The following is a 57,671-nucleotide window of genomic DNA, read 5'->3' as shown; positions in this document are numbered from 1 at the left end:
GGCCAAGCGGAGCACCGAGGCGGCGACCGCCGACAACCAGGACCCCGACCGCGGCTCGACGACGGCCCGGCAGGCGTTCTGGGGCCGCAGCCCCGCGACCACCTGGCGGATCACGATCGACGCCGACTCGGCCAGGTCCGCCTCCCTGGATCTGAGCGGGCTGCGGGAGCTGCATCTGACCTTCTATCTCTGGCATTACGGCAAGACCGCGGCCACCACCCCGCCGGTCGCCGCGATCGCCGTTCCCGCCGACTACGACGGCGACGGGAAGCCCGACCAGGCGGTGTGGCAGCCCGCGGACGGAACCTGGCAGGTCCAGCTGTCCTCCGGCGGCCCCGCCGTGACCGTGCCGTGGGGGCAGACCGGCGACCTGCCGGTGCCCGCCGACTACCTCGGCGCGGGCCAGGCGCAGCTGGCGGTGCTGCGGCCGGGCAACGGCAAGCTGTACGCCCGGCCGCTGCGGGGCGGTCCGCCCGCGGCGAGGCTCTGGGCCACCAGCGGCTACGTTCCGGTGCCGTCCGAGTTCCCCGGAATGGTCACGCTCGCGGGCGCCTGCACGTCATTGGCCTACCGGCTGTCCGCCGCCGGGCGTGCCGCCGAAGCGCCGGATCCCCAGCAGCGGGCCCGCGACCTGTGCGCCACGCTCGCCCAAGCCGATCCGCGATACCGGACCTCGCTCGCACAGGCCGACGTGGTGCTCGGTTCGTTCCTGTCGGCAGCCGGCCGGCACGCCGACGCGATCACGGCCGCCCAGCAGGGCGTGGACCTGTTCCGGCAGCTGGCCGACAAACCGGAACTGGCCTGGGCACTGGACAATCTCGCCCGCCGCTTCTCGGCGGCCGGTCGCGCGGCCGACGCGCCGGCACCGGAACAGGAAGCGCGGGATCTCTACGCCGGTCTTTCGGAGACCAACGCGGCGTACCGATCGTCGTTGGGTTCGGCGGATGTGGTGCTGGGCGCGTTCTTGTCCGCGGCGGGCCGGCACGCCGAGGCGATCACGGCGGCGCAGCAGGGTGTCGACGTGTTCCGGCAGCTGGCGGACAAGCCGGAACTGGCCTGGGCAATGGAAAACCTGGCCTACCGGCTGTCGGCGGCCGGGCGTTCGGCGGACGCGCCTGCCCCGCAGCAGGAGGCGCGGGACCTCTACGCCGGTCTCGCGCGGACCGATCCCGCCTACCGGCAGCCGACGGGAGCCGCTGACGTCGTGCTGAGTTCGTTCCTGTCCGCCGCCGGCCGCCACGACGAGGCGATCGCGGCCGCCCAGCAGGGTGTGGACGTGTTCCGGCAGCTGGCCGACAACCCGGAACTGGCGTGGGCACTGGACAACTTGGCCTACCGGCTGTCCGAAACCGGCCGCGCCGCCGACGCTCCGGCCCCGCAGCAGGAATGCCGGGACATCTATGCGGTGCTGGCGCAGACGAATGCCGCGTACCGGCAACCGCTGGGCTCGGCCGACGTGATCCTGGGCGCGTTCCTGTCCGCGGCGGGCCGGCACGCCGAGGCGATCACGGCGGCGCAGCAGGGTGTCGACGTGTTCCGGCAGCTGGCGGACAAGCCGGAACTGGCCTGGGCACTGGACAACTTGGCGTACCGGCTGTCGGCGGCAGGCCGGGTGGCTGACGCCCCGGCAGCGGAACAAGAAGCGCGGGACCTCTACGCGGCGCTGGCACAAGCCGATCCCAGCTATCAGCCGCTGCTCGCCGCCGCCGCGCTGAGGCTGGCGAAGTTCCTCGTCGCGGCCAACCGGCGTGCCGACGCGAAACCCGTGGCGCAGCAGGCCGTCGACCTGTACCAGGCGTTGGCGTCCGCCAATCCCGGCCAGTACACGGCCGCACTGAACGAGGCCAAGGCGCTCCGGGACTCGCTCAACAGCTGAGCCCGGACGCTCCCGGAACTGGAGCTCAGCGACCGGACGCCAGCGGCAAGGTCGCGGTCAACCCGTCGTGCTGACGGCCTTCGAACCGGTTCAGGCGGAGGCCCCATTCCGCCGCGAGCCGGGCCAGCACCCGGGCCGCCTGCTCGACCGCCGCGGCGTGCGGGGAGGCGACGCGCACGGCGGCCGTCACCTCGGGCACGCCGTCCGAACGGCGGGCGGTCAGCGAGAGCGTCACCGCGGTCTGGGACGTCGCGCCCAGCAAAGCGCTGATCAGCCGCGGCGTCGTCGCGGGCGGGAGGCCGGACCAGCCCTCCAGCCGGAACGCCGTCTGGGACACCGTGCCGCTGTGCCAGAGCCGCCACTGCTCCCGGACCCGGGTGCGGCCCGCGGTGACGTGCGCGAGCGACGCGATCGCGCCGAGGAATTCCGGCTCTCCCAAGGGAGTCGTCGGCAGACCGTCCCGGCGCAGGCGACGCTGCACGCGCCGCAGCGCGTTGGCCAGCGCTTGGCGCACCACGTCGTCCTCGTACCGCTCGACGGTGCGCAATGCTTGCAGCGCAAGCCAAATCCGAGGTGGTTGCTGACGGTCGACGCCTGCGTGATACAGCACCTGGGCGGCGAAGCCCGTGCCCGGTTCGGCCGGTGGCAGCAGAGCTTCGGGGCCCGGAAGCGGCGCTGGAGCGAGCGAGTTCGGGCGCAGGACGGCCGAGATCCCGTCCGTGCGGCTGAAGAGAAAGACGGGGTCGTCGCCGAGTTGCCCGGTGTGTCCGGACCCTTCCGGCGACAGCGCGTGCAGCAGGGCGCGGCCGGTTTCGTCGGCGTCGGCCAGTTCGCGGTCCCGGTCGCGCAGCGCGTAGCCCAAGGCCAGAACCAGCCACTCGTACCCCCAGCGGCCGCGGTACCGCAGGGTCGCCAGGGCCAGCGTCGCCGCGGCTCCGAGCCCGATCGCGGCCGCTACCGGCCACGGCCGGCCGATCGCCAGGACAGCCGCCACCAGCACCAGTTGCCCGCAGACGATCTGCAGTGCTCCCCACTTGCGCCGGTGCTTGGCCGCGGGAGGGCGCACCGGAGCCGGGGGCGGCGGCGTCACGACCGGGCGCCACGGCTGGATCGGGGTCGCGGCGGGGGAAGGAGCGGCCGCCCTCGCCGCGGTCAACGCGGCCAGCGCGGCAGTGCGCGCAGCGGCCTGGGCGTCCGCCGGCACGGGCAGTTGCGCGCGCTGGCCGACCGGCCGGGCGAGCGGCGCCGCTTCCGCGACCGGTCGCGCCGGGGCGCTGGCGCGCCGGCCGGGGTGTGCCTCGCCGGGATAGGTCACGGCAGCCCTCCTCAGGTCCCGGACAGGGTCGCGGGGAGAAGCTGAGGTTTCGGTGACAGCTCGTTTAATCAGGATTTCAACGGCGTCGGCTAGCGTCCGCGCATGGGTTCCGGATGTATCTCGGCTGTAGCCGTCCCCGTTACGGTCCGCCGGTGACCACAGAAACGCCGCGCGCGAAGCGCGCTGCCCTGTTCCGGCTCGGTGCGGTCGTCGTCGCCGGTCTCGCGGTCGTCGGCATCGCCGTCACCGGGCACGCCTCGCTGCCCGAGGAACTGCAGTTCGTGCAGGCCGGGCACTGGGTCTACAACACTTCGGCGCAGTCGGCGGTGCACGTCGACGGCGCGACCGGCCAGGTCGACGCCCAGGCCGCGGTCCCCGGAGCGGAGGCGGGAAGCCCCGTCGCGCAGAGCGGCCGTTCGGGCTACGTCGTCGACCGGACGCGGATCACCGAGTTCAGCAAATCGACGCTCGGCGTCGAGAGCAGCAAAGCGCCGCCCTCCTCCGAGGAACCGGACGTGCTGGAGGTCACTGGCGGCCCGTACCTGGTCTACCGCAACGCGGGGCAGATCGCGCGGCTCGGCGACCCGGCGGCGACCGCTCCGGCGGGCGGCCCGTTGTCCGCGCCGGTGACGACCTCCGACGGCACGGTCTGGGTGCACCGCATCGACAACGGCTCGATCTGCGACCTCCCGCGCGGCGCCACGCTCCTGACCTGCCCCGCGCAGCTGCCGCAGGGGCACGACGCGTCGCTTTCGATCGTCGGCGGCCGCCCCGTCGTGCTCGACACGACGGCCAGCGTGCTCCGCTCGGTCGGCGCGGACGGGCTCGGCGACCCGGCCGACATCGGGCTCTCGCTGCCCGCGACCGTCCAGGTGGCCGGCGACGACGTCGACGGGCGGCTCGCCGTCGTCGACCCGGACCACGGCCAGCTGCACCTGATCGACGCCGCGGGCCTGCTGCAGAACCATCCGGTCGCGCGGCCGGTGTCGGTGCCGCTGGAAAAGGGCCGCCATTACGCCGGCCCGGTTGCGACGTCGCACACCGTCGCCGTGGTCGACCAGGCCCGGCACGAGGTGCGCACCTACGACAGCAAGGGCACGCTGAAGAGCAGCAAGACGGTGCCCGACGGCGGCGGCGAAGCACGGCTGTCGCTCGGCCAGGACCACCGGATCTACGTCGACAACCACGACGGCTCGCACATGGTCGTGGTGGACGGCGGCAACGGCGTGGCCGCGGACGTGGACGTCAGCGCGAAGACGCAGCCCAAGCCCACCCCGCCGGTACAGCCGTCCCAGCCCAGCAGCCAGCCGTCCGCTCCGTCCGCCCCGCCGGGTCCGCCCGCGCAGCGGGACAACCCTCCTCCGCCGGTCGCGAAGCCGACCCCGCCGGGTTCGCCGCGCAACGTCCGCGCGACCGCGGGCACCGGTTCGGCCACGGTGATGTGGACGTCCGCGCCCGGCAACGGTTCCCGCGTGGCCCGGTACGTCGTGTCCTGGTCCGGCGGTTCGACCACAGTGGACGGTTCGGCGTCGCGGGTCACCGTGACCGGGCTGACCAACGGCCAGTCCTATTCGTTCAGCGTGGCGGCGGAGAACTCCGCGGGCCGCGGCGCGGCGGCCAGTTCCCGCTCGGTCGTGCCGGGCGGAGCCGCCGAGGCGCCGAAGGTCAAGGCGACTGTCGGGTCGAACGGCGCGGTTTCGGTGAGCTGGACGACCCCGGACCTGCACGGCGCCGACCTCGACCACTACGTCGTGAGCGCGTCCGGGCAGGCCGACCGCTCGGTGTCCGAGACGTCGACCAGTTACCAGGGCTTGAGCGGCACGATCACCTTCACGGTCCGGGCGATCACCTCCTACGGCTCGGGCGGGCAGTTCACCGGTAGTCCCGGTTCGGCTCGCGCGACCCTCGCGTCCGGCCCGCCGTCGGTGAAGATCACGAGCGTCCGCAGCACGAACGCGCTGATCGTGACGGTCGACGCGGACCCCAACGGCGGAGCGGCCACTTGCCAGGCCTCGTTCATGGGCGCGACTTCGCCCGCGAAGTCCTGTTCCGGCTCCACCCAGCTCACCATCTCGAACGTGAACTGGATCGGGGCGATCACGATCAAGGCCACCATCCGCAATTCCGCGGGCTCCGGCAGCGACAGCTGGACCGGCGTTCCGACCGTTTCCTGAGAAGGGCGACAGTGAGCTTCACCCCGAAAGCGGCCTACGATCTCATCTCCGACAACGTGCAGACGGTGCTGCGCGGCCATCCGGACGTCGTCCGGATGGCGGTCGCGGCGCTGTTCGCCGAGGGCCATCTGCTGATCGAGGACGTGCCCGGCGTCGGGAAGACGACACTGGCGCGGTGCCTCGCCGCCAGCGTCGGCGGCCGGTGGAACCGCATCCAGTTCACCCCGGACCTGCTGCCCGGCGACATCCTCGGCGTGATGGTCTACCACCAGCACGCCGAGCAGTTCCAGTTCCACCCCGGCGGGATCTTCGCCAACGTGGTGCTCGCCGACGAGATCAACCGCGGCACCCCGAAGACGCAGGCGGCGCTGCTGGAGGCGATGGCCGAGCGCCGGGTCACCGTCGACGCGGTCAGCCAGCCGCTGCCGCGGCCGTTCCTCGTGGTGGCGACCCAGAACCCGATCGAAATGGAGGGGACCTACCGCCTGCCCGAGGCGCAGCTGGACCGGTTCCTGATGCGGCTGTCGGTCGGCTACCCGGGCCACGACGCGGAAGTGATGGTCGTGATGGGCGACTGCGCGGGCGTCACCGCCGACGAGCTGCGGCCGGTCCTGCGGATCGAAGACGTGCAGCAGGTGATCGCGCGCGTGCGGCAGGCGTACCTGGCGCCCGAGGTCGTGTCGTACGCGGTGCGGCTCGCCGCGGCGAGCCGGAGCCATCCGGCCGTGCGCTACGGCGTGAGCCCGCGCGGCAGCATCGCGCTGATCCGTGCCGCGCAAGGACTCGCGGCCACGCACGGCCGCGATTTCGTGACCCCGGACGACGTCAAGGACGTGGCCCTTCCGGTGCTGTGCCACCGGCTCGTGCTGACCCCGGACGCCGAACTGAACCAGCGGCGGGCCGAGGACGTCGTCGCCGAACTGCTCGCCGACACCGCCGCTCCGACGGCCGCGCCCGGGCGCTGACCATGCGGCTCACCCGCCGCGGAATCGCGGCGCTGGCCGGTGCCGTGCTGGCATACGGGCTCGGCGAACTGGCCGGCTATCCGCTGCTGCGCGTGCTCGGCGGGATCGTGGCCGGCGCGGTGCTCGCCGCGGTGTTCGTGACCCGGGCGCGGCCGAACGCCGAAGTCTCGCGGTCGGTCCACCCCGAACGCATCGAACGCGGCAGGCCGGCTTTGGCGACTTTGGCCGTACGCAACGAAAGCGAGCGCCGGCACGGCGGATTCGCCGCGCAGGACTGCGTCGGCGCGGACGTCCGCGAGGTCCGGGTCCGCGCGCTCGCGCCCGGCGCCGCGGCGACGTACCACTACGAGCTTCCGACGAGTGTGCGCGGCAGGCTCGACGTGGGGCCGCTGGTGCTGCACCGGTCGGATCCGTTCGGGTTCGCGCGCGCCGACCGGACGCTGGGCGCGGCCGCCCGCCTGTGGGTGTACCCGCGGCTGAACCCGATGCGCCCGGCCGCGGCGGGGCATCCGCGCCACCACCACGACGGCCCGATCACCGACCCGCCGCTGCGCGGTTCCGCGGACCTGCTGGCGGTGCGCGAGTACATGATCGGCGACGAAGTCCGTCTCCTGCACTGGAAAGCCAGCGCCCGCACCGGGCGGCTGATGGTCCGCGACTACGCCGATCCGGCGCAGTCGCGGCTCACCGCGGTGCTCGACACCCGGCCGGACGCGATGCCGCCGGAAGTGTTCGAGGAAGCGGTCGAGGTCGTGGCGTCGCTGCTGTACGCGTCGGCGACGGCGGGCCAGCACTGCCGGCTGCTGACGTCGTCCGGGCTCGAAACCCCGGTGAACAGCGGGATCGCGGCGGCTCGTTCGCTGCTGGACGAACTCTGCCTTGCCGCCCAGGACGCCGGCGACGCGCGGCTGCTGCCCGCGGCGCGGCTGGCCGGCGCGCGACCGGGCGGAGCGCTGGTCGTGGTCACCGGGCCGGACGCGGATCTCGGCGCGGCGTTGCGCTGGCGACCGGACACTGTGATCCGGCTTGGCGTTCGCGAGCCGGGCGTGCGCGCCGGTGCGATCGACGCGGCGGACGCCGCGGACGCGGCCGCGAAGTGGAATGCCCGGGGCGAAGGGTGAACGCCCGGTTGGCAGTGACCGGATTGCTCGGCTCCACCGCGGTGGCCGGGCTGTTGTTCGCGCCGGTGTTCGGGCTGCCCGCGTTGCTGGTGCCGGTGCTCGTGGTCGCGGTGCTGGGCTGCGGAGCCGCCGAGCTGTGCTTCCGCCTGCCGAGGTTGAGCGCGTGGCGTCCGCTGGTCGTCCTGGTCCTCGGACTGCTCGGAATCATTGAGACCACGCTGTTTTCGACCACGATCGCCGGGTTGCCGACCGGTGCCTCGCTGCAAGGATTGCAGCAGGGGCTGACCGAGAGCTGGCTGCGGACGCTGCAGTCGACCTGGCCTGCCCGGCCGGACGCCGGTCAGCTGCTGTTCGTGCCGCTGGCGGTGCTGCTGGCCGTCGTGCTCGGGCTGGAACTGTTGCTGCGCTTGAAAACACCGCTGGTGGCGCTGCTGCCGAGCCTGGCCGTGGCAGGTTTGGCGCAGGCGTATCAGGCCTTGACCGGGTTCACCGCGCTGTACGCCGCGGTCGCGTATCTCGCACCCGCCGGGCTCTTGCTGTGGGCCGCGCGGCCCGGCGGCGGTTCGCTGCGGCTGCGGCGGCCGTCCGGTTCGGCCGCGTGGGTGGCGCTGCCGCTGGTGGTCGCGATCGCCGCCGGGGCGGTCGCCTTCGGCGGGTTCGATCCGGCGGGACGGGAGCCGTACCGGCTCGCCGACGGCCATCCGGTGCCGCCGCCGCAAAGCCCGGTCAGCAATCCGCTCGACGAGATCGCCGGGCAGCTGGCCGATCCGGCGCGGCCCGTGTTCAGCTATCGCAGCACGGCTCCGGTCGACCGGTGGCGGCTGGTCGTGCTGACCGGCTTCGACGGGGCGAGCTGGTCGGCCGTGCCGAAGCTGCGCCGGCTGGGCACGAGCCTCGACGGCGTGCCGGGTGCGCCGGAGGTCTCGGCGGAGCTGAGCGTGCCGCCGCTGTCCGGGCCGTGGCTGCCGAGCCAGCCGGGCCTGACCAGCGTGAACGGTACCGCGCCGCTGGTGGATCCCGGTGCGGGCATGGTGCTGTCGGCCTCTCCCGGCGGGCCGGCGGAGTACCGGATGACCTGGTCGGCGCCGGAGGCGGACGCGCGTTACCTGGCCACCGCACCGGTGGACGCGAAGGCGCCGGGCGGCCTCAGCGGCGTCGGCGCGGTGCCCGACGACATCGCCCGGCTCGCCTGGACGGCGGTGGGCGGATTGCGTCCGACCTTCCAGTCCGCCTTGCAGCTGCAGCGGTTTCTCCAGCAGAACTACCAGCTCGCGGTCGGCGACGACCTGCCGACCGGGGCGTCCTGGCCGCAGCTGCGGCAGTTCCTGACCGTCTCGAAACGCGGGACGAGCGAGCAGTTCGCCGCCGCCTACGTGGCGCTGGCCCGGATCACCGGCATCCCCGCCCGGCTCGTGGTCGGCTACCGCGGCGCGGACACCGCCGGGGAGCACGTCGTGCACTCCGGGGACGCGCTGGCGTGGCCGGAAGTCGCGGTCGCAGGCGTCGGCTGGGTGCCGCTGGACCCGACGAAGTCCGCGGCCGTCTCCGCCAAGTCGTCCGGGCTCGCCGGAGCCGCCGGGCGAGCGCAGTCTCACTTGCCGCCGCTCGAAAAGCTCCAGCCGCCGGTGCCGCCGCCGGACAGCCAGACCGAAGCCGCGGCGTCCGTGTCCGGCACGGGCACCTGGCCGTGGTGGATCGCTGCGGCGATGGTGCCCGGGCTGCTGCTGTGCGGGCTTCTTGGCGTGCCAGTGGCGAAGAAGGTCCGGACGAGACGGCGTCGGCGCCGGCTCGGCAAGGAAGCGATTTTCGGTGCGTGGGCCGACGCGCGGGACCGGCTGCGCGCGCACGGGGTGGCGTACCGGGCCGGAATGACGCCCCGGGACCTGGCGGAATCGGCGGGTGTCGCGCTGGGGGAGCGGGTGCGCGATCCGGTGCTGCGGCTGTCCGGGGTGATGGACACGGCGCTGTGGTCCCGGTTCCCGCCCTCGGACAGCGCGGTCGGGGTCGCGTGGATGGAGGTCCGGGAGCTGCGCCGGGCTCTGGCCGGCCGTCCGTGGCGGAGCCGGGTGCGCGCGGCGTTCGATCCCCGGCCGCTGTTCCGGCGGTCCAGTTAGGACAGTGCGGTCGGTTCAGGAGGTGCAGACCGCGCCGCGGACCGGAACCGGCGGGGTTTCGTACACGTGGCTGCCGTCCGTCGCGCGGATCTGGAAACAGTACTTGCGCGCCGGGTCCACCGGGACCGACATCGTGCGGTCGCGGTGGGCCACCAGCACCATCGGCGCGAGCCGCTCGGCGCCGACGACGACCGCGAAGTCCAGATTTCCCTCGGCGGTCCAGGACAGTTTGATCTGGGTGCCGAGGTCGGCGGGGGCCGCCAGCGCCAGGTGCACGTCCGGGACCGGGGCCCGCTCCGCGGGCGGCAGCTGACCCGTCGAGGGCGCGGTCGCCAGCGGCAGCGCGGGCTGCGGGTCGCGCGGCGAGGTCAGCATCGGCACCACGATCACCGCCCCGACTGCGGCGGCCGCCCCCGCGGCGAGCGCGGGCCACCACGCGATCCTTGGCAGCTTCCGGCCACTGTGGGGCTGCTTCGTGTCGTCGAAGGTGGCTAGGAGAGTGCGGCCGGAGCCGGGGGTGCGGGCGGGCTCGGGGGCGGTGGGGAAGGTGCTGGGGTGCTGTGGAGCCGCGCTTGAGCCGAGGGGTTGGTGCTGTGGCGCGTCGTTCAGGCTGCTGGGGTGGGGCGCGGGGATAGTGCCGGGTTGCTGTGGTGCGCCAGGGAAACCGCCGTCCGGCTGGTGCGGTGCGGTGCCTAGTCCGAGCGGTTGTGGTGCCGTGCCGTTTGGACTGGAGGGCGGATAGGGGAGGTCGCCGGGGTGCGGCGGGGCGACGCTCGAACCGACGGGCGGGTACTGTGCCGCGCCGTTCGGGTCGGTGCGCGCGCGGAAATCGCCGAGGTGCTGAGGAACAGCGTTTGAGCCGACAGGTTGGTGCTGTGGCGCGCCGTTCAGGCCGCCGGGGTGGGCCGCAGGAATAGTGCCGGGTCGCTGCGGCGCGCCAGGGAAACCGCCGTCCGGCTGGTGCGGTGCGGTGCCGAGTCCGAGCGGCTGCGGCACCGCACCGCCTGGACCGGCGGGCGGAGAGGGGAGCGGAACGGAACCGCCCGGGTGTGCGCCGGGTCGGTGCGGACCGCCGAGGCCGCTCGGCTCCGGTGCGGCACCAGCCCAGCCGCCGGACTGCTGCGGCGCCCAGCCGAACCCAGCCGCCTGCGGCGCCCCGCGGTAATCCAGCGGCACCTGTCCGTGCCCCGCGAAATCGTCGAATTCCACCTCCGCCGGGGCGGCGCTCGCCTGGTACAGCCGCTCCAGCGTCTCCGCCACCGCGGCCGGGTCCTGGGGCCGGTCCGCGGGGTCCTTGGCCAGCAGCCGCCCGATCAGGTCGGTCAGCGCGGGCGGCGCGGCTGGCACGCGGATCGGCGGCACCGGGTCGCGGAAGACCTGCAGGATCCGTTCGGCGCGCTGCTGCCCGGTGCGGCGCGGGAACGGCGACGAACCGGTGAGCGCGGTGTAGAGCACCGCGCCGAGGCCGTACAGGTCGCTCGCTTCGGAGAGGGCGTCGTCCCGCAGCGTTTCCGGTGCGGCGTAGTCCACCGCGTGCAGGGGATCGCGCGGGAACCGGCGGCGCAGGGCCAGCCCGAAATCGGCGAGAGCGAGTTCGCCCGAGCGGCGCAGCAGCACGTTGTGCGGCGTGACCCCGCCGTGCACGACGCCCACCTGATGCGCGGCGGCCAGCGCGGCCGAAACCGTCCAGCCGACGGCGAGGACGTCGCGCACCGGCAGCTGCCCGTCGAGCAACTGCGCCAGCGATCGCTGGCACAGCTCCATCCGCACGCCGAGGCGGCCGCCCGGCAGTTCGCCCGTCTCGTCGACCGGCAGGATCGCCCGTTCGCCTCGCACGCCGGCGAGCGCTTTGCGTTCCCGGTCGAACCGGGCCGCGGTGTCGCGGTCGAGGACGCCGTCGAACACCTTGACCGCCACGTCCTCGCCCGCCAGCCGGCCCGCGTAGACCTTGGCGACCGGTCCTTCGGCGAGCAGCCGCTCCTCGCCCACCCCGATGCTCATGGCCGCCATTCTCCCCTGTGCGGGCGCGTCCGGCGCAATGCCCGGGCAGGTTCCTGCCTCTCTCGCGCGCGTGTCATCGAAACCTCATCCGCCGTGGCTAGTTTCGATCCCGTCACCACAGCTTCGGCGGCCCGCGCCGCCGGTTACGGAACAGGAATCCGCCATGGACATCTGGCACATCATCGCCAAGCCGCTCATCACCGGCCTGATCATCTTCGGCGTGGGCTGGCTCAGCATGACCGTCCGCAAGCGCCGGGTCGCCCGTGCGGAAGCGGCCGCCCCGGCTCCGGCCGAGGACCGCTCGCAGACCCTCTTCCGGCAGGCACAGCAGTTCGACGCCGAGCGCGACGCGCTGGCCGCGCGCGGAGAAGACGCTCTCGCCAAGGCACGCGCGGCGGTCGCCAGCTGGCAGGAACTCGCGCAGCTGCGGCCGGGCCGCTTCCAGCCCGAACTGCAAGCCGCCTCAGCGCGGTTCGACGAGCTGAGCAGGTCCGCGCGCCCGGCCTGAGCCGTCTCGAACTCCGAAAGGAATCCCGATGTCCGCCGCTTTGTGGACCGGCCGTCGCGCCGAGCCCGCCACGGTCGCCGCCGACGTCGCCGCGGCCGCGCGGAACGAACTCGGCCTCGCCGCCGCCCCGATGGCGACGACCCTGCCGGGCACCAGCACCGGCGTCCCGGCAGGCAGTCTCCTGCCGCCGCGCGAACGCTTCAGCGGCATGCCCGCGCCGACGGAGTGCTTCGTCTATGTCGACGCGCAACTGCCGCGCCCGTTCGAACTCCGCGCCGCGGTCATGACCGGCCGCAGCGCGATGCGCCGGGCGCTCGGCCTGGGCGAGCTGATCTACGCGGTGCCGCTGCGCCTGCCGAACCCGGTCCGGGTTTCGCTCGGCGCGCCCGGAAGCAGGGGACTCGCCCCGTTCGAGGGCGACCCGGCGTTCGCGGACCGGTTGAACGCCGACGCGGAACTGCTCGAAGCGGCCAACCGCTTGTCGACCACCCGCGCGGGCCAGACGAAAAACCTGCCGAGCGGTACCGCCCACCAGAGCTGGGACGTAGCCCGGCTGCTGATGATCACGCCCGGAGCGGACGGCGCGGTTCTGGTGGTGCGCACCCTGCACCGCGCCGCCTCGACCGGCTGGCAGCTGCGCGCGGACACCGTCCTGGACCTCGCCGCCCGGCTCGAAAACGCTCTTCGCGGAGTCCCTGCCTGACCGCGGACCCCGATCCTGCCCTTGCCCCGGAACCTGTTCTGGGGCAAGGGCATTTCCGTGCCAGAAAAGTCCTTTGTGGACATACAGGGAGATTCCCGGGGACGCGGCAGGTTCCTGCCTCGGCTCCCCGCGGCGGCGGTTCCCGGGAGAAGGTGGGCGCATGCAGACAGCCGGCTTGATCAGAGTCACGATCGCCGCCCCGAAACGACGGATCGACATGGCGCTCCCCGAGCACGCGAGCGTCGCGGAACTGCTGCCCGGCCTGCTCGCCCGCGCGGGCGAGGGCCTGGCCGACGACGGCGCGGCGGGCGGCGGCTGGCAGCTGCGCCGTCCCGACGGGGCGCGGTTCGACCTCGGCCGCACGCTCGCCGGGCACCGGGTGCGCGACGGCGAAGTGCTGCATCTGCTCCCGGCCCGGGCTGATTGGCCGGAGCCGGAGTACGACGATGTGGTCGACGCGATCGCGACCGGCGCGAGCGGGCTCGGCCGGGCGTGGGGACCGCGGCACACGCGCGCGGCGGGCCTCGCCGCGGGCGGCGCGACTGTCCTCTTAGGATTGATTGCCGTGCTGCGCGCCGGTGCGCCGTGGACCGGTCCCGCGGTGTGGGCGCTCGCGGTCGCTGGAATTCTGCTGGTGGCGGGCGTCGTTCTCGCCCGTGCGGCCGGTGACGCCGGGGCGGGCGCGGTGCTCGCCGCCGTCGCGTTGCCGTTCGCGTTCCTCGGCGGCGGATTGCTGCCGGCCGGGACGCACGCGTTGACCGATCTCGCGCCGGGGCAGGTGATGCTCGCTGGGGTGACGCTGACGCTGGCGGCCGTGGCGGGCTACCTCGGGGTCGCCGCGGCGCAGCCGTGGTTCACGGCCGCGGCCACTGCCGGATTCTTCGCGCTGATCGGCGGTTTCGTCGCCGCCAGCGGCGATTTCGCGGCATACCAGGCGGCGGCAGCGCTCGCCGCCGGACTGCTCGCACTGTCCATTGTGTTCGCTCCGCTGGCGCTGCGGCTCGGCAAGGTGCCGATGCCGGTGCTGCCGCGGTCGACCGCGGACCTGGTCCGGGACGATCCGCAGCCGCCGGTCGACCGGGTGCACGCCGCGGTGGCCCGCGCGGACGGCCTGCTCACCGGCATGCTGGCCGGTGCGGCCGCGGTGGTGGTGTGCTGCGAGGCGCTGCTCGTGCGCGACGGCAGCGCCGCTTCGGTGACGATGGTCGCGGTGGTCTCGGCCGGATTCCTGGTGCGGGCCCGGCTGTATCCGACGCTGCGGCAGCGTATCCCGCTGCTGGCGGCCGGAATGGCCGGGGCCGCGGCGCTGGCGGCCGGACCAGGCTCCGCGCTGCCGCTCGTGTCCGCCGGGGCGATCCTGCTCGTGGCCGCGGCGGTCGCGGCCGGGGCGGGCCTCCTGTTCAGCACCCGCGCGCCGAACCCGTATCTGGGCCGGTTCGCCGAATACTCCGAGATCCTTCTGGTGTGCTCGCTGGTGCCGGTCGCGTGCTGGGTGCTCGGGCTGTACGCCGCCGTGCGCGGGCTGGGGGGCTGAGGGCCGTGGCGTCGAAACGCGATCAGCTGCAGGCGTATCAATTCCTTGTCCAGCGCGCGATTTCCGCGCTGGTCACCCGGGAGACCGATCCGGAGCAGCCGCCGTTCCGCCGCTCCGGCGCCGCCGCGTTCGCCGGGCTCGCGCTGGCGATCGTGTCGCTGGCCTGCGTCGGCGTCTACGGGATGATCGTGCCGGGCGGCAACGAATCCTGGCGCGGCCAGGCCGCGGTGATCGTGGAGAAGGAGACCGGCACGCGCTACGTCTACCAGAACGGCAGGCTGTACCCGGTCGCGAACTACACGTCCGCCCTGCTGGCGCTCGGGCAGCACGCCGCGACCGAGCAGGTGTCCGGGAATTCGCTGGCGGGCGTGCCGCGCGGGCCGCGGATCGGCATCCCGGACGCCCCGGACGCGCTGCCCGGCCCGGACCGGCTGCGGACCGGGTCGTGGTCGCTGTGCTCGGCACCGGCCAGCGACACCGCCGGGAGCGCGATCCAGGAATCGGTCCTGCTCGCCGGCTCCGATCCGGGCGGCGGGACCGGGCTGGCGGACGAGGCGCTGCCGGTGCAGCTCGTGTCCACCGGGGACCGCTACCTGATCTGGCACGGCTACCGGCACAAGATCACCGACTACGGCACGGTCGGCACCGGACTCGCGCTGACCGCCGCGTCGTGGGCGCGCGCGGGCCAGGCTTGGCTGGACGTCGTTCCGGAAGGCGCGCCGATCGGACCGCTCCCGTCCGCTCAGGCGGGCCGCCCGTCGGTCGCCGTGCCCGGCCGGACCGACGTGGTCACCGGCTCGCTGCTGGTCGTGCACACCGCGGGCGGCGGACAGCAGTACTACGCGGCCGAGGCGGACGCGCTTCGCCCGATTACCGAGCTGCAGTACGAAATCGAGCTGGCCGACGCTCAGCTGGCGCGCGCCGCCTACTCCGGCGCGCAACCCCGCGCGCTCCCGCTCGCCCCGGCCGAGGCAGCCGCCGCGCGCCAGCTGGACCCGCTCCCGGCCACCGCGGACGCCGCGCCGCTCGCCCGGCCGCGGCTGGCCCGGCTGTCCGATCAAGACGCCACGCTGTGCGCGGTCTACGCACCGGGCGCGAGCGCGCCGCGGCTGATCGTCGGACCTCAGCTGCCGCCGGAAAACGAGCTGCTGCCCACCGCGGGCCGGTCCGCCGCGGGAACCCCGCTGGCCGACCGCGTCTACGTGCCGCCCGGCTCGGCGGTGCTGGTCGAGGCGATGCCGTCCGCCCAGGCCGGGTCCGGCACGCTCACCCTGGTCACCGACCTGGGGCGGCGCTATCCGCTGTCCCGGCCGGACATCGCGAAGACGCTCGGCTACCCGTCGGCCGCGCCGGTGCGGCTGCCCGGCGGGCTCGTGGCCCGGCTGCCGGAAGGACCCGGTCTGGACCCGGCGGCGGCGATGCGGCCGACGGTCGGCGGGTAACGGCTGCCGGAGTCCTGTGCTCGCGACCGCGCTGCCCGGGCTGACAGGGCAGCGACCTCGTCCCTTCAGCGGCGGACACTCCGGAATTTTCGCTGTGGATCCGAACGGGCCGATCCGCTGACCGGCGAGGACGACACCGGCCTGCTGCTGGTGGCCCTGCGCCCGGTTCGGCCGTCAAATCCGCGGAGCTGAGCTAAGTGTTGAGCTGACTGCGGGGAAACACCTGGGATCGCGGTCGCGGCTCAGGGACGGGTCGGACGTCTGACGGGCCAGCTCCCCGCGGCTAGTTGGTGCCTACTGACCGCGGGGACTGAGCGGAGCACTGCTTCAGCGGGTTTCTCGCGGATAGCGGGCTTCCCAGTGCGCGGCATGACGGGGATCCGCGTGCGGTGGGTGGGCGGAGAAGTGCCAGAACGCGTCGCCCGCAACGGTTTCCACCAGATCGCGGGGTTCGAGCCGGAGCAGCCACTCGGCGGGCAGCCCGGGCATCCCGTACCGCGCGCCGAGTGCCGCACCGGCCAGCGCGCCGGTGATCGCGCTGCGGCCGGAGTGCCGGATCGCCGCCGCCAAAGTCCAGCGCGGGTCGAAGAACCGGCGGAAGACCGCGGTCATGCTCCGCCCGACCGCGTCCGCGGCGGTCTGCCCGGTGCCGAGCGCGTCCAGTTCCTCGTGGTCGGCCCGGACCAGCTCGACCCGCGCCCGGGCGGCGCTCGCCAGCGTCCCGGCGACCGGGCCGGACACCGACCCGGCGGCCAGCATCTGCTCGACGTGCACGTGCGGGGGCCAGACCGGGTCGGCGCGCTGGAACAGCCGGGCGAACAGTTCGGCGATCGCCGCGGCGGAGTCTGCGGTGGGTTCGTCGGCACCGGCGCCCGCGGCGAGCAGCCGGCCCGCTTCCGCCGCGGTGCGTTCGCCGGTGTCCGGTTCGCCTCCGCACAGCGCGGCGGCCAGGCCCGGGACGAGGAAACTGACGTCGTCCGCCGAAGCGGGGGCGACGGGGACCCGGGAGCGCAGTGCCTCGACCCGCGTCAGCCGCGTCTTCGATTTCCGGTTCCTGCCAGCGACGTTGGGCACGAGCGCCGGTTTCGCGCAGATCCGGGGTGCCGGGCAGCGCTCGCAACAGGCCGTCGGTGTGGAACAGCAATTGCGCGGTCAGCGGACCGAGCGCACCGATTCGCGCCGGTTCGCCGTCGATCTCGGAAACGGGCGACCGGTCCACGGCCAGCCCGAGGGATTCCCCGAGAGCGAACCCGATGAACGCGCCCGCGATCCGGTGCCATTGGAAGCGCACGCCGTCCGCGTCCTGCCGGAAGAACTTGCCCGAACCCGTGGCGTGCGGGCGAATACGGCCTTGAGCGTCGCAACCGGCGGTCAGCCCGTTGGCGGCGAGGTCTTCGGGCCAATCCTGTCCCGGCGGCGCGTCGAGATCGCTGGGACGCGCCCCGTTGTGCCGCTCCCAGGCCCGGCCGACGACGAACCGTTCGCATTCCTCTTCGGACAGTTCGAACCCGGCCGCCCGGGCTTTCGCCACCGCCTCGGGCAGTCCGGCCAACGGCTGCGCCAAGCCGAACCGCTCGCCGACCACCCGGGCGGTCTCGGCCACCCGCGCCGAATGCTCGGGCGAGACCTCGACGACGCGCGGAGCCGGGCGCAAGTTCGGCCAGTCGCGGCGAGCCTGGGCCAATTCCTCGGCGGTGAGCCGGTCGGCCGGGAACGATCCCGGGTTGATCCGCAGACCGGCGCCGGGGAAGTCTTCGAGGACCGACAGCACGTCGGCGCGGAGCCACTGCGCCGTGCCGACCGGCAGCCTGCGCCGCGAGCTGTACACCCGCAGGATCGTCCGGTCGTCCTCCCACTGCTGCTCCAGCGGCAGCCCGCGGCCGGGGTCGAGCGGCACGAGCACCTCGGCGCTCAGCAGCCCGGCGAGGTAGCGGGACCGGTCGTAGCGGCCGGTTTCCGCGCAGCCGAGCAGGTATTCCAGCGGCGTGTCCGCGGGCGGGTACCCGAGCCGTTCCGGCCCCTGCCGGTAGCCGGGGTTGAGCCGGATCTCGCCGGTCGGCGCGCCGTCGGCGTACTCGCGCCAGGCGAGGACGGCTTCCGCCGGCACGCCGAGGTAGGCGACGCCGCTGTGTTCGAACTCCGGCTCCAGGACCTCGCGCCAGTCCGCCTCCCCGGCCGCCGGGACCGGCGAACTCGGCAGCCGCCCCTGCGGGCTGAGGTCGGGCCGCCGCAGGGAGCCGTCCTCGCGGACCACGAGCGCGGGCTGCGGGACCAGAGCCGCCAGCCAGTCGCCGGTGTCCAGCGCGCGGGCCGAGTCGTAGGGCACGTACCAGCCGTCGGGGACGCGCAGCACGTGGTCGCGGTCGACGCGCACGGCGTGCTCGCCGGCGGTCAGGTCGACGGGGGTGCCGGTGCGCAGCCATTGCTCGACCTTCGCTGCCGCGGCCTCGGCGTCTGAGGTTCGCACTGTCGTTCCTTTGTCGGTCACCGGTAATCCCTCGCCAATCCGTTGCGGCCGTTCCAGATCCGGCCGGACCACTGCTGCCCGCCGATCCGGCCGAGCCGCTGGACTTCTTCGTGCCGGTCGCGCGCCTCGTCGGCGGCGTGCTCGCTCATCCCGCTCGCTCGGAGCATCCGCACCAGCCACCCGGGATCGATCGCGCGGATGCGCTCCAGCACGTCGGCGTCGAGCGGCCGGTCCAGCCAGGCGGCCACGAACGGCGAGTTGATCCCGATGAGATCGTCAGCGTAGTCCGGGAAATTCTGCCCGTTGTCGATCGCGACGACCTTCCCGTCCTTGGAGAGCGCCTTGCAGTCGGAGCTGGCCCCGACATAGCCCAGGTATGCCATTTCCTGCTGGTGCGCGCGCGGATAGGCCGAGACGTCGAGCGCGGAGGAGAGGCCGTCGATCCGGCGCTGCGCGGAACCGCGGCCGCGCGGGCCGTCGATGTACGCGGTGACCGGCACGACGTCCGAACCGGCAGCTCGGGCCAGCCGGTACATCGCGTTCTCCCGAAACCCTTGCCCGCCAACGGGAATCGGCACGGCCAGCGTGCGGGATTCACCCTCGGCGGGCTTGTAGATGGCTTGCGAACCGTCGGCGTAGGTCAGCCAATGGGTTTCATTGGCGCTGGCGAGGCGGTCGCCGAACTCGACGTGGCTCACGATCTCGGCGGCGGCCAGCAATGCTTCGTCCGGGTCTGCAAAGGACTCCGGTTCCGCGGGTGCCGGTGCGGGCAGACCGCGGCGCAGGGCTTGTTCGAAGAGTTCGCGCTGCCGTCGGCGCAGGATCGCCGCGACTGCTTCGTCGCGCGGGCTGCTCGGCGTGGTTTCCTCGACGGCACGGGCGAAATTGCCCAGTGCCCGCGCGGTCCCGGCGACCTCGTCGATCGCGGTCAGCCCGAGCCGGAGTTCGGCCGGGCGGCCGTCGGGCAGGCGGAGAGACACCCGGATCTCGCGGTGTCCGGTGGGGTCGGGCGCGGCGAATCCGTCCTCGACGCCGGTGATCCGGGCAGGGCCGTCCCGCCGCAGCACCTCCAGAGCCTGGTAGATCCAGGAGACCCGGTCGAACCGGACCGAGCCGGGTCCGGTGGCGCCAGTGGTTTCCCGGGCCAGCCATGCGACGAGTCCGGCGACCTCGCCGGGCGGGCCCACGGGCGGGGCATCGCTGGCGTTTTCCCGGATCGACTCGAGCGTCTGGGCTTGGGCGGGAGTCGGTTCGAGCGGCCGGGGCGGCGGCGCGAGCGCGTCCTCGCGCAGGACCGCCTCCGGGCCGCGGGCTTCGACCTCCGCCACCGCCTCGGCCAGGATGACGTTCTCCGCCGGTTCCGGGGGCGCCTCGACCTGGGTGTTCCCGGTGACCACGACATCCAGCTTCGCGAATTCGCCGTCCGTCGGGATCCCTTGCTCCGCACGCCATTCCCGCAGACCCTGCTTGCTGCGGTAGAAGTGCGGCTTGACGTCGGTGTAGAACTCGACCCCGCGCTTGCCGGGCGGCAGCGGCCCGTTCCACGCCTGCACCGCCGGATTGGCGCCGTGCCGGGGCGTTTTGCCCCAGACCTGGCTCGACTCCTCGATCAGCTTCGCCGTTTCCGCGGATTGGGTGCGGCTTTCCAGCCGGTGGTAGGGACCGTAACGCGCCGGTTTCGCCGGGTCCGGCGACGGCCCGGCCGGATGCGGTGACTGGCGCGTCGGCGGCCGGAGCGGGCGGCGCGGGCCGGGCGTCGAGAACTTGACCCCGCGTCCCTCGTCCACCCCGGACGACAGCGGATCCCGGGCGAGGTCCCGGTGCCCCGGTGTCCACATCGGACCAGGCGCGGGCGCGCGGGTCGCCTGCGGTTCGCCGTACGGGCGGCGCAGGTCGACGCCCGGGACAGGGGCCGGAGCCGGTGGGTCCGGCACGTACAGCTTGCCCGCCGCGGGCTGGTACTCCGGCGGCGCGTCGGGCCAGGGCAGGAAGGCGTCGGTGAACGGAAGCAGGGCCAGGCGGGCCGGATATTCGGGCAGGCGCAGCAGCGTCCCTTCCAGCCGGTCGAAGAACGCGATGCCGTAGGGACCGTGCGCGACCCAGCACAGCTGGTGGTATTCGTTGTCGTCCCGGTCCGTCGTCACGATCTGCAGCAGCGCCCTGGCTCCGAGCGGCCGTTCCGCCATCGCGATGATCACGCTGTCGTAGGAATCGTGGCTGTGGAACCAGAATCCGCCGAACCAGTACGCGAGGTAGCTCTGGTTCACGGTCCCGTCGGGATTCCACGCGACACCGTAGGCGTTCGGGTCCGGCCGGTCGTAGCCGGGCTGCGCCTCCCGCACGAAACGGGCCGCCTGCGACTTCGACACGGTCCCGGCCTCGATCGCGGGGAGGGCGTGCGTCCGGGTCGCCCGCGCGTACGGCGATCGCCGCCACAGGTGGAACACCGGATGCGTGAGGACGTGGACCGGCGGGCTCTGCTGTTCGGCGGGCAGCGGCGGAAGGTTCTTCCCTGCGAACTGGGGCGACTGCCGCAGCACGTCGTAGACCGCGCGCAGCCGTTTCCCGTAATAGCCCTCGGTGCGCTCGGCCGGCCGGACCGGATGGAGCCCGGCGGGCGGCAGGACGACCGGTTCCGTCGACCGCAGCGCGTCGAGGTCGACCGGGAGCAGATGGATCTCCAGCGCGCGGAGCGGCAGCTTCGTGGCGTACCCGGTCATCGGGTCGACGAAGATCGGCACGCCGATGCGTTCGAAGACCGGCCCGCTGGTGCGTTCGCTGACGACCACCGCGCTCACGTGCCGCGCGATCGTGCCGTCGTCGTTGAGCGAGCGGACCGCGACCGCGCCCACGAACCCCTTGCGGCCGGTGAGCGCGGCGATGAGCCGGTCGTACTCGCTGCCGTAGGCCTCCCACGTCCCGCCGAGCCGCTCCCAGAGCGCGGCCAGCGTCTCCGGCTCCGCCCCGGCGGGCACGGCGGTGGTGTCCCAGCCCGCCATCCGGTGGAAGAAGGCGCTCGTGGCGGACACGCAGTTGGACCGGTACCGGTAGCGGTCGAGGCGGACGGACCGGTAGTGCGGGTTGACTTCCCGCAGCAGCGGCACTTCTTCGCGCAGCAACGGGGTGAGCACGGAGGCGGGCGCGGTGTCGGCGGTGACGGCGGGCAGCGTGTACTTCCCGTTCTTCTTCCTGAACCAGAGCTCCAGTTCCACGGCCTTCCTGGCCTCGCCGAGCTGCCCGGAGCTCCAGGTCCACGCCCGCTTCGCCCAGCCTTCGGGCAGGACGTCGGCGAGGAAGCGCAGTCCGAGCACGGTCCGGGCGGGGGCCGGGCGGCCGTCGAGGTCGCCCGCGAGCACCTGGCCGGGGCTCCGGTACTCCGGTTCGGGCAGCTCGGCGGCCGGCGGTTCGAGGCGGGCGAACCGCATCGGGTCGCTCGCGGCCTGGTACTCGTCGAGGAGTCCGTTGAGCTCGCGGATCGTGGCCACCGCGAACCGGGCGGCTCGCGTGCGTTCGTGCTCGAACGGGAGCAGCAGCCGGCGCAGCTCGCCGGGGAGCCGCTCGGTCGGTTGCCGCAGCAATTCGCGCACCTGGCGGGCGAGCTGGCCGTCGCCGTCGTTCTCGTGCCAGTGCGCCAGGAGCTTCACGTACGCGGCGATTTCCTCGTCCCGGGGCCGCGAATCCAGCAGCCCTGCCATCCGGTCGGCGAGCTGGCGGCTGCGGGCGTGCTCCCGCACCAGATCTCCGAGCCGTGCGGCGAGGGTTCCCGTGCCTTCGTACTGCCGCACCACGGAAATCAGGCCGCGGAGCAGGGCCGCGTCCGCGGTTTCGTGCTGCCGCACCACCTCTGCCACGTGCGCGGCGAAATTTCCCTCTCCGGTGCGCAGATACTCCCGCAGCGTGGCGTCCAGGTGGTTGGCGAGGAAGCCGTGCTCGCTGCCTTCGTACGCGGTCAGCTGCGCCTTCGCTCGGGCGGACAGGCGGGGCAGTTCGTCGCGCAGCAAGGTTTGGCGGCGCTCCAGAGTCGGGCGGAAACCCCAGTGCCCCAGTTCGTTCTCGACCGCGCGGTCGAGGGCGTCCAGCTTCTCCCGCAGTTCCGCCGACCACTTCCCGGAGCGCAGGCTTTCCTCGGTGAAGGTCAGCGGCTCGAATTCGGAAAGCGGCGTCACCGCGGGAAGCACCGGCTGTTCGCCTTGCTGTCTCCCGGCGATCTCGAACAGGAGCCGGATCACGTGGCCGTTGGCCACCGCGTCGCGATCGCTCTGCTGCTCGACCGGAGTGCCCGCCCGGTCGTCGGTCAGGATTTCGCGGTTCCGGTAGTACGGCTTGCCGACGATCGCGAGCAGCCCGGCGACGGCGGCCGCCACGCCGCCCCACACGGGCGCCCCGGCGAGCACGCTCAAGCCGGCCGTGAACCCGCCCGCGGCCGCCGATTTCGCCGTGATGACGGCGGCGTGCCGCAGCCGGGAAACCGCCGCCTTGCGGGCCACCGGCGTCGGCAGCAGCGGGGGCTTCGAGCGGATCCTGGCGAGCGCCCGCTCCAGTTCGGAAGCGCGCGCCGGGTCGAGGCCCGGCCGCGCGTTCGCGGATCCCACCGCGGCGAGCGCGTCGCCCACCAGCGCCCGCAGCAGCAGGTCCCGGTCGCGGATTCGCGCCGGCAGCTGGATTTCGCGTTCGGCGCGCATGCGCATCGCGATCCGGGTGAGCTTGTTGCGCACCTCGCCCGCCGCGAGGTGGTTGTCCGCCAAGGCGGAGATCCAACCGCCGACCCCCAGTTTGGCGAGGTCCACGGCGGCCAGGACCTGCTGCGGAGTGAAGTGGTCGAGAAGGGCCTTGAGCGGCTGGATGCTCGGATGGGTGATCTTGTACAGGTCGGGCAGATAGGGCAGGAAGCTCGCGACGGCGTCCATCAGGTTCAGTCCGGTGACGTGCTCGGCGAAAGCCACCTCCGCGCGCCGGGCAGGCCCCGGGGTCAGCTCGGCGAGCGCGGCGTCGGGGACGACGCCTTCGGCCAGCAGCTCTGCGATCGCGGCGCGGGCGTGAGTCAGCTGCCGGTACAGCTCTTTGGCGTCTTCGAGATCGTACTCGTGCAGCAGGCGCCGGATCGCGTCGTGCGCCGCCAGCTCGGCGCCCTTGCGCCGCCGTCGGCTGTAGCCCTCCGCGAGCGGCCGGAACACCGCTGTGCCCAGCCCCATCGTGACGAGCGCGAAGAACGAGCCGGTCGCGATGTCCAGCGGGAACCCGACCGCGGCGGCGGCTCCCAGCGCGACCACCGGCGGGGTGCTGAACCGGACGATCCGGGTGCGCAGCGGCAGGGCGATGTCCGGGGCGTCGCTTTCGAGCTGTGCCGGGGCCGGCACGGCGGTGTTCGGCAGTTCGGAGCCGAAACTGACTTCGTGCCAGCTGCTGACCAGTTCTTGCTGATCCCGGCCGTGGTCGGCGTTCGCGCGGATCTCGTCGTACTTCTTCTTCAACGCGGCCTGTTTGTCGCTGGCGATGTCGTAGCGCCGGGTCATCGCCGCGCCCAGCACCGCGGACGTCGCGCCGAACACGAAATAGCCGATGCCGTTTCCGGGGTGCCCGCTCGCGAAGCCGGAAATCGAAAGCGCGACAGTCATCGCCGCGGTGGCGGGCTGCTCGAACACGACGGTGGTCGCGATGGTGAACGCCGTGGTCGGGTAAGCGGTGTCTTTCCGCTCCACGGCGAAGGTGTCCACGACGGCACGCGCCTTGGCGCCGAGCGCCTCGACACGGTAGGAGTAGTCCGGCAGTTGCTTTTCCAGCCCCGCGTTTTCGAGCAGGGTACGCAGCTGGGCGATCAGCTGGTCCCGGCGCCGCGAACGCCAGCGCGGAGCCGCGGCGATCCGGTCGCCCAGCACTTCGAGCCGGGCTTCCAGCGCGCGGTCCGCGGGGCTTTCCGGCAGCCGGTCCTTGTCGGTGTCCGGGCGCAGCGTTCCCGGCTCGCAGGTCGCGGTGCGGAAGTAGCGCGTGCCGAAAGCGAGTGCCGCGGCGGCGATCTCTTCGACGTCCTTCGGCCGGAGCCGGGCCGGGAGGTAGCCGGACAGTTGCCGGGCGCCCGGGTGCACGGACACCCCGGTCGATTCGAGCGTGGTGCGCGGCAGCACGTGGAACGCCGCGGTGAAGAGGTGCCGTCCATTGTGGAACACGTCGTAGTGGAGGTCCGGTCCGGCGGGCACCACCAGGACTCCGGTCCGTTCGGCGGCCTTTCCGATCTGCTCGCGGACCGCCGCTTCGACTGCCGGGGCATGGTCGAAACGGCGCGCTTTGGCGTCCGCGGGAAGGCGGTGGCCGATTTCGACGGCGGGGTCCGCGACCGGCCATTGGGTGACGCGGTAGCCCTCGACCGCCTTGGCCGGACGGTATCGGTCGACCACCGCCAGCGCCCGGTCGACGCCTTCCGTGCGGTGTGCGGCCAGCGCGGACAGTCGCACGCCGGAGTACGGGTCGTCGCTGGCCATGCCGAGGTAGGACAGCAGCCGCGCCAGGTGGGCGCGCATCCGTCGCCGGTCGCGCCACCCCGTCCCGTCCCGGTCGAGTTCCGCGCCGAGCGCGGCGACCTGAGCGAGGTAACCGAGGTCGGCCGGCGTGGGCGCGGGGGCGGGGCCGGGGAACCGGTCGTGCCAGAACTGGTGCTCCGGCGGGGAATCCGGCTCGCCGCGCCGGTGCGCCGCGATCTGTGCCGCACCTGCTGCCATCGCGTGGGCCATCGGGAGAACGGCGAGGTCCTCCGGCAGCCAGTCGGGCAGCCGGAGGACGACCAGCGGCAGCGGATGCCCGGCCCCGGGCTCCCGGAAGACCTGGAAGGTGATCGGGTTGCGCGGGGAGTACCCGAGGTTCGGGGCGGAGATGACTTGGAAGGCGAACACGGTCCCGGACTGGTCGAGGAACACGGTGTCGTCCGACGGCGGGGGGAACGGGCCGTTTTCGACCACGCGCGCCCCGGCCGCGACTGCCGCGGCGGGCAGCATGCGCCGGGCGATTTCGTCGGCGGTCGGACGCTGGCGCGCCGCGGCGATCGTGCTCAGCGGGGTGTGGATCTGGATGGCGGCGGTGAGCGGCGGTGCAGCCGCTTCCTCCGCGCTGGGCTGGGGGGCGTTCGACCGCGGCTGGGGTGCGGCGGGGGATTGGGCGGCGGCGTTCGCGGGTGGTTGGAGCGCGGCCGGGGTCTGGGCGGCGGCGTTTGCGGATAGCTGAGGCGGGGCGGGGGACTGGGCGGTGCCGTTCGAGGGCGGCTGGGGCGCGACAGGGACGTTCGGTTCGGTCTCTTCCGTCGCGCGCCGTGCCTGCTCGGCGAGGTCGACGTGCTCCTGGTGCTTGGCCGCCGCCTTGCCGGACAGCCATTCGGCGAGCCCCGGGGCGATCGTCGGCCGGAGCGGGCCGACGGCGTGCGCGGTCAGGCTGGTGAGGAGGTTAGTCCGCGCGGCAAGGACTTCGAACGGCGCGCCGGGGCGGTGCACCGCGACCGCGTCGAAGCCCTCGGCGAGCAACTGCTGGGACAACGCGCTCAGCGAGTCGGGGTCCGCGGCCGTCATCTCGCCGGTGAGCACGACGAACTGGCTGTGCGCGCCGTTCGCGGCCAGATTCCGGCGCAACCGGGCCAGCACTGTCTCGCGGTCATCGAGGCTCGCTGCTCGCGCGACGACCACGTGATAGTCCGGTCCGGTCGAAGTCGCGTCCCGCACCGGGAACGCGGGGAAGGCCGTGTCGCCGTCCGGCCGGAGCGGCGCGTCGAAGACGCCGGGCTGCCACAGGTCGCCCAAACCGGTTTCGTGGAGGGCTAGTTCGGTGAGCACCGCCGCGGCCGTGACCTCCTCGTCGGGGCTCGCGTGCAGCGGCGCGAAATCCGGGGCGAAGGTCCTGATGTCCGCAATGGACATTCCGGCGTTCACCGCGGCGAGCAGCCCGGAGGCGGTCCACAGTCCTTGGGCGTCTTCGAAAGCCTGTTTCCAGGGCGGCCGTCCGTCGATCCATTCGCCGAGCCAGCGCAGTTTGTTCCGCAGTGCTTGAAGCTGGTCTTCCGGCAACCGCGCCAGTTCCCGGCCCAGCGCGGCGAAATGCGTGTTCCTCGCGACGGGCGCGTTCTCGTGCCGGAGCAGCAGGTCCAGGGCGGCCACGGCGTCGCTCGCGGGCAGCTGCGCGATCTGCTGCAAACCAAGCTGTCCGCCCGGCCCGGCGGCTTCCCACAGCTCCGCGAATACCTTGCCCAGCCAGGGTTTCTCCGCACGCGCCGGTGCGGCGGCCGATTCGGCGCGCACTGTGTCGTCGAGGTGCACCGCGGTGGTCCGAGAGTCTTCGGCGGGCCGGGTGCGGTCGCTGTACAGGACGGCGGCGAAGCCCATGTTCCGCAAGTTGCCGGTGAGATCGGCGAGATCTGCCTCGCTGGCGTTGCGCCAGTTCCCGCTGAGGACGACGTACGGCTTGTTCTCCCCGGGGCGCTGGCTCTGCAGATACCGCCGCGCGTTCTTGATGAGCCGTTCCCGGTCGGCGGAGCCGAGACCGCGCAGCCGGGCCACGACGACGTTCCGCCGTCCGCTGTCGGCGTGCGCGAAGGAGAACTCGGCCAGCCCGATGGTTTCGCCGTGGTCGTAGACCTGTCCGCGAGGCTGGAAATCCGTGGCGCCGCCGAAGCCGAGCGCTGCCCACTCCGCGTCGTCGGACAGGTTCAGCGAGTGGAGGAAACCCAGGTCCGGGCTGACCAGGTCGAGGTATTCCTGAAGCAGTTTCAAGGCCAGTTCGTAGGCGTGTCCGGCGAGCTCCGGGGTGTCAGCCGCCGCGGACTTCCCTAGCTTGAGCAGCGCCTCGATGCGGTCCAGCAGTTCGCGGCGCTTGGTGTACTCGGCGTAGGCGAACGACAACGTCGTGAGGGCGCCGTACCGCAGGTAGATGCCCGCTGCGCCGTCGCCGGTGGTTTCCTCTTCTTCGGCGACCTGGACGCGCGCCCGCGGCCTTCCGGCGAGTTCGGCGAGCCGGTCGCCGACGAGGAGCCGGTCCGCTTCCCGTTCCGTGGCGAGAAACCGGAGCTTGTCCGCGAGACTCGCGTCCTGATGCGGCAGCCCGCGGCCCGCCTTGCGCACCCGGTCGTAGAGCACCTTGTCGACGATCCAGCGGAGGATGTCGCCCGGGCGGGCGCCGGTGGCGCGGACCATCGCCCACAGATCGGCCAGTTCTTGTTCGGTGAGCTGCTCGCGGATCTCGCGCGGCAGGTCGAAGCGCTCGTCGGCGTCTTCGTCCGGAACCGGCGGCAACGGCTTCGCCTCGCCCGGGTAGCCGTGCCGCAGCGGCACGACCTCGGTGTGCTCGCGGACCGGCCGCGCCTTGGTTTTGTCGGCGGGGTAAGGGAAAGCGGAGGGAACGACGGGCGGCACTTCTGGTGCGTCGGGCAGCGGGTAACGCACATCCGGGACGGATCCGGGCTGGTCGCTGCGGCCGGGGAAGTCCGGCGGCAGGTACGGGACGGTGACGTCGCCCTCGCGGAACGGGCTGCTCGGTGCCGGTGACGCGGGACGCGGGTCGCTGGGTCCCGGTTCGGGTCGCGGATCCCCGACGCGAACCGGTACCGGGTCGCCCACCCGATTCGGGCGAAGATCGCCGGGACCCGGGGCTGGTTCGGTCCGGATCGGCGGCCGCGCGGGGAACCCGATCTGCGGCCGCACCGGATCCGCGACGACTGTGGGTGCCGGGCCGACGACCGGGCCGAGCAGGCTTTCGGCGAAACTCACCGGCAGTCCGAGCCGCGTGCGGGGGAGCGTCGGCTCGGTCCGGACTGGTTCCCGCGGCTCGGTGCGCGGGTGCTCCGGGGTCGTGCTCAGCTCGTCGAAGGCGGCGCGGAACTGCTGGCGCGGCCCGCTTTCCTCCGGGGTCGGCACCTCGGCCAGCCAGTCGCGCAACGCCAGCCGGAAGTCACGGTTCTTGGCGGCGTCCAGGTTCCCGGTCTGGGCGTCGTGCAAAAGTTGCAGGTGCGCGGACAGCCCGCCGGAACGAGCCTGCGCGCGGTAGTTGTCCCACAGGTCGGGGAGGGCGCGGACGCGCTCCGGAGAAATCGTGCCCTCACCGCCCGGCAAGCGCGCTCCGGCGGCCTCCGGCTCAGCATGGGCAGGCCGGTTCCCGACCGCCAAAGCTTCGCTCTCCCCGGCGATGACGGGAACCAGGCGCAACACCGCCCTAGCGCCCGCCTCTCCGCCCGAGAGCCCCTCGCCGGGCAGCAACGTGAAGGCAACCGGCTCCGGCGGCGGCTCGGGGGTCTCGGCCTTCGCTGTCGCTTCGTGGGCTATTGCTTCGTGGGCTTTGGCTTCCAGCCCCTTGGCCTCGGCCAGGAGATCGCCGGTCCTCGAGAACACTTCCTCGAACGCCGTGCGGGCGGGACGTCCTTCGGCGGAGGACAGGTTGCTCCGCGCCACGAGGGCCTGTTTGAGTTCCGCTTCGGTGAGTTCCCGGTGCACCATCCGGTCGGCCAGCGCGAGATGCCGGGACGCGACGCCCAGCTCCGCCAAGTCCGGCAGCGAGTACCCGAGTTCGCGCAACCGCCCGAGGACTTCGGCGAGTCCGGCTTCGTTCCGCCGGGTCTCGACGTCGAACCACCGATCGCCCGGCCGCGGCCCGGCGGGGTGGCCGCCGAGCGAGCCGAGCAGCTGGTCGCCGAGCCAGCCGATGCCGCGGTCGCGCGCGTAGGCGGCGCGCTCGGACAGTTCCGCGAGTTTCGCTTCGGGCTCGGACAGCAGGAGTCTCTTGGCCCGCCCGGCGAACGTCTCCTTCGGCCGGAAGTCCTTGAGCTCCGCCGGTGCGGCCTCGTCACGGCCCGCGGCCTCGGCTCGCTGCGGCGTGGGCTCGCTGTGGATCGCGGTGGTTTTTGTCGGCTGGGCATTGTTTTCTGCCGACCGGGTGGTGCGGAGCGGCGTGGGTTCGTTGTGGGTGGCGGCGGCGGTTTTTGTTGCCCGGGCACCGCTGTCGGGTGATCCTGCCGTTTTCGTGGGCTGGGGACTGCTGTCTGCGGACCGGGTGGTCCGGAGTGGCGTGGGCTCGCTAGGAGTCGCAGTGGTTTTCGTCGGCCGGGCACCGCTTTCCGGCGATCCTGCCGTTCGCTGCGGCACAGGCTCGCCGTGGGCCGCCGTGGTTTTCGTCGGTTGGGCACCGTCGCCAGCCGTCCGCGCGGTCCGGAGCGGCGTGGGCTCACCGTGGCGTGCCGCGGCAGCAGTGCGCGTCGTCCCGGCACCCTCGCCCGCCGAGCCAGCCGTACCCGGCCCGTCCTTCCGACTCTGAGCGGGCGTGGCCGCTTCCACCGGCTCGGCTGCCCGGCGAGCCGCGCCGGACCCCCCTGAATCCCGCACCGGACCGGTTGGCTCGTGCGGCCGCTGAACCGTCCCCGGCGGCTCATCCGGAGGAGGATTCTCCGGAGCTTTCTTCGCCCCGGCGGCCTCGACCGCCTTCGCTCCCGCGGCGGCGTCGGCATTCCGCCGCGCGTTCAGGTCGACTACCTCTCCCGCCTTCGACTCCGCGGCGGCCGTCGTCGTCTCACCGGACGAGTTCTCCGCGGCCTCGGAAACAGCCTCGTCCGCGCGCGGCGGAGCAGTCTTCTCCGGCGCGGGCGCGCTGTCCTTCGCCGGAGGGGCTTCCTTGGTCCCACCGCCCGCCCCAGCCTCCTTTGCCGGTGCCGAGGCAGGTGCGTCGGACCGCGCCGGGCTCGCGGGCGAGTGCGGCGCGAGGGGCGAGGATCGTGTCGACGGCGACAACTGCGGCGGTGCCGACGACGGCGACGACGGCCGGACAAGGTTCGTAACGTCCGCAACCGATCCGCCCGCGTCGACTCTCGGGGCCAGGCCCGCGCCGGGATGAATGTCGGTTGTACCGGTGGCCCGTCCGGCGAGGGGCACTTCGGCGCGCTGGGCCGCGGCTTGCTGTTCGGCGGAGCTGTGCGCCTCGGTGTGCTGGGCCGTTCCGGACTGTTCGGCGGAACCGTGTGCTTCGCCGGCGGACTGGGAGTGCGGCGCGGGGGAGCCGTTGCCGGGCGGCGGCATCGGGGTGTTCGGGGGACCGCCGTCGGGTGGCGTCGGCATGTGGGACCGGATCAGGTCGCGGATGGTCGGGTGCTGGTTCCCGGTCACCCGCTCGTAGGTGTTCTTCATGCCGGCCGCCCCGAGCGCGTGCATTCCGCCCCGCGCGGCGCCGGCGATCGCGCCCTGGTCCCATGGGCGCCCGACAAGGTAGTTCGTGCCCGCTCCGGTGACGGCTCCGGCCGCGCTCGCGCCGGCGACCGAACCGAGCTGCTTGGCGGCGTCCTCCGTCATCTTCGGGATTTTTCCCAGGCCTTTGGCCGAGATGTCGGTGACGGCCTTCCCCAGCGTGCGGTTCGCCGCGTGCCCCAGCGCCCCGCCGATCAGGCCCGCCTTCCACGCGTGGTCGTACTTGTCCTTGTCGAAGTCGCCGTACCCGCGCAGCGAGCTCAACTCCTGGCCCAGCACGTTGCCCACCCCGCTGCCGACGGCCCCGCGCCCGGCGTTCAGCGCCGCCTCCCCGGCGAACTTGACCGCCCCCACGCCCAGCCTCGCCGCCCGGCTGTACGCGGCGATCTTCTCGGCGAACGCGGCGACCCTGGCCACGATCTGGGCGGTGAGCCTCGCCACGAAAGCCGCCTCGCCCGCCGGTCCGGCGATCAATGTGGACAGGGCGAAAAGCGCGACGTTGATGAGGATTTCCGAGACGATCTCGCCTTTGATGTCCGCGAGGTCCTTCGCGTAGTCGCGGCAGGCTTCGGCCAATTCGTGACAGTGCCCGGCGAGCTGAACCAGTCCCTCGCTGTCGGTAGTGCCGTCGAAGAGCTGGTGCACAGCGACATACGCGGAAACGCCCGCGAGGTCGGTCCAGGTGTCGTGCAGGCTCTCGGCGTGCGGGGCCGCCTGGTCGTGCAGCGCCAGGAGCGCGTCCCGCAGGCGGTCCCAGACGTCGCCCAGGCTCCGCGCGTCGGATTCGCTGTCCAGCGGCCAGATCGCGTCGATCCACCCGGCGTGCCGGGAAAGCCAGTCGGATTTGACCCGGATCCACAGCTCTTCGGTGGGTTCCTGGACGTCGCCGTCGGCCATCGCTCGCCTACTGCCCGTTCTGGGAGGAACGCAGCGCGGCGGCGTTCTTCGCGTCCGCGGCGCGGTAGTCGGCGATCTGCCCGACGGCCTGGTCGGTCAGATGCGCGAGGCCGAGCGAGGCCAGCTGCGCGTTCCGGTCGAGGTTTTTCGCCCAATCGCGATAGGAATCCATGAACGCCTGGCCGGTCGCGCCGTTGCCGACGCGGTACTCCTTCTGCAGATCGTTCCGGATGCCGGTGAGGGCGTCGTGGTAGGTCTGCTGCAGCTGTGCCAGCGCGCGGAAGACCTTTTCGGTGGCGTCGGGGTACATCCCGGCGTATCCGCCGGGGTTGGCGAGGTCGACGAGGTGCTCGCCGGGGGCGGGTTTCTCCGGGGCCATCAGCGGTCCCTCCCGGCGAGCTGGCGGTCGAGTTCGTGCAGCATCGGATCGGCGCGCAAGTCCGCGGTTTCCGGGCTGGCGCCGGGGGACAGGAACGCGGACAGGATCGAGAACGCCTCCTGCCGGGCGAGGTCCGCGGCCCGGTGCACGACCGCGGTGATGTCGGCGGCCAGCTGGGCGGAATCCGGGGTCCGGTAGATCCGGGAGTCCAGGCGCAGTTCGACGAGTTCGCCGGAACCGCTCGCGACCGCGGTGACGAGATCGTCGTCGGAAGAGGCTTCGGCGCGGACTTCGGCCGCCTGTGCCTGGGCGGCCCGGATGTCGGCGGCCAGTTGCCGGTATTCCTCGTACATGTTCAGGTGCAGTGGCGTGTCCATGCCGGTCCTCCTCGCTTCCGGAAGCCAGTTTGGAGCCGCGCGCGCGGTTGTGGCGGGCGGTGACCGGTAGCGGCCACGGAGCCGGGAACGGGCGAGAAGTGCCGCACTATCGCGAGGGTGACCCGACACCGCAAGGCTTCTGTCGCCGCCGTGCTCGCCGTGGCGTCGTTCCAGTTCGTTCTCGGCGGGGGAGCGGCGCGGGCCGCCCCGCCCGCGGGGGCCTGCGCGAACGCGCAACCGGCGCACCCCGAGATCACCGCTCAGCCCTGGGCGCAGCAGACGCTCGCGCCGGAATCCGCGTGGCGGTATACGCGTGGGGGCGGCGTGACGGTGGCGGTGGTGGATTCCGGCGTGGACGCCGACCACCCGCAGCTGCGTCGCGCCGGAAAGGTGCTGCCGGGCCGGGATTTCGTGGCGGGACAGGACCTTCCCGGCTCCTTCGACTGCGATTCGCACGGCACCGCGGTGGCGAGCATCGTCGCGGCGGACGCGCTGCCCGGCGTCGGTTTCCGCGGCGTCGCCCCGGACGCGGCGGTGCTGCCGGTGCGGGTCAGCGACCAGGATCTCACCGACCAGGGCCAGATCCAGCGGATCAATCCGCAGACCGTCGCGAACGGCATCGTCTACGCGGTCGGGCAGGGCGCGCGCGTGCTGAACCTGTCGATGTCCGGGACCGCCGACTTCCCGGCGATCCGCGAAGCGGTCGCCTACGCGGTGGCCAGCGACGTCGTGGTGGTCGCCGCGGCGGGCAACGCGCAGCAGAACGCGTCGGCGGAACTCCCGTCGTATCCCGCGGCGTATCCCGGGGTGCTCGGCGTCGGAGCGGTGGACATCGACGGGGCGCGGGCGTCCAGCTCGCAGATCGGGCCGTACGTCGGGATCGTCGCGCCGGGGGCGAAGGTGCTCGCCGCGACCCGAGTGGACGGGCACGCTTACGACGACGGGACCAGCTTCGCCACTCCGTTCGTCGCCGGAACCGCGGCTTTGGTGCGTGCGGCCTGGCCGAATCTGTCCGCGCCGGAGGTGATCCGGCGGCTGCGAGCCACCGCCAGCCCGGCCAGGGGCGGGCAATCCAGCGACGCGTACGGGGCCGGTCTGGTCAACCCGTACCGCGCGGTCACCGACGGGATGAACCTCGCGCCGCCGGCACGCGTCCCGGCGTATCACCCGGCTCCGGTGGACCAGGCCGCGGTCGCGCACGCGGAGTGGGAGCGGGCCACGGCCTCGACCGCGACCTGGCTGGCTTTCGGCGGCGCCGGAGCTTTGGCGCTGGTGGTGCTGATCGTGGTGGTCGTGCGCCGAGGCGGCCGTCGAGGGTGGCGCGCGGGACGGGCCGCGGCGCTGCCTGCTGAGCCGGTCGCGGCGGAATTGCCGGATCAGGTTTCGCTGCTCGGCTAGTCCTCATGAGACTGTCCTTTTCGGACACAAGAAAGCGCGCCCCGTCTTCGGACGGGGCGCGCTCTCCGGATTCGCGTGCGGATCACACCTGCCACGTGGCGGCGCAGCTCTGCACGCACTGCTGCGACCGGTCCACCGAATCGGCGGTGGCGCGGCCCATCGCCTGGGCCCGGTCGTTGTATTCGTTGTCCAGCTTGAACTTCTGGCCCATCGCGGCGTCCATCTCGTGGCCGTTGCCGTCGGTCAGGACGCTCGAGAACGCGTCCTTCGCGCGCTGGTAGACGTCGCCGAACGACGTCGAGTCCTGGCCCGCGGCCTTGAAGATCTCCTGCGCCTGGCTCTGGACCTGGTCGAAATACATCAGGATCTGGTCGGTCACTGCGGTCTCCTTTCTGCTTCTGGGGCGGCTCAGACGGCGCCGAAAGCGGAACCGAACGACCCGGTGTCGATCTGGAAATCGCCGGTCGCGCTGAGCGCGCGGCCGTTGTCCGCGTCGTTCTCGAAATACTTGTTCGCCGACGTCGTCATGGTGTCGGCGAGCCCGTGGCCGGTGGTGGTCAGCCGCTGGTTCTGGCCGTACCGGTCCGGCTCGATCCCCTGGAACATCCGCCCGCCCGCGCCCTTCCAGACGCCTTCCAGCCCGGTGTTCCCGGCGTTGAGGCTGGTGTTGCGGTTCGCGACTTCCTCGTAGAGGCTACGCCAGTTGTCGGCGATCCCGCGCATCTGCGTGGGATCGCCGTTCATGAAATTGAACCCTGTCACAAGTTCCCTCCGTTCTCGATCGCGGGAACGCGCCCCCTTTCCCGGCCGCCTTCCTGCTTTTCCGAAGCTAGTTCTTCCGGCGGGCGATACCCGCTTCGCGGCACGTTCCTGCCACGGCCGCCCGGAACGCCCTCCGGACGCGCAAGATCGGGGCCATGGCGACAGTCCTGGTCAAGCGGCCCGCGCGGAAACCGGCCCCGGAGATGCCGGCCGGCGAGCTGATGCTGCAGCCGCCCCCGGCGATCCCGCCCCCGCCGGGACGGCAGTGGGCGCAGGTGTTCACCGTGCTGCCGATGCTCGCCATGATGGGGTCGACGCTGCTGCTGTACTCGGGCAACCTCGGCGGCTCGCTCCGGTTCGCGGTGTACGGGCTGATGGGCGTCGGCATGCTGGGGATGATCTTCACCGGCCTGCTGCAGAGCGGCGGTCCGAGCAAACGGGAAATGGGCCAGGCCCGGCGGAAGTACCTGCGGCACCTGGCGCAGCACCGGGTGCGGCTGCGCAGAGCGGTGCGTCGCCAGCGCACGGCCATGGACTACCTCCACCCGGAACCGGCCGCGCTGTGGTCGCTCGCGGCGAGCTACCGGCTGTGGGAGCGGCGCAAGGACGACGAGGATTTCGCCGTGGCCCGGATCGGCCGCGGTCCGCAGAGCCCGGCGCTCGCGCTCGTCGCACCGGACACCCTGCCGCTCGAAGAGCTCGAACCGCTGTCGGCGCTGGCGCTGCGCCGGTTCCTCGCCGCCCATCGCACGGTCGGCGGGCTGCCGCTGGCGATCGCCGTCAACGGGTTCAGCCGGATCCACGTGCGCGGGGACCGCGCCGCGGCGCTCGGCATGCTGCGGGCCGTGCTGGCCCAGCTCGCCGCGCTGCAGTCGCCTGACGATCTCCGCGTCGCGGTGTGCGTGAGCGAGGACCGCCGCGCCGACTGGGAATGGCTGAAATGGCTTCCGCACGCGCTGCATCCGTCCCGTTCCGACGCGCTCGGCCCGCTGCGGCTGGTCGTCCCGGCGGTGTCGGCGCTGGAGTCGATGCTGGAGGAGGAACTCGGCTCCCGGCCGCGGTTCGATCCCGACCAGCAGGTCAGCGTGCCCGGGCCGTACCTGGTCGTAGTGCTGGACGGCGGCGAGGTCGCCGGGTCGGACCACCTGATGACCGGCGGCGGCGTGGAAGGCGTCACGGTGTTCGACCTGACGACTCCGCCGCCGCGAGTTCCCGCCCGGACCGCTGTGCTGCTGTCGGTCGGGGCCGACGGCGCGCTTTCCAGCCGGACCGCGGACGGCGACGCACAGCTCGGCGACGCGGATTTCCTGGACAGCGCCGCGGCCGAAGGACTCGCGAGGCAGCTCGCGCCGCTGCGGCTCAGCTCCGGGATCCGCGACGCGCCGCTGAGTTCCGAACTCGGCCTCGCCGAACTGCTGGGACTGGGCGATCCGTACGACCTTTCGCCGGAGGACACCTGGGTGCCGCGGCCGAACCGCGACCGGCTGCGGATCCGGTTCGGGATCCAGGAGGACGGCGCCCCGATCGACCTCGACCTGAAAGAGTCGGCGCAAGAGGGCATGGGCCCGCACGGGCTGCTGATCGGCGCGACCGGCTCCGGCAAGTCCGAGCTGCTGCGGACGCTCGTGCTCGCGCTGGCGATCACGCATCCGCCGAGTTCGCTGAACTTCGCGCTGATCGACTTCAAGGGCGGCGCGACCTTCACCCGCCTCGACAAGCTCCCGCACACCAGCGCGGTGATCACCAACCTCGCCGAGGAACTGCACCTGGTCGACCGGATGACCGACGCGATCAACGGCGAGCTGATCCGGCGCCAGGAACTGCTGCGCGCGGCCGGGAACTTCTCCTCGCTGCGCGACTACGAGAAGGCCCGCCAGGCCGGGGCCCCGCTGCCGGAGGTGCCCACGCTGCTGGTCATCTGCGACGAGTTCTCCGAGCTCCTTTCCGCCAAGCCGGATTTCATCGACATGTTCGTCCAGATCGGACGGCTGGGCCGGTCGCTCGGCGTGCACCTGCTGCTCGCCTCGCAGCGGCTGGACGAGGGACGGCTGCGCGGGCTGGAAGGCCATCTGTCCTACCGGATCGGCCTGCGGACGTTCTCCGAGATGGAAAGCCGCGCGGTGCTCGGCGTGCCGGACGCGTTCAAGCTGCCGAGGGCGCCGGGCAACGGGTTCCTCAAGGTGGGCACCGAATCGATGGTCCGGTTCCGCTCGGCCTACGTGTCCGGCGTGCACCGCCGGGTCAGCCCGTCCGGCGGTCCGGTCAGCCCGCCGGAAGACCTGGTGCTGCACGAATACACCACCGCCTACCACGCGCCCGCGATCGACGCCGGGGACGCCGCCGAACCCGAGCCGGTGCCCGAGTCCGCGGTCGGGGAGACGCTGCTGGACATCATGGTCGACCGGCTGGTCGGCCGCGGCACGCCCGCGCACCAGGTGTGGCTGCCGCCGCTGGACGAATCGCCGTCCCTGGACGAACTGCTGCCGGACCTGGTCGCGCACCGCGAACGCGGGCTGACCGCCAACTCGACCGAACTCGCCGGCGCGCTGCGGCCGGTTCTCGGCCTGGTGGACCGGCCGTACGAGCAGCGGCGCGATCCGCTGAGCCTGGACCTGTCCGGCGCGGCGGGACACGTCGTGGTCATCGGCGGCCCGCGGACCGGCAAGAGCACGGCCCTGCGCACTCTGATCCTCAGCCTCGCGCTCACGCACACGCCGCGCGAAACTCAGTTCTACTGCCTCGACTTCGGCGGCGGGACGCTCGCGTCGCTGGAAGGGCTGCCGCATGTGGCCGGCGTGGCCGGGCGGCTGGACGCCGGCGCGGTCCGTCGCACGGTTTCCGAGGTCGCCTCCCTGCTGGCTCAGCGGGAGAGGCTGTTCGCCGAGCACAAGATCGACAGCGTCGCGACGTTCCGCAAGCGCAAGGCCGCGGGCGAGTTCCCCGGCGACCCGCACGGCGACGTGTTCCTCGTGATCGACGGCTGGCTCACCCTGCGCAACGACTTCGACCAGCAGGAGGACCTCGTCAGCGACATCGCCGCGCGCGGTCTCGCCTACGGCGTGCACGTGGTCGCCGCGTGCTCCCGGTCGTTCGACCTGCGGATGAACGTGCGCGACCTGTTCGCCAGCAGGCTGGAGCTGAAGATCGGCGACCCGATCGACTCGATCATCGACCGGCGCGCGGCGATGGGCGTTCCCGCCGACCGGCCCGGCCGGGGACTGTCGGCGAGCAAGCACCAGATGCTGATCGCGCTGCCGCGCATCGACGGCGGGCACGGCATCGACGATCTGCCCGAGGGGATCGCCGGTCTGGTCGCGGCGGTCGCGGACGCGTGGCCCGGCGCGGCGGCTCCGCCGGTCCGGCTGCTGCCCGGCGTGCTGGCCTACGACGAGCTTCCCGCCGCCGACGAGCTGAGCGGAGAAGACGCCGGGCTCGCGATCGGCGTGCACGAGCACGACCTTTCGCCGCTGCGGCTGGACTTCGCGAACGATCCGCATTTCTTCGTGCTGGCCGACACCCAGTCCGGCAAGACCTCGTTCCTGCGCACGGTGGCCCGTCGCATCTGCGCGGCCTATACGCCGGAGCAGGCGCGGATCGTGCTGATCGACCACCGGCGCGGGCTGCTCGGCGAGATCCCCGACGAGTACCTGCTCGGCACCGGCACCAACGACGCGCACAGCATCGCGCTGATGAACGAGGTGGTCACCCGGCTGTCGCGGCGGCTGCCCGGCCCGGACGTCACGCCCGAGCAGCTGCGGGCGAAGAACTGGTGGCAGGGCGCGGAGATCTTCGTGCTCGTCGACGACTACGACATGGTCGCCACGCACAAGGACCACCCGCTCATGCCGCTGCTGCCGCTGGCCGCGCAGGCGGGCGACATCGGCCTGCGGATCGTGCTCGCCCGCCGCACCGGCGGCGCGGGCAAGGGCCTGTACGAACCGGTCCTCAACCGCATGCGCGAGGTCGGCGCGGCCGGCGTGCTGATGTCCGGCGACCGGGACGAGGGCCCGCTGCTCGGCGGGATGCGCGCGCAGGTGCTGCCTCCCGGCCGGGGCTGGCTCGTCGACCGGCGCGGCAACAAGGGGCTGGTGCAGCTGGCCTGGTCGCCGCCCCGGACGTGACCGGAAAGGCCACTGCGACCGGAAAGACCAGCTGAAAAGACCACTGTGGACAGACGAGGGGAAGCAGGAGAGCGCGATGGCACCACCGGACAAGATGGAGGGCATCCCGGCCGAGATGGAGCGGTTCGCCGAGAACGCGGCGAACCTGGTCCGCGACGAGATCCCGGTCGCGGCGACCGGTCGGGGCGGCGGCGGATGCGCCAGCATGCTGAACGGCCACGAATCCGTGCTGGAGGCCGACAACGCGAGCACCGACCGGCTCTACCGGTTCCTCACCCAGTTCGAAGAGACAGTCAACGCACTGGCGATTTTCGCCCACAACGCGGCGCGGAACTACCACTTCACCGACGAAGCCAACAAGGACGCTCTCGCGAGGGCCGCCTTCGACGACTACACCCGCACGGCGTTCGGCAAGATGACCGGCGACGGCCTGCCCGCGGTGCTGCCGTCGCTCACGTCCGGGCGCCAGCAGTAGGAAGCGGGCGACCGGCATGACCGACTACCGCAGCATGCAGCTCGGCGAACTCCGCGGCCTGATCGTGGCGGAGTGCGAACAGCACGTGCCCTTGCTCGCCGACGCCTCGGCGATGTGGGAGGCGATCCGGCCCTGGCTGGCGCTCCAAGCAGACAAATTGGATCAAATGCGCCGCAATCTCCGCAGCAATTGGAAGGACTTCGCGGGCAGCGTCTTCGACGCCGAGGCGCTCAAAGTGGCGCAGGTCGCGTTCTCCTGGACCGACAAGATGGCCGGCGGCCCCGAATCGGGCGGTCCGCTGACGACCAGCACGACCACCTCCCAGATCAAGGAGGCGATCGACAAGCTGATCGACGAGATCCACCGCGCGCGGGACTTCGCGGACGGCAAGATCGCGAGTTTGGCGCCGGACGCGTCGAAAGACGACGTGGACCGGGCACGCAACGAAGTCGCCGACAAACTGGACGGACTGGCGCCCTTCTACCAGCGGGCGGCCTCGCAACTGTTGGCCGCTCCCGGCAGGCTGTTGACGGGCGAAGACCCGAAGGCCGCTTTGCCCTCCCTTTCGGACCAGCCGGGGCCGGGCGTGCCGAACAACGGCGGCGGCGGCGACCCGGCGGCGAATCCGGAGGAAAGCCCGGCTCCGCAAGACGTTCCCGACCCGGAGGACCCGGCGAAGGATCCGGCCGAGAACTCGCCCGAATCGCCGGTGGTCACCGCGAAGAACGCGGTGGACGTGGCGAGCAAGCTGCTCGACCTGGCGAAGAACGCGGGAGGCGGCGGGGGAAATCCCGCGCAGGTGCCCAATCCGCTGAGCACCGCGTTCGACCCCGCCGACCTGTACCAGCCCGCCGACCTTTCCTCGGTCCCGCAACCGGATTCCGGTTTGCCGGGGCTCGCGGGCGCGGTCGGCGGGGGAGCGGGGACCGGAGCCGGAGGGGGCGGCATCGGTCCGGCTGGGGCAGCCGCGGGCGGGGGCGGCACCGTCTCGCCGCTTGGCGCGCAGTCCGGGCTTTCCGCCGGAGCCGCACCCGCCGGGACGGCGACGGCGGCCGGTGCCGGAACCACCGGCAGCAGCGGCATGCCGCCGATGTATCCGCCGCAATCCGGGGCCGGGCGGGGAAGTTCCGGCTCCGGCGGCATCCGGCCGGGGGCGGCGGAACACGTCAACGCGGTCCGCTCGCGCAAGACGGACGGCAAAACCGGGGTGGTGCTGGCCGGACGGGAAACCGAGGGCAAGCGCCGCCGGAAACCGGCCCCGGCGAAGGCTCCGAAGAAACCGCCGCCGCCGGTCGAGCGCGCGGAGCCGGTCGAAGTGCTCGACGAAGAGTTGTGGCAGGTCGGCGGCGCCGGCCCGGAACGCAGTTACCGAACCTGAGGAGGGGAAAGATGTCCGACGCATCCTTCATCAAGGGGGACCCCGAGGCGATGGCGGTGTTCTCCGCGCAGACCAAGGCCCCGGCCCCGCCCGCTTCGCTGGCCCGGCTGGGGGAGGGGGTCAGCCCGCTGGGCACGGTCGAGGGAATCCTGATGGCCGTGCTGGACAAGGCCGCGACCGGCGTGGTCAGCGCCTACATCGGCAACACCAGCGAGGACATGACGACCATTTCGGCGAAGGTCAAAGCCGCCGCCGCGCAGTACAAGGCGACCGACCTGATCAACAGCATCGACCTGGCGACGTCCACGATGAAGCTGGCGGACAAGGGGATCGGCGTCCTCAAGCAGTTCTCCGGCTCCGGCGCCGGGAAAACCCAGGGCACCGGCACGGGCACTGGCACCGGCACTGGGACCGGCACGGGCACGGGCGGGGCCTCGCCAGAACATCCGTCCGCCCCGCAATCCGTCTGAAGAGGAGTTTGACCGGTGATTCCCTACAACTTGCTGCTTCCCGATTTCCACAAGGCGATGATCGACGCCGAACAGGCGCACATCCCGACGCTGCGTTCCGCGGCGACGATGTGGTCGGAGGTGCACGCCTGGAGCCAGACCGCCGCCGAGGAACTGCGGCGCAACGCCGGGACCGTGACCTTGGCCGGCTGGCAGGACAAGGCCGCGGATTCCTTCGAGGCCAAGGTCGGCCGGTCGATCGCGGACCTGACGACGTGGAGCGACCGGATCGCCGCGTCGCAGGTCTCGACCCACCTCAACGCGCTGGCGGACACTCTGCCGGTGACCCAGGGCCTGGTCGAAGGCTTTTACGCCGAGTACGTGACGACGCGCATGAACCCGCTCGCCTGGGAACTCGCTTTGCAGGCCTGGCAAAGCTCCGCGACGGCGATGAACGAACTCGGCGCGCAGTACGACGGCGCGATGCTCGCGGTGTGCGGGGCCGCGGGCGTGACGAATCCGGCGGACCTGATCCCGAACTTCACCATCTCTTCGGCGGACGCGGTGAAGACGGCGGACGCGGCGGTGAACTTGCTGACCGAGGTGCAGAGTCTCGCCCAGGCTGCGGGAATCGGCGGCGGGAGCGGCGGCACGTCACCGGACCTGTCGAAGCTCGCCGGCGGCCTGACCGGAGCCGCGAACGCACACGGCCTGAGCTTGAACCCGCAGGATTGGCAGTCGGGACAAGGGCTTTCGCTCGCCGGGCTGGGTCCGGGCTCGCTGTCGCCGGGCGACCTGGGCGGTGCGATCGGCGGGATGCCGGGACTTTCCCCGGCTGGCTCCGCGCCGGTGGCCGCGGGGTTGCCGTTCGGCGCGCTCGGCGCGGCAGGCGCAGGTCTCGGCGCGATGCCCGCCTTGCGTTCCACGGCGGCGAAACGGAGCAGCGTGGAACCCGAGGGCGCGTCGAGCGGTTCGGCGCGGGGCGGTGCGGGCGGGATGGTGCCGCCGATGACTCCGCACGGCATGGGTGCCGGAACCGCCGGAACCCTCCGGCCCGGCACCGCCGAGAACACCGATGGCCAATCGGCCAACGGGCGTCGCCGTTCCACCGCCAACGACGGGGTGGCGGTCGCGCTCCGGGGCCGGGCCAGCGGCGCCCCGGACGGATTCGCGGCGCGCCCGAACCGGTTCGGCGAATCGGGGACCGGCACCGTGGAACTGATCACCAGCACGGACGAACGCTGACCAGTGCGACGGCCGGATCGAAGCTCTCGGCCCGGCCGTCGCGCTGTGGGGAGGAGCGGTGTCTTGCCTCGGCGGGGTGCGCCGAAAGGCCGCGGCCGGACCGGAAATCCCCGGCCCGGCCGTTACGCCGCCTGCGGGAAGCGAAGTTCGAAGATCGCCCCGCCCTCGTCCGCGTTGTACACCGAAAGCACGCCGCCGTGGGCTTGCGCCACCCACCGGACGATGGAAAGCCCGAGGCCGGACGAACCACCGGTGCTGCTGAACCGGTCGAACGCGTCCGCGGCGGTCGACGGGTCGATGCCGGGTCCGTGGTCGGCGACGGTGACCGTGCCGCCGTAGACGGTGATGTGCACGATCGCTTCCGCGCCCGGCTGCCTGCCGTAGCGGACGGCGTTGTCCAGCAGATTGCCGACCGCGCGGCGGATCAGGGTCGGGTCGGCGTTCACCTTCGTCGGGGCCGCGGTCACGGTCACCTGCGCGCCTCCGGTGTGCGCGCTCTCGGCGATGTCGGTGACCAGCTGGTCCAGCCACACCGGTTGCAGGTTCAGCTGTTCGACGCCCGCGGCGAGCCGGGCCCGGACCAGCAGGCTGTCGATGATGCTGCCCATGTCGGACGCCAGCTGCACCGTCCTCGGGAGCAGCGCGGCACGCTGCTCCGGGTGCGCCTGGGCGGTTTCGGCCAGCGCGCGCAGCGCGGCGACCGGGCTGCGCAGGTCGTGCGCGGTCTCCGCGAGCAGCACTTCCTGTTCCTGCAACGCCGCCGCCGCGGGACGGATCGACCGGCCGGACAGCAGGTGCCCGGCGAAGCCGAGCACGGCGATCAGCAGCACGCAGCCGCCGACCACCAGCAGCACGAACCGGGTGTGCGCCGACTGCGTGCCGCTCAGGTCGGCGACCGCGACGACGGCCCCGAGGTATTTCCCGGACGGGTTCAGCAACGGCTGCGCGCGCACCAGGACCGGCCGGCCGTCGGTGCTCTGCTGGCGGCCCTCGGCGGTGCCGCCGGTGCCGATCGCGTCGGCGGCGAGCCCGTTGAGCACGCCGAGGTCCATCGGCACGCAGGCGTGTCCGGAGACGTGCGGCCGGAAGGTCTGCGCGCCGCCGGGCAGGATCGCGAACTGGGGGCAGCGGTTGTTCAGCTCGTCGCTGGTGACGAGCGCGAAGCTGACCACGCCGCCGTCGTAGCCGACCAGCCTGCTGACCGACGAGGTGACGCGGTCGAGGCTCGCGGTGACCTCGGCGGCGCCCCGATCGGCGTCCTCGTTGACGACGATCCAGGCGAGCACGATCAGCCCGATCGCGTTCATGGTGGTGAACAGGGCGGTGAGGACCCAGCGGAGCCGGCGCAGCCGGTCGGCGGCCGACCCGTTCACCGGGAGCCGAACCGGTAGCCGAGACCGCGCACGGCGTGGATCAGCTCCGGCTCCCGCAGTTTCCGCCGCAGCCGCTTCACGACCGCGTCGACCGGATTGGACTTGTCTCCCATGTCCTCCGCCGCCGCGTCCCAGCAGTGGTCGAGCAGTTCGGCCCGGCTCACCGCCTGCCCGGACCGGACGAGCAGGTACTCGAGCACGGCGAACTCCTTGTTCGACAAAGTGAGCAGCACGTCGGCCCGGCGGACCTCGCGTCGTGCGCAGTCCATCACGAGGTCGGCGTGGCGCAGCACCGAGGGCCGGTCGGAACCGCTGCGCCGGCACAGGTTCAGCACCCGCTGGGTCAGCTCGGCCATCGCGAACGGCTTGACCAGGTAGTCGTCCGCGCCGTGCTCGAACCCGGCGACGCGGTCGGCGGGCGAGTCGCGCGCGGTGAGGAACAGCACCGGCGTGTGCCAGCCCCGGCGGCGCAGCGCGTCGACGTAGCCGAGGGAATCGCCGTCGGGCAGCATCCGGTCGAACACCGCGCAGTCGTACCCGTGCGCGCCGAGCGCTCTCCCGGCGGCGGCGAGGTCCCCGCAGACGTGCACGCCGAGCCCGGCCGCGCGCAGCTGCGCGGCGACCGCGACCCGCATGTTCTCGTCGTCTTCGACGACCATCACCGTTGTCATCCAAACCTCAGGTGTCCCGATGGAAAGTTAGCGCATGCAGTTCCAACTACTCGGTCCGCTCGAGGCCCGCCCGTCGAGCGGCACCCGCATCGAGCTGAGGGCGACGAAGCCGGGCGCGCTGCTGGCTCTGTTGCTCCTGCACGCTAACGCCTGGGTCCGAGTCGATCAGCTGATCGGCGGAATCTGGCATGAACAGGCCGCGCCCGCCTCCGCGCTGCGCAACCTGCGCAGCTACGTGTGGCAGCTGCGGCAAAGCGTGGGGGAGCGGCTGGAAAGCCGGCCGGGCGGCTACCGGATCACCGTGCTGCCGGGCGAACTGGACACCGAACTCGTCGAAACGCTGGCGGAATCCGGGCGTGCGGCGCTGGCCGGCGCGGAGTACGACGTCGCGGCGGAGCAGCTGTCGGCCGCGCTGGGGCACTGGCGGGGAGAGCCGTTCGAAGGACTCGAGTTCGACGGCGCGCGGGCCGCCGCGGCGAAGTGGGAAGAACGCCGCACCGAGCTTCAATGCCTGCTCGCCGAGGCGTACCTCGCTTCGGATCGCGCGACGGACGCAGTCACGCTGCTGCGCGAGGTCGCCGACCGCGACCCGCTCCGTGAAAGCGGCTGGGCGCGGCTCGTGCTGGCTTTGCAGCAAGCCGGTCGTCCGGCTGAGGCGCTGGCCGCGTTCGAGCACGCGCGGAAGCTGCTGGCCCGCGAACTCGGCTGGGAACCGGGGCCGGAACTCGTCGCCGCGCAGCGGAAGGTGCTGCGGGAACGGCAGCCGGGCACGGGCGCGAAGCTCAGCCTGGTCGCGGGCGGCGGTTCCGCGCCGCGGCCGGCCGGGATCGACGGGTTGCTGGCGTCCGCCGCGAACGAGGTGCTGATCATGTGCGCGACCGCCGGGACTGGACCGGCGGACGCGGTGCGCCGGCTCGGCCAGGCCACGCTGCGGCCCGGCGTGCGCTACCGCGTGCTGTGCCCCGATTCGGCGCGGCTGTCCGGTGCGCTCGGCGGCCTGGCCCTCGCCGGTGCGGACGTGCGGACTGTGGACAGCGTGCCGACCGACGCGTTGATCGTCGACCGGACGGCGGCGGTGCTGCCGGACGACCGGGCTGGGCAAGGCACCGCGTCGGTCGCGGTGTTCCGGTTGCCTGGCGTCGTCGCCGCGACGGCGGGGCTGTTCGACCGGATCTGGCCCGAGGCCGTGCCGCTGATCCCGACCGGCCTCGACGACCGGGACGCCGGCGCGGGACTCACCCGCCGCGAACGCGATCTGCTCACCCTGCTGTGTTCCGGAAGCACCGACGAATCCGCCGCGGCCCGGCTGGACATCTCCGTGCGCACGGTCCGGCGGATGGTCGCCGACATCATGAACCGGCTCGGTGCGCGCAGCCGGTTCCAGGCCGGGGCGAAGGCCGCCGGCCGCGGCTGGCTGATGGCCGAGGCGGGCTGATGACGACCGCGAACGCACGCCGCCTCCTGGTCGCCGACCGGCCCGGCGCGTACCCGACGATCGGCGACGCGCTCGCCGCCGCCCCGGACCACGCCGAGATCACCGTCGCCGAGGGGCGGTACCGCGAAGTGCTCGCCCTGTCCGGCCTGCACGTGACGCTGGCGGCCGAGTCCGGGGCGCAGGTGATTGTCGACGGAGCCGGAGCGGATCATCCGGTGCTGCACGCGGTCGGCGGATCCCTGACGCTGCGCGGGATCGAGCTGCACGCCGGAGAGTCGTCCGCGCTGTCGGCGGAGAACGTGGAGCTGGTCGTGCGCCGCTGCACGATCACCGGCGGGCGCGGGCCCGCGGTGCGGATCGAGGGGACGGCGGCGTTCGAGCTGACCGGCTGCTCGCTCAAAGCGGTCGAGCAGGGCGTGGTGATCGAAGGCAGCCCGGGACGGCTGGTGGACACCGTGGTCGAGGAAGTGACCGGCGACGGCGTCGTGATCGGCATGGGGGCCGCGCCGGTGCTGCGCGGCTGCACCGTGACCGGCTGCGGGCTGCGCGGGGTGTACGTCTACCAATACGGCCGCCCGGTGCTGGAAAACTGCGAGATCTCGCGGACCGGTTCGGACGGGATCGCGGTCGCCCAGCACAGCGCGCCGGTCCTGCGGAAGTGCACTGTCCGGGATTCGCGCGGCGTCGGCATCGCGTTCGCGGCCGGATGCGGCGGCACGATCGAAGAGTGCCGCGTGGACAACGCCGCGGAGCCGGGCATTTCCCTCGCCGAGGGGGCGAATCCGGTCGTGGTCGAGGCGACCGGGCCGTCCGGTTCCGGCGGCGGGGCCCCGGAGGAGCTGCTGACCGAACTCGACACGATGGTCGGGCTGCCGCGGGTCAAGGCCGAGGTGCGTTCGCTGGTGGACGAGCTGCAGGTCAACGAATGGCGGCGGAACGCGGGACTGCCGGTCGGCGGCGCGAGCCACCACCTGATCTTCGCCGGCGCGCCCGGCACCGGGAAAACGACCGTGGCCCGGCTGTACGGGCGGCTGCTGAAAGCACTGGGGGTGCTGCCGCACGGCCAGTTCCGGGAGGTGGCGCGGCGCGATCTCGTGGGCCAGTACATCGGGCACACCGCGGAAAAGACCGCGACGATCTTCGAAGAGGCGCGAGGCGGGGTGCTGTTCATCGACGAGGCCTACACGCTGTCGCGGGCGGGCTCGGCGGGCGGCGACTTCGGCCAGGAGGCGATCGACACCCTGGTCAAGCTGATGGAGGACCACCGGGACGAGGTGGCGGTGATCGTGGCCGGGTACACGAAGGAGATGGCCGGGTTCCTGGCCGCCAACCCCGGGCTCGCGTCGCGGTTCGGCAAGACGATCGAGTTCGAGAACTACACGCCCGGCGAACTGCTCGGCATCATCGGCCGGATGGCCGCGGGCCAGGACTACGAACTGGACGGGGCCGCGGAACCGGTGCTGGCGGAGCACTTCGCGCGGATCGCCCGCGACGAGAACTTCGGCAACGCCCGCGACGCGCGGCGGTTGTTCGAGGGCGTGCGGAAGTCGCAGTCCCAGCGGTTGCGGCTGCTCGGCCGGGTGCCGACGCGGGACGAGCTGCGGAGCCTGAGCATCGCCGACGTCGAGGCGGCGGTGGCCCGCTAACCTGGGCTTCGTGCGGGTGCTGGTGGTCGAAGACGATGACAATGTGCGGACAGCTCTCGACGTTTCGCTGCGCGGTGCCGGATTCGCCGTGGACACGGCTCCCGATCTGCCGTTCGCCGACGAAGCGCTCTTCGTCAACGCCTACGACTGCGTGGTCTTCGACCGGATGCTTCCCTCGGGCGACTCCCTTCGCTACGTGTGGGGACGACGCCAGTCCGGCTGGCTGGCGCCAGTGCTGTTCCTCACCGCGCGCGACAGCACCGCCGACCGGGTGGAAGGCCTGCGCCTCGGGGCCGACTACCTCGTCAAACCGTTCGAGATGGCGGAACTGGTCGCGCGCGTCCGCAGCCTGTGCCGGCTGAGCCCGGGGCCGCGGACCCGCCCGGCCGTGCTGCGCCGCGGCGACGTGGAGCTCGACGCCGGCACGCGCGAGGTGCGCCGCGCGGGCGTGCTGCTCACTCTGGCTCCCAAGGAATTCCTGGTCCTCGAACGGCTGATGGCCGCGGCCGGGGCACCGGTGCCGCGCCGGGAGCTGATCGAGCACGCGTGGGACCGGATGGCCGACCCGGACTCGAACGTGCTGGAGGTCGTGGTCCGCCAGCTGCGGCGCAAACTGCGGGAACAGACCTTGATCGAGACGGTCCGCGGAGTGGGTTACCGATTCGCGGGATAGCGAGGCGGCGGCGCGGGCCGTCAAGCTGAACCCGCCAGCTCCGCCTCGATCAGGTCAGCGGCCCGCTCAGTCCCGCCCTCCGCCATCAGCTCCGCGCGGACCTCCGCCAGCCGGTCCGCGACCTCCGGTGTCCCGACCAGCTCCAGCAAGCTCTCCCGCAGCGCTTCCGCGCTCGCGTGGCTCGGGTCGATCCTCAGGCCGACGCCGAGCCGGACCAGTGCGTCGGCGTTGTCCGGCTGATCGGTGTGCGGATCCTGCGGGACGGCGATCATCGGCACCCCGTGGAACAAGCCCTCCGCGCATCCGCCCATCCCGCCGTGGGTGACGAACGCGGCGGCCTTCTCCAGCACCGCCAGCTGCGGCACCCAATCCCGCACCTCGACGCTGCCGGGCACGGAACCGAGCGCGGCCGCATCGACGTGTTTGCCGATCTGGAGCACCACGTGCCACCCCGGCAGATCGCCGAACGCCGCGACGCACTCGCGGTAGAAGTCCGGCTTCCCGGTGAACGTCGACCCCAGCGACACGAGCAGCACTCGCTCCGCCCCGGCGGGAGGCTGCCACTCGGGAGCCGTTGAGCGGGAACCGAAACAGGGTCCGACGAACGTGGTCCGGCGGGGATCCACCCGGTCGGGGTTCGGTTGCAGCACCCGCGGGATCAGGGCCAGCTCCCGCGCCGGGCGGCCCAGGTAGCCGGACGGGATTCCGTTGGCGCGCAACCACTCCGCCCACCGTTCGTAGTGGCCGGAGAAGCGCGGATCACGCCGTCGTTCCTCGAATTCGCGGAGAAGTTCTTCGTCGCTGCGGTCGGGAACGGTGTTCGGCGAGAACATCACGTGCGGCACGTGCCAGTGCTCGGCCAGCACGCGCACGGCGCCGACGCCCTGGTCGTAGAGGACGAGATCGGGCCGGTCCCGGTCGAACGCCTCCCGCAGCTGCGGGGTCATCGCGATCGCGTCGTCGAGGAACAGGTCCCGGTGCGCGATCTCGTCGGACGGCCACTCCGTGCGTCCATCCAAATAGGACAGAAGAGTGGACCGGTACGGCACGAAGTTCGCGCCGGCGCCCGTGACGACGTCGGCGAACGCGGGATCGTTGGCGTAGCTCACCCGGTGCCCGCGGGCGACGAGTTCCCGGATCACCTCCAGGCTCGGCAGCACGTGGCCGTAGGACGGCAGATTCACCATGCACAGATGCGCCATCACGACCCCAGCCGGGACAGCGGAGCGTCGGGAGCGTCGACGGCCGCGGTGAGCAGCGCCCGCAGCTGGTCGAGCAACCTGGCGGCGGTGGCACGGTCGAACAGGTCTCCGGAGTAGTGCAGGTAGGCGTCCAGTTCGTTCCGTGCCTCCTGAAACTCCAGGTACAGGTCGTGGTCGTGGGAATCGGTGCCGATGGCGACCGGACGCTCGCCGTTGCGGTCCGCGCCGACCGGAAGGTCTTGGAGCGCCAGCTGGACCTGGAACAGCGGATGCCGGTCCGGCGTCCGCGCGCCGAGTTCCGCCACCAGCCGGTCGAACGGGACGTCCTGGTTGGCGTAAGCGGTCAGGTCGACCTCGCGCACCCGGGCCACCAGCTCCCGGAACGACGGGTCCCCGGCGGTATTCGTGCGCAGCACCAGGCAGTCGGCGAAACACCCGACGAGATCGTCCAGCTCGGGGCGCGGGCGTCCGGCGATCGGCGTGCCCAGCGGCAGGTCAGTGGCCCCGCTGAGGCTGGTGAGCAGGGCGGCCAAGCCCGCGTGCAGCACCATGAACAGGCTCGCCCCGCATTCTCTGGCCACCGCGGTCAGGCCCTCGCGCAGCCGGGCGTCAAACCGGCCGAGCACGGTCCCGCCCCGGCCGGTTCGGACGGCCGGGCGCGGCCGGTCGGCGGGAAGCGGGATTTCGGCGGGCAGTCCGGCGAGCGTGGTCCGCCAATGGGCGAGCTGTGCCTCCGGGAGCAGATCACGCTGCCACACCACATAATCCGCGTACCGCAGCGGAAGCGACGGCCACGTGGGCGCGATCCCGGCGCACCGGGCGGAGCAGGCCTGCCGGAAGTCGCGGGACAGCACGTCGAGCGACCAGCCGTCCGCGGCGACATGCGGGAGCACCAGCAGCAGAACCGGCTCTCCGCCGGTTATCAGATACGCGTGCAGCGGTGGCTCCCGCGTGAGGTCGAACGGTTCGGCCGCCGCTTCCGACAGCACGCGATCGAGGTCGGCGGCGGTCGCGGTGAGCCGCCGGACTTGCGGTGGCGCAGGGTCCAGGATGCGTTGGTACGGCTGGCCTTCGTGCACGTCGTAGACCGTCCGCAACGATTCGTGCCGCGCGACGAGATCGGTCAGCGCGGCGGTCATCGCGGGTTCGTCCAGCTCCGGCAGCCGCAGGGCCAGCGGGAGCACGGTGGTGGCGGTCGGCCCGTGCAGCTGGTCTCGCGCCCAGAACCGGAACTGGCTGTGCGACAGCGGGATTCGTTCCGGAAGCTGTTGCCGTTCCAGCGGTGCCGTCATGGCGGGTCGAGCCTGCTCCACCCGCGCGGCGAGCCCGGCGGCGGTCGGGTGGTCGAACAGCTCGCGAACGGCCAGTTCGACGCCGAGCAGATCCCGGATCCGGGAAACCGCCCGCATCGCCAGCAGGGAATGCCCGCCCAGGGCGAGGAAATCCTCGTCGACGCCGACTGCCGGCCGGTCGAGAGTGTCGGCGAAGACCTCGCACAGCATCCGCTCGTGCGGGGTGCGCGGAGCCCGGCTCGCCGGGGCAGGCGTCTGCCGGGCAACGGCGGGCTTCGGCAGCGCCGAACGGTCGATCTTTCCGTTGGCGGTGCGCGGAATCTGCGCCATCACGAGCAGCGTGGACGGCACCAGATGGGTCGGGAGCCTCGCCGCCAGCCCGGCCCGTATGGCGGCCGGATCGACCGCGGCTCCCGGCGCGGGCACGAGGTAGCCGATCAGCCGCCCGTCGTCCGGCACCACCACGGCCTGGCCGACACCCGGGTGCCCGGTCAGCGCTGCCTCGACCTCGCCCGGTTCGATCCGGATCCCGTTGACCTTGACCTGGTCGTCGACCCGTCCCTCGTAGTGCAGAAGACCGCCGGTGTCCCAGCGGCCCAGGTCGCCGGTGCGGTACATCCGCGTGCCGGGCGGGCCGAACGGGCAGGCGGTGAACCGCTGCGCGGTCAGCCCGGGCTGACCGAGGTAGCCCCGGGTGAGGCCGGGGCCGGCGACGTAGATCTCGCCGACCGCGCCGGGCGCGACCGGAGCCAGCCGCGAGTCCAGCACGAACACTTCGGTGTCCCGGATCGGGCGGCCGATCGGTGCGACGGCATGGCCGGAACCGGGGGAGCAGGGCCACAGCGTCACGGTGTCGGCCGCCTCGGCCGGACCGTAGGTGTTCACCATCCGGCGGTCCCGCGCCCACGTCTCGATCAGCGTCCCCGGGCAGGCTTCGCCTCCGACGACCAGGGTGCGCACTCGCGGAAGACTGTCCGCCGGGACGGTCGCGAGCACTGCCGGAGCGAGCTGTACGTGCGTGATGTCGTGTTCGGTGATCCACTCGGCCAGCGAAGGACCTTCCAGGATGACCTCCGGGCCGGGCAGCACCAGATGTGCGCCGGACAGCAACGCCGTGCACAGTTCGGAAATCGCCGCGTCGAAGCTTGGCGACGACAGCTGGGAGACCGTGGAGTCCGCGTCGACCGCGAACGCCTCGATTTGCGCGGCGGCCATGCTCACGACCGCTGCGTGCGGGACGGACACCGCCTTCGGGGTTCCGGTCGAACCCGAGGTGTAGAGCACGAACGCGGGATTCAGCGGCCGTACCCCGCTTTTCGGCAGCGTATCCGGCTGCGCGGCAAGGGTTTCAGCGGTTCGGGGATCGGCGAGGTTGAGGTGCGGAGTGTCCGATTCCTGGTGCGCCAGGGTCAGCACCGGCCGGGAATCGGCGAGCATGAACCGGATCCGCTCGGCCGGGTAGGCCGTGTCCACCGGCAGCACGGCCGCCCCGGACTTGAGCACCGCCAGGATCGCCAGCGCGTGATCGGCTCCGCGCGGCACAGCGACCGCGACGGTCCGCTCCGGTCCCGCGCCGCGGGCGATCAGCAGATGCGCGAGCCGGTTGGCTGCCGCGTCGAACTCCGCGTAGGTGCAGGAAGTCCGTGCGTCCGAGACCGCGGGCCGGTCCGCGTGCCGGGCGGCGATCCGGCCGAACCACTCCGCGAGGGTCGGCGTCGGCCGCAGGATGCGCTCGGGTTCGGCCGAGATTGCCAGCAGAAGTTGGCGGAAGCGCGCGGCCAGGTCGTTCGCTGTCGTTTCCGGGACGACATCGGGCCGGTAAGCCAGCCGGACGCCGAGTTCCGCGCCGGGGCGGACGGTCAGGTCGAGCGGGTAATGCGTCGATTCCCGGCCGCGCACTGCGGTGAAAAGAGCGTCGCCGTCGCGGAGTTCCTGGGCGCCGGCGTAGTTCTCCACCACCGTGGCGGTGTCGAACAGTTCGCCGTGCCCGGCCATCCGCTGGATCTCCGCGAGATCGAGGTACTGGTGCTCGAACAGGTCCGCCTGCTCGCGCTGGAGCCGCCGCAAAAACCCGGCGAGCGGCTCGTCGGCGGCCAGCCGCACGCGCACCGGGAGTGTGGTGATCAGCAGGCCGATCAGCTCGTTCGCCGCGGGGAGTTCCGGCGGCCGTCCGGACACGGTGGTGCCGAACACGACGTCGGTGCGGCCGGTGTGCTCGCTCAGCAGGATCGCCCACGCGCCCTGCACGGCAGTGTTGAGCGTGACGCCGAGCTGCCGCAGCCGCGCCGACAACCTGGTGTAGTCCTCAGTGGACAGTGAAGTCGTGATCTCGACCGGAGCGGCGGCAGCGCGCCGGTCGGCGATCAGTGTCGGGCCGGTGAGGCCGTCGAGGGAAGCCTGCCACGCCCGGACCGCCGCCTCGCGGTCCCGTTCGCCGAGCCAGTCGAAGTAGTCGCGCAGCTCCGTCACCGAGGCACGGGGGTTTCCGGCGTACCCGCGGCGAAGTTCGTCCAGCAGCAGCGGGATCGACCAGCCGTCCAGCAGGACGTGGTGGTAGGTCAGCACCAGCCGGTTCCGTCCGGGCAGCCGCACCAGCAAAGCGCGCAGCAACGGCGGCGTGGCCAGGTCGAACGGGCGGGCCTGCGCGGCCTCGGCGAGTGCATCTGCCGCGTCCTCGTCGGACAGCTCCGCCTCGGCCCACTCCGGCTCCGTCAAGGCGGGAATCACCGCGACCGGCTCGCCCGAGCTGACCGTCGGGAACGCGGCGCGCAGCTGGGGATGCCGCTCCAGCACCGAGGTCAGCGCCGATCGCAGCCGAGAAGCGTCCACCTCGCCGGTGAGATCGAGGCTGAGCTGCATGCGGTAAAGATCGGTGCTGTCCAGGTTGGCGTGGAACACGAAGCCCCGTTGCAGGGGCGTCAGCGGGAGGATGTCGGTGAACCCGGGGTGCTCCGCCGCGATTCGGTCCACATCGGACTGACGCAGCGGAGTCAGCGGGAAGTCCGACGGCGTGTGCCCGCCAGTGCCGGGAATCCGGGCGTGGTCGGCCAACGCGGTCACCGCCCGGGTCCAGCTCGCCGCGAGGTCCTGAACGTCCTTTCCGGACAGCAGGGCCGGGGCGCAGGTCCAGGTGGCGCCGAGCACGGGGCCGCCCGGGCCTTCGGTCACGTGGGCGTCGACGAGCAGCGGATGCCCCAGCGGCTGCCGGTTGCCGGACCCGCCGGCGATCACCTCGGCGGTCAGCGCGCTGTAGCCGGTCACCGGGGCCCAATCCGCCTCGGCGGACGGCGTGAACCGGCCCAGGTAGTTGAACGCGATCTGGGCCGCCGGGGCGGCGGCGAGCGTGGCCGCGGTGTCCGGATTGAGGTAGCGGAGCAGCCCGTAGCCGAGGCCCTGGCCCGGCACGGAGCGAACCTGCTCCTTGACCCGCCGCAGGCACGCGCCCGCGTCCGCGCCGCCGGACCAGAGGTCGTCCCACCGGAGCGGGCCGGGGTCCAGCCGCACCGGGCGCATGCTGGTGAACCAGCCGACCGTGCGCGTCAGGTCGATCGCGGCGTCGAGGTCCGCGCGGCCGTGGCCTTCCACATCGACCCGGAAGGCGGTGCGCGGCAAGCCTTTCCGCTCCCGCCAGTCGGCGACCGCGACCGCCAGCGCGGTGAGCAGGACGTCCTCCGCCGAGGCGTGGAAGGCCGCACACACCGGGCCGAGCACGGCGCGGGTGGTGTCTGCCGGCAGCGACACGGTGTGATGCGTCGCCGCGCCGAAGGTGTCGCGGTTCCGGTCCAGGCTTCCGGTGGTGATCGCCGGACCAGTCCCTGTCACGACCGAGTTCCAATACGGCAGTTCCGCGACCCGGCGCGGGGACCGGGCTTCCTCCTGCAGCCGCGTGGCCCAGGCCCGGAAGGAGGTCGGCACAGGCGGCAGCGGCGTACCCGGAGCCTCGCAGGCAGCGGCGAGATCCGACAGCAGGATCGGCCAGGACACGATGTCGACCGCCAGGTGGTGCACGACGAGCAGCAGGCTGCCCCGGCGGGCGAGCCCGGCGTCGAACCAGACCGCGCGGACGATCACGCCTTGCTCCGGCGCGAGCGAAGCCCCGGCCGCCGCGGCTTCCGCCTGCACGAGCGCTTCGGCGTCCGGACCGGTGACGTCGACCCGGCGCAGGCAGTTCTCCGCGCTCGGCTGGAGGTCGATCGACCCTCGCGCCCACCGCATCCGCAACATGTCGTGCCGCGCGAGGACCTGCTCCAGCGCCCGCGCCAGCCGAGCCTCGGTCAGCCCGGCCGGGGTGTGCACGAACGCGGACTGGCTGAACCGGTCGATGTCGCCGCCGGTTTCGGCCAGCCAATGCATCACCGGCGTCAGCGGCACGGTCCCGCCGCTCGGCTCGGCGCTGGCCCCGACCGGTGCCACCGCGGCGAGCCCGGCCGGACTGCCGTGCCGGAACACGTCGCGCAGCGTGAACCCGAGCCCGGCGGCCTGCGCCCGGGTCACCAGCTGGATCGCGGAAATGCTGTCCCCGCCCAGGTCCAGGAACCCGTCGTCCGCGCCGACGCCGGTCGTGCCGAGCACCTCGCCGAAGATCCGGCACAGCGTCGCCTCGCGAGCATCAGCCGGACGACGGGACTCGGGCCGGGCCGGTCGGGGGAGCGCGGCGCGGTCGATCTTGCCGTTGGCCAGCCGGGGCAGCTCGCCGAGCGCGACGATCGCCCCGGGCACGACAGCCTGCGGCAACACCCGGGCGAGATGCTCCCGAACCCCTGCGGTGTCGATTTCGGGCACTACATAAGCGATCAGGCGCTTCTCGACGGTAACCACGACGGCCTGGTCGACGCCCGGATGCGCCAGGAGGGCCGCTTCGATCTCGCCGGGCTCCACCCGCACGCCGTTGACCTTCAACTGGCCGTCCGTGCGACCGTCGTAGTGCAGCGTTCCGCCGGAATCCCAATGCGCCAGGTCGCCGGTCCGGTACATCCGCGCGCCCGGCGGGCCGTAGGGGCAAGCCGTGAAGCGCTCGGCGGTCAACGCTGGCCGGCCGCCGTAACCGCGGGCAAGACAGTCTCCGGCCAGATACAGCTCGCCGGTGATCCCCGGCGGAAGCGGGCGCAGCGCCGAATCCAGGACGAGGACGCGCACGCCGGGCATCGGCCGCCCGATCGCGGCGACGGCCGAGCCGGGTTCGCAATCCCACAGCGTCGCCCAGATCGTCGCCTCGGTCGGACCGTAGGCGTTGACCATCGTGCGGCCTTCGCTCCATCGCTGCACCAGTTCGCCGGGGCACGCCTCGCCGCCGACGATCACCGTGGCCAGCCCGTCCGCCGCCTCGGGCGGGATCGTGCCCAGCACCGTCGGCACCAGCTGTGCGTGGCTGATCTCCGCTTCGCGCAGCCAATCGCCGAGCCCGGCCCCGGCGCGCGGGACGCTGGAATCCGGGATCACCACGGTCGCTCCCGCGGCCAGCGGCGCGAACAGTTCCGCGACCGAAATGTCGAACGCGGCCGAGGTGGTGTGCGCCATCCGGGCGTCCGCGTCGAGGCGGTAGCCGGTCACGAAGGCGGCGACGGCATTCGCCACCGCGGCCCGGGTGGTGACGACCGCCTTTGGCGTGCCGGTAGAACCTGAGGTGTAGAAGAGGAACGCCGGATGTTGCGGCGTCGCGCGTTCGACCGGACGCGTGCCCGGATGTTCGATCGTGTGCGGCAGAACGAGGTGCGGGCCAGGGATTCCGGCGAGCGTCGTCGCGGTGCCGAGGGTCAGCAGCGGGCGGGCGTCTTCCACCATGAACTGGCGGCGTTGCAGCGGATGGTTCAGGTCGAGGGGGAGTGCGGCCGCGCCTGCGCGAGTGATCGCGAGCAGGGCGGTCAGATACTCCGCGGACGGCGGGATCGCGACCGCCACTGTCCTTTCCGGACCTGCGCCGTGCTCGATCAGCAAGCGCGCCAACCGGTTCGCCGCCGCGTCGAGTTCGCGATAGGTGAGTTGCCCCCGCGCGTCGCGCACGGCGATCCGGTCGGTGTCCGGGGCCAAGATGGGATCGAACGACGGTGCGGGCGAGGGACTGCCGATTCCGGTGGCGAGCAACGCCTGGGCACGGTCGTCGGCCAGCAGCCGAATCGCCCCGGTCGGTTGCGCGGGCTGCTCGGCGATCGCCGTCAGCAGGCGGACGAAGCTCTCGGCGATCTCCGTCGCGGTGTCCGCGCTGAGCACGTCCGGCCGGTAAGCGAGTTCGACGGTCAGCTCTCGCCCGGGAATCACGTAGAGGTAGAGCGAGTAGTGCGTCGACTCCTGCCTGCCGAAGCCGGTGACCGCCAGTTCGCCGCTGCGGCCGAGCCCGCCCATGTCCGGATAGGTTTCGACGACGGTCGCGGTGTCGAACAGCACCCCGTGCCCGGCCGAGCGCTGGATGTCGGCGAGGCCGAGATACTGATGCTCCAGCAGATCCGCCTGCTGGTCCTGGACCTGGCGCAGCAGCCCGGCCAGCGGTTCGTGCGGCGAACACCGGACCCGGACCGGGATCGTGTTGATCAGCAGCCCGACCATGCGGTCCGCGTGCTCCAGTTCGGGTGGACGCCCGGACACCGTCGTGCCGAACACGACGTCGGCCTTGCCGGTGAGCCTGCCGAGCAGCACCGCCCACGCCGACTGCACCGCGGCGTTGAGCGTCCGGTCGAGCCCGCGCAGCCGCTCCCGGAGCGCGTCGAAGACGTCCGCCCGCAGCCGGGCGGTGACCTGGTCCGGCTGGGCAGTGCGCGCCCGCAGCCGTTCCGGGGCAAGGAGGGTCGGGCCGTCGAGATCCCGCAACGCCTGCGCCCACGCCTTGGCCGAGACCGCGTGGTCCTGTTCCGCCAGCCAGCGCAGGTAATCGCGATGGTCGGCGGCGGGCGGCAGTTCCGCGCCTTGGGCGAGTGCGAGCAGTTCGCGGATGAGGATCGGCGTCGACCAGCCGTCCAGCAGCACGTGGTGCTGAGTCAGCAGCAGCCGCGACCGGCCTTCGCCGAACCTCAGCAGCGCGGCGAGCAGCAGCGGCGGACGGGCGAGGTCCAGCGGGGCCTGCAGTTCCTCGGCGGAAATCCGCGCCGCCTCGGGTTCCGCTCCGGAAAGCTCCACGACGCGCCACTGCGGCGGGCGGTGTTCCGGGAGCACCTGCACGAGGCGGCCGTCGCGGGTGGCCGGGAACGCCGCGCCGAGGTTCGGGTAGCGGCGGACCAGTGCGTCCAGCGCGGTGCGCAGCCGGTCCGGATCGAGGTCTCCGTCCAGGTCGAGCGCCAGTTGCACGCGGTAGTTCTCGTCGGTGTAGCTGCCGTGGAAGACGAGACCCTGTTGCAGCGGGGTCAGCGCCACGATGTCGGCCAAGCCCGGGTAGTCGCGGAGCAGGCCGTCCACCTCGGCCTGGTTCAGCTGCGCCAACGGGAAGTCAGCAGGAGTCCGGCGGTCGCCGGCCAGCCGCGCGAGCCGGGCCGGGGTGCGGCGCAGGAACAGTTCGT

The 57,671-nt window shown here is 72.6% G+C and carries 30 protein-coding genes and 1 pseudogene (2 of these 31 only partly in view); 18 read left to right on the top strand and 13 right to left on the bottom strand.

Annotated elements, in window-relative coordinates:
• Nucleotides 1-1,876, top strand: partial view of a tetratricopeptide repeat protein gene (locus ACWGIC_RS03535; RefSeq protein WP_452074317.1) — the 3' portion only. The gene continues 2,507 nt to the left of window position 1, outside the view; 1,876 of the gene's 4,383 nt are visible here — the last part of the coding sequence; its start codon lies beyond the left edge, outside the window; the stop codon is at nt 1,874-1,876.
• A gap of 25 nt (nt 1,877-1,901) precedes the next feature.
• On the opposite strand, the gene ACWGIC_RS03530 is transcribed toward ACWGIC_RS03535, so the two are convergent.
• The gene (locus ACWGIC_RS03530) at nt 1,902-3,191 is read right to left on the bottom strand and encodes a type VII secretion protein EccE (RefSeq protein ID WP_452074316.1); all 1,290 of its coding nucleotides are present in this window, start codon (nt 3,189-3,191) and stop codon (nt 1,902-1,904) included.
• A 152-nt stretch (nt 3,192-3,343) separates the two neighbouring features.
• Between ACWGIC_RS03530 and ACWGIC_RS03525 the strand changes: the two genes are divergently transcribed.
• From ACWGIC_RS03525 to ACWGIC_RS03510, 4 genes are read left to right on the top strand one after another with little or no spacing between them, the layout of a single operon-like run.
• Nucleotides 3,344-5,365 carry a fibronectin type III domain-containing protein gene (locus ACWGIC_RS03525; RefSeq protein WP_452074315.1) on the top strand — a complete coding sequence of 674 codons (2,022 nt, stop codon included), beginning with the start codon at nt 3,344-3,346 and terminating at the stop codon, nt 5,363-5,365.
• 11 nt (nt 5,366-5,376) lie between these two features.
• Nucleotides 5,377-6,330, top strand: coding sequence for an AAA family ATPase (locus ACWGIC_RS03520; protein ID WP_452074314.1), 954 nt, complete (start codon nt 5,377-5,379; stop codon nt 6,328-6,330).
• Between the two features lie 2 nt (nt 6,331-6,332).
• Nucleotides 6,333-7,451, top strand: a complete 1,119-nt coding sequence (locus ACWGIC_RS03515) for a DUF58 domain-containing protein (protein WP_452074313.1) — start codon at nt 6,333-6,335, stop codon at nt 7,449-7,451.
• Nucleotides 7,452-7,465: 14 nt separating this feature from the next.
• Nucleotides 7,466-9,565, top strand: coding sequence for a transglutaminase family protein (locus ACWGIC_RS03510; protein ID WP_452074376.1), 2,100 nt, complete (start codon nt 7,466-7,468; stop codon nt 9,563-9,565).
• A gap of 15 nt (nt 9,566-9,580) precedes the next feature.
• Here ACWGIC_RS03510 and ACWGIC_RS03505 read toward each other — a convergent pair whose 3' ends face one another.
• On the bottom strand, nt 9,581-11,566 hold the full coding sequence (locus ACWGIC_RS03505; RefSeq protein WP_452074312.1) for a protein kinase domain-containing protein: 1,986 nt from the start codon (nt 11,564-11,566) through the stop codon (nt 9,581-9,583).
• 163 nt (nt 11,567-11,729) lie between these two features.
• On the opposite strand from ACWGIC_RS03505, the gene ACWGIC_RS03500 reads away from it, so the two are divergent.
• The 4 genes from ACWGIC_RS03500 to eccB all read left to right on the top strand — a co-directional run bounded on the left by ACWGIC_RS03500 (nt 11,730) and on the right by eccB (nt 15,753).
• Complete coding sequence (locus tag ACWGIC_RS03500; protein ID WP_452074311.1) at nt 11,730-12,074, top strand: hypothetical protein; 345 nt, start codon at nt 11,730-11,732, stop codon at nt 12,072-12,074.
• A gap of 28 nt (nt 12,075-12,102) precedes the next feature.
• Entirely contained in the window at nt 12,103-12,777 is a 675-nt protein-coding gene (locus tag ACWGIC_RS03495; protein ID WP_452074310.1) for a hypothetical protein, read from the top strand.
• 160 nt (nt 12,778-12,937) lie between these two features.
• Nucleotides 12,938-14,311 (top strand): type VII secretion integral membrane protein EccD, encoded by a 1,374-nt coding sequence (eccD, locus tag ACWGIC_RS03490; RefSeq protein WP_452074309.1) that lies wholly within the window; start codon nt 12,938-12,940, stop codon nt 14,309-14,311.
• Nucleotides 14,312-14,316: 5 nt separating this feature from the next.
• Complete coding sequence (gene eccB, locus ACWGIC_RS03485; RefSeq protein ID WP_452074308.1) at nt 14,317-15,753, top strand: type VII secretion protein EccB; 1,437 nt, start codon at nt 14,317-14,319, stop codon at nt 15,751-15,753.
• 327 nt (nt 15,754-16,080) lie between these two features.
• Here the strand turns inward: eccB and ACWGIC_RS03480 are convergent, their stop codons facing one another.
• The 5 genes and pseudogenes from ACWGIC_RS03480 to ACWGIC_RS03460 all read right to left on the bottom strand — a co-directional run bounded on the left by ACWGIC_RS03480 (nt 16,081) and on the right by ACWGIC_RS03460 (nt 32,067).
• Complete coding sequence (locus ACWGIC_RS03480; RefSeq protein WP_452074307.1) at nt 16,081-16,827, bottom strand: ADP-ribosylglycohydrolase family protein; 747 nt, start codon at nt 16,825-16,827, stop codon at nt 16,081-16,083.
• Nucleotides 16,828-17,965: 1,138 nt separating this feature from the next.
• Nucleotides 17,966-18,220: pseudogene (locus ACWGIC_RS03475) on the bottom strand (YrhB domain-containing protein); the annotation flags it as partial.
• Nucleotides 18,221-18,237: 17 nt separating this feature from the next.
• Nucleotides 18,238-31,311 carry a WXG100-like domain-containing protein gene (locus tag ACWGIC_RS03470; protein WP_452074306.1) on the bottom strand — a complete coding sequence of 4,358 codons (13,074 nt, stop codon included), beginning with the start codon at nt 31,309-31,311 and terminating at the stop codon, nt 18,238-18,240.
• Between the two features lie 7 nt (nt 31,312-31,318).
• Nucleotides 31,319-31,690, bottom strand: a complete 372-nt coding sequence (locus ACWGIC_RS03465) for a hypothetical protein (RefSeq protein ID WP_452074305.1) — start codon at nt 31,688-31,690, stop codon at nt 31,319-31,321.
• A complete protein-coding gene (locus tag ACWGIC_RS03460; protein ID WP_452074304.1) occupies nt 31,690-32,067 on the bottom strand; it encodes a YbaB/EbfC family nucleoid-associated protein in 378 nt (125 codons plus the stop codon). The genes ACWGIC_RS03465 and ACWGIC_RS03460 overlap by 1 nt, the downstream gene beginning before the upstream one ends.
• A 117-nt stretch (nt 32,068-32,184) precedes the next feature.
• On the opposite strand from ACWGIC_RS03460, the gene mycP reads away from it, so the two are divergent.
• The gene (gene mycP, locus ACWGIC_RS03455) at nt 32,185-33,465 is read left to right on the top strand and encodes a type VII secretion-associated serine protease mycosin (protein WP_452074303.1); all 1,281 of its coding nucleotides are present in this window, start codon (nt 32,185-32,187) and stop codon (nt 33,463-33,465) included.
• An 82-nt stretch (nt 33,466-33,547) separates the two neighbouring features.
• On the opposite strand, the gene ACWGIC_RS03450 is transcribed toward mycP, so the two are convergent.
• Together ACWGIC_RS03450 and ACWGIC_RS03445 are read right to left on the bottom strand one after the other, a co-directional pair.
• On the bottom strand, nt 33,548-33,844 hold the full coding sequence (locus ACWGIC_RS03450) for a hypothetical protein (protein ID WP_452074302.1): 297 nt from the start codon (nt 33,842-33,844) through the stop codon (nt 33,548-33,550).
• A 29-nt stretch (nt 33,845-33,873) separates the two neighbouring features.
• Nucleotides 33,874-34,209: a type VII secretion target gene (locus ACWGIC_RS03445; protein WP_452074301.1), complete on the bottom strand. Its 336-nt coding sequence runs from the start codon at nt 34,207-34,209 to the stop codon at nt 33,874-33,876.
• 173 nt (nt 34,210-34,382) lie between these two features.
• Here ACWGIC_RS03445 and eccCa point away from each other — a divergent pair, with 173 nt between their 5' ends.
• The 5 genes from eccCa (at nt 34,383) to ACWGIC_RS03420 (ending at nt 41,895) form a co-directional block, all read left to right on the top strand.
• Entirely contained in the window at nt 34,383-38,348 is a 3,966-nt protein-coding gene (gene eccCa, locus ACWGIC_RS03440; protein ID WP_452074300.1) for a type VII secretion protein EccCa, read from the top strand.
• Between the two features lie 76 nt (nt 38,349-38,424).
• Nucleotides 38,425-38,823 carry a hypothetical protein gene (locus ACWGIC_RS03435; RefSeq protein WP_452074299.1) on the top strand — a complete coding sequence of 133 codons (399 nt, stop codon included), beginning with the start codon at nt 38,425-38,427 and terminating at the stop codon, nt 38,821-38,823.
• A gap of 16 nt (nt 38,824-38,839) precedes the next feature.
• Nucleotides 38,840-40,201: a hypothetical protein gene (locus ACWGIC_RS03430; protein WP_452074298.1), complete on the top strand. Its 1,362-nt coding sequence runs from the start codon at nt 38,840-38,842 to the stop codon at nt 40,199-40,201.
• A gap of 11 nt (nt 40,202-40,212) precedes the next feature.
• A complete protein-coding gene (locus tag ACWGIC_RS03425) occupies nt 40,213-40,671 on the top strand; it encodes a hypothetical protein (protein ID WP_452074297.1) in 459 nt (152 codons plus the stop codon).
• A 15-nt stretch (nt 40,672-40,686) separates the two neighbouring features.
• A complete protein-coding gene (locus tag ACWGIC_RS03420; RefSeq protein WP_452074296.1) occupies nt 40,687-41,895 on the top strand; it encodes a hypothetical protein in 1,209 nt (402 codons plus the stop codon).
• Nucleotides 41,896-42,017: 122 nt separating this feature from the next.
• Here ACWGIC_RS03420 and ACWGIC_RS03415 read toward each other — a convergent pair whose 3' ends face one another.
• Both ACWGIC_RS03415 and ACWGIC_RS03410 read right to left on the bottom strand, forming a co-directional pair.
• The gene (locus ACWGIC_RS03415) at nt 42,018-43,268 is read right to left on the bottom strand and encodes a sensor histidine kinase (protein WP_452074295.1); all 1,251 of its coding nucleotides are present in this window, start codon (nt 43,266-43,268) and stop codon (nt 42,018-42,020) included.
• Complete coding sequence (locus tag ACWGIC_RS03410; protein ID WP_452074294.1) at nt 43,265-43,939, bottom strand: response regulator transcription factor; 675 nt, start codon at nt 43,937-43,939, stop codon at nt 43,265-43,267. The genes ACWGIC_RS03415 and ACWGIC_RS03410 overlap by 4 nt, the downstream gene beginning before the upstream one ends.
• 34 nt (nt 43,940-43,973) lie before the next feature.
• On the opposite strand from ACWGIC_RS03410, the gene ACWGIC_RS03405 reads away from it, so the two are divergent.
• From ACWGIC_RS03405 to ACWGIC_RS03395, 3 genes are read left to right on the top strand one after another with little or no spacing between them, the layout of a single operon-like run.
• Nucleotides 43,974-45,374: a BTAD domain-containing putative transcriptional regulator gene (locus ACWGIC_RS03405; RefSeq protein ID WP_452074293.1), complete on the top strand. Its 1,401-nt coding sequence runs from the start codon at nt 43,974-43,976 to the stop codon at nt 45,372-45,374.
• Nucleotides 45,374-47,020 (top strand): right-handed parallel beta-helix repeat-containing protein, encoded by a 1,647-nt coding sequence (locus tag ACWGIC_RS03400; RefSeq protein ID WP_452074292.1) that lies wholly within the window; start codon nt 45,374-45,376, stop codon nt 47,018-47,020. The genes ACWGIC_RS03405 and ACWGIC_RS03400 overlap by 1 nt, the downstream gene beginning before the upstream one ends.
• Before the next feature lie 10 nt (nt 47,021-47,030).
• Entirely contained in the window at nt 47,031-47,693 is a 663-nt protein-coding gene (locus ACWGIC_RS03395; protein WP_452074291.1) for a response regulator transcription factor, read from the top strand.
• A gap of 20 nt (nt 47,694-47,713) precedes the next feature.
• Here ACWGIC_RS03395 and ACWGIC_RS03390 read toward each other — a convergent pair whose 3' ends face one another.
• Together ACWGIC_RS03390 and ACWGIC_RS03385 are read right to left on the bottom strand one after the other, a co-directional pair.
• Entirely contained in the window at nt 47,714-48,895 is a 1,182-nt protein-coding gene (locus ACWGIC_RS03390; protein WP_452074290.1) for a macrolide family glycosyltransferase, read from the bottom strand.
• On the bottom strand, nt 48,895-57,671 hold the 3' portion of the coding sequence (locus ACWGIC_RS03385; RefSeq protein ID WP_452074289.1) for an amino acid adenylation domain-containing protein. Its footprint extends 4,621 nt past the window's final position; only the last 8,777 of its 13,398 coding nucleotides appear in the window; its start codon lies beyond the right edge, outside the window; the stop codon is at nt 48,895-48,897. The genes ACWGIC_RS03390 and ACWGIC_RS03385 overlap by 1 nt, the downstream gene beginning before the upstream one ends.

Source organism: Amycolatopsis sp. NPDC054798, from assembly GCF_053611505.1.
Note: the sequence above shows the minus strand (reverse complement) of the source record. Positions and strands in the feature narration are given on the sequence as shown.

Excerpts from the sequence above, each read along its gene's own strand:
- ACWGIC_RS03515 (WP_452074313.1), top strand. The coding sequence starts at position 6,333 with ATGCGGCTCACCCGCCGCGGAATCGCGGCGCTGGCCGGTGCCGTGCTG.
- ACWGIC_RS03445 (WP_452074301.1), bottom strand. The coding sequence starts at position 34,209 with ATGAACGGCGATCCCACGCAGATGCGCGGGATCGCCGACAACTGGCGT.
- eccCa (WP_452074300.1), top strand. The coding sequence starts at position 34,383 with ATGGCGACAGTCCTGGTCAAGCGGCCCGCGCGGAAACCGGCCCCGGAG.
- ACWGIC_RS03500 (WP_452074311.1), top strand. The coding sequence starts at position 11,730 with ATGGACATCTGGCACATCATCGCCAAGCCGCTCATCACCGGCCTGATC.
- ACWGIC_RS03495 (WP_452074310.1), top strand. The coding sequence starts at position 12,103 with ATGTCCGCCGCTTTGTGGACCGGCCGTCGCGCCGAGCCCGCCACGGTC.
- ACWGIC_RS03405 (WP_452074293.1), top strand. The coding sequence starts at position 43,974 with ATGCAGTTCCAACTACTCGGTCCGCTCGAGGCCCGCCCGTCGAGCGGC.
- ACWGIC_RS03410 (WP_452074294.1), bottom strand. The coding sequence starts at position 43,939 with ATGACAACGGTGATGGTCGTCGAAGACGACGAGAACATGCGGGTCGCG.
- ACWGIC_RS03425 (WP_452074297.1), top strand. The coding sequence starts at position 40,213 with ATGTCCGACGCATCCTTCATCAAGGGGGACCCCGAGGCGATGGCGGTG.
- ACWGIC_RS03470 (WP_452074306.1), bottom strand. The coding sequence starts at position 31,311 with ATGGCCGACGGCGACGTCCAGGAACCCACCGAAGAGCTGTGGATCCGG.
- ACWGIC_RS03505 (WP_452074312.1), bottom strand. The coding sequence starts at position 11,566 with ATGAGCATCGGGGTGGGCGAGGAGCGGCTGCTCGCCGAAGGACCGGTC.
- ACWGIC_RS03400 (WP_452074292.1), top strand. The coding sequence starts at position 45,374 with ATGACGACCGCGAACGCACGCCGCCTCCTGGTCGCCGACCGGCCCGGC.
- ACWGIC_RS03460 (WP_452074304.1), bottom strand. The coding sequence starts at position 32,067 with ATGGACACGCCACTGCACCTGAACATGTACGAGGAATACCGGCAACTG.
- ACWGIC_RS03465 (WP_452074305.1), bottom strand. The coding sequence starts at position 31,690 with ATGGCCCCGGAGAAACCCGCCCCCGGCGAGCACCTCGTCGACCTCGCC.
- ACWGIC_RS03390 (WP_452074290.1), bottom strand. The coding sequence starts at position 48,895 with ATGGCGCATCTGTGCATGGTGAATCTGCCGTCCTACGGCCACGTGCTG.
- ACWGIC_RS03435 (WP_452074299.1), top strand. The coding sequence starts at position 38,425 with ATGGCACCACCGGACAAGATGGAGGGCATCCCGGCCGAGATGGAGCGG.
- eccD (WP_452074309.1), top strand. The coding sequence starts at position 12,938 with ATGCAGACAGCCGGCTTGATCAGAGTCACGATCGCCGCCCCGAAACGA.
- ACWGIC_RS03430 (WP_452074298.1), top strand. The coding sequence starts at position 38,840 with ATGACCGACTACCGCAGCATGCAGCTCGGCGAACTCCGCGGCCTGATC.